We start from the raw sequence: 55,963 nt of genomic DNA on the forward strand, positions 1-55,963 counted from the left end.
TCCAAAGGATGGCCATCACTCACTCCAGCGGTGTGGAGGGCGTTGTAACGATCAGCTGTGGGGTGGCAACGTCTCAGAGGTCCGACATGCTACGGCCCGCAGAATTACCGGCACAACTAATTGGTCAGGCTGACGCCGCGCTCTATGCGGCTAAGGAAGCGGGCCGCAACACAGTACGCAGCTTCCCCGTAGAGTGATCCGCTATCCGACCCTCCCCTGGCTGTTATGCCAAGGGCTCATCAAAGAAAGCGCAGCAACGTGACTACTTGCACGCCCATGCTAAGTGGCTTGCAACTACGTCCAGTTGCAGAGCATAAATCCAAGCATTGAACTTGGGATGGCCCAGATGAACTTGAAATTGCTTGCGGCTTCTTTGTTTGCGATTTGCTGCGTTACTGCGCCCGCCGTTGCCCAAAAGAGCCCTTTGAAGAACGGGGATTATGTCTGCCGGAACAAGGGACAGATCACTGGCTCCTTTTCAGTGACCGGACCAACGACCTATGTCGACAGCGACGGACGGAAGCGCTCGCTTCAGTATGACAAGGGCCTGAACGTCCTGAATTTCGATGACGGCAAACAGTATTTCGTCGGCCGAGAGGACCTATTGGTCCTCGTTGTGAACGGGCAAATGAGCAAGCACGGATGCATTCGACAAAGCCGCTAGGAACGTTAGTGCACGCGCTTCCAGGACTCTACTTCTGGCTGTTATGCCAAGGACTGGGTGGTTAGGCGGCGCGGAGCCAGGGGTTGGGTGTGATCCCAATCGGCACAATCGCGAAACCTGACGGGGCCAAACCCGGCATTTCAGGGCGCACTTGCCCAATCACCAGGCGGTGAAATCTCCCCCGGAGTTACCGACTTCCCAAGCCAGGTCCCAGTTCAGCTCATCGGCGTTCTTTTTACCGCGATGAGGGTTTGTGTCTTTGTCCTTTTCGGTCGCCCCGGCGGTCCAACCGGCCAAGCGCACTTTTTCTTCCTGCAGGCGTTCGGCCGTCATTTTGGGCACCACGTCTCGTTCTCCATAGGCGTTTTCCATTGGGTCTGGGCTACAGCAGTATATGTGCGCTGAACAGCTCACTCGAATACCGCATTCGCGCCGCATGCAGATATCCATCCGGCCACGCGGATGACAGGCGGCTATAAGACCTCTTCTGTTCTCCGATGCTACCAGCCCTCCAAGCCGGAACATTACACCAATCATTACAATGGGATAGGGGCGCTTCGCAGATAAGCGCGACACGCTTTAGGCAAGGCGCATGGCGATCACGATTGGCAAAATTTGCAACTCAATCTGCAAAGCACGCGTTGGGCTGCGTCAAACAAACGCCCTTGTGGCTGCTAATTCTGTAAATGGAGAATTGCCATGATCTCTAAAGCAACATGGGCAACCGCCCTGCTGATCGCTTCGGTATCCGTTCCATCCTTTGCTCAGGACGCTGCGCCTGCGTTCGATCCCAAAGGCAGCTTCGTAGACTCGTACGGTACGTCTTTCGACTTCAAGTTGTGCGGCGATAGCGGCACCGACCTCTGTGGTGTGCTCACCACTCTGAAAGGCGAATCCGCCACCCCGGAAAACCTCGCCTTTGTCGGCAAGCAGGTCATGCAGGCTAAGCAGAGCGCGCCCAACCAGTGGAAGGGTGCACTGAGCGCTGGCGGCATCAGCGCGGACGCAACGGTGACCCAGGTTTCCCCAGACACTATTGAAATCCAGGGGTGCCGCGCCGTCGTGCTGTGCCAGACGCTGGCCTACAATCGCGGCTGATGCGCTGCACATAAGAAGCCCCGCGGCGCTTCACTTCTGATGGTATTGGACCAGCCGCGGCTTCATGTGCACGCTGACCGCGCTCGCCAGCGCGGTTGCCCACTGCCGCCGGATCGATAATAGTCCCCGCGAAGTGACCATAAAGGGGCGACGCGTGGGCTATAAGACGATCCTGGTGGCCAGTGACGGTTCAACACTGGCAAAGCGAGCGGTGGAGCACGCATCGGAGATAGCCAAGCTGACCGGCGGGCAGCTTTCGGTCGTGACCGTGTCAAATCCCCCACCAACCTTTTCCGCTGCCGAGATTGGCTGGAGCGTGCCCGGCAACGTTTATGAGCAGATTGCAGCCGCCGATAAGGCGACTGCCGAGCAGATCTTTGCTCAGGCCAAGTCTGCCTCAGCGGTAGCGCTGGCCTCGACGCTCCATATCCGCAACGATTCTCCTGCAGCGGGAATCATGGAGGCCGCCCAGACGCTTGGGGCGGACCTCATCGTCATGGGCTCCCATGGGCATAGCGGGCTCAATAAACTGCTGCTGGGCAGCCAAGCGACCAAAGTCCTCGCGCTGGCAACCTGCCCTGTTCTCATCGTCAAATAGTGCATAGCGTTGCACTTGTCCTGTTTTGGACACGCGATAGCGTGGTTTAGGCTTTGACGGGATGGCGGGCTTGCTTAGGTTGCCTTGGTAAAACGGGGGAATCGAAGTGACGCAGCAGGCAGCCAGCAGCATTTCCAGCGGACGTAGCGATTTTGTCCAACCCATCATGGCGGGCGCGCTCGCTGCGATTGTTGGCTATGCCAGCACCTTTACTCTGGTGCTCGCTGCCCTGACGGCTGCGGGAGCGTCTCCCCAGCAGGCCGGTTCAGGCCTGATGTCGATCTGCATCGCCATTGGCATTCTCAATATTGTGGTGAGCGCGCGGCTGAAAGTGCCGGTCAGCTTTGCCTGGTCGACCCCCGGTGTCGCTTTCCTTCTGACTGTCGGCGAACCGGTTGGTGGCTTTCCGGCGGTGGCAGGGGCATTTCTGGTCGCGGCGGCGCTGATCGTGCTGACCGGGCTGATCAAACCGCTGGCGCGGCTGATCGAGGCGATTCCTGCGCCGATCGCCAATGCCATGCTGGCGGGCATGTTGCTGACGCTCTGCTTTGCGCCGATCACGGCCGTGGGGCAGATGCCGATGCTGGCCCTGCCGATCCTATTATCCTGGGTGATCGGCATGCGGTTTGCGCGGCGCTATGCGGTGCCGATTGCGGTGGTGGTGACGGGAATCATTCTCGCGACAACAACGCATCTGCCGCCCGGCGCGCTCGATGGCAGCTGGCCGAGCTTCGTGCCGGTGATGCCCGAGTTCACGCTCGATGCGATCATCCGCATTGGCCTACCGCTCTATATTGTGACCATGGCGTCGCAGAACCTGCCGGGGCTGGCGGTGATGAAGGCCAATGGCTTTACTCTCAAAGCTTCGCCTCTATTTGTCCTCACCGGTGTCGCTAGCGGCCTGACGGCCTTTGTGGGGGGCCATACGAGCAATCTGGCGGCGATCACGGCAGCGATCTGCGCCGGACCCGAGGCACACCCGGACAAGACCAAGCGTTGGCCCGCGCCCATTTCGGCGGGCGTGGTCTATCTGGCGCTGGCCCCCGCCGCGAGCCTGGCGGCAGCATTCATCGCCGCCTCGCCTCCACTGCTGATTCAGGCTGTGGCCGGATTGGCGCTTATGTCGAGCCTCGCGTCTGCATTGACGGGCGCCCTCATCAATGAGGAGACGCGACTGCCCGCGATTCTGACCTTCGTCACCACAGCCTCCGGAATCACCATTATCGGTGTGGGTGCGCCGTTCTGGGGACTGGTGGCAGGAATCGGCATGTTGCTGCTGCTGCGCGCCGGCGTTGTGGCCATTCGTGAACCGAGCGGGAAATGAGCCTGCCCTGGGCCGTCATCATTGCGGGCGGCCAGGGACAGCGGCTGGGCGGCGTGCGCAAGGCCGATCTCAGAATCGGCGGCGTAGGGCTGCTGGATAGAGTCGTCACTTCTCTTGGCCCGGTGCAGCACCCGCTGCTGATTTCCACGGGTCCGGATGATCTCAAAGTGCGCCTGCCACCCGATAGTGTGGCCATTCCCGATCTTGATGCCACCTGCCCCGGCCCGTTGGCGGCTCTGGTGGCTGCGGTTGATGCCTTACAGAAGCGCGGCGTCAACAAAGGCACATTGATTTCGGTGGCGGTGGATACGCCGTTCCTGCCGCGCGACTTCGTTGCGCGGATGATTGCCGCGCTTGGCGATGCCCCTGCTGCCTTCGCAGCGTGGGGGAATGATTTTTATCCGCCGAATGCAGCGTGGAATCTGAGTGCGCTGACTGATTCGCGCGCGAATCTCGCGTCGAGAGATTCGCCCAACAGCCTCAAATCGCTCCAAATTGCGCTGAAGGCCCAACGTGTTGACTGGTTTGTGTCAGGAGGCAAGAATCCTTTTGCCAATCTCAATACCCTGTCAAACCTAGTGGAACTGGGCGTTCGCGCGGTTTCGGCCTGTGGAGAATGACAAGATATTCACAAGACCCGCAAATTAGGCTTGGCAAAGCAAATCAAGTTGGGTACATGGACCACGCACTCGAAAGAGAGCAACGAAGGTGTTCCGCGGTAGCTCAGTGGTAGAGCAATCGGCTGTTAACCGATTGGTCGTAGGTTCGAATCCTACCCGCGGAGCCAATCTTCAAAAAGCTCTAATTGAGCATCTCCCCTTACAAGCATGACTAGTGTTGCCAGCGCTCTTTGAGCGCGGTAGGGGTGCTTAATTCTTAAGCATTTGGACCTCCCTCCATGGTTGCCGTTTCCAGCAAGGCCGCTCCGGCCGTGCAACGTACATCGCTCGCCGTTCTGTTTGCGGTCAGCGCCTCGCACCTGCTCAACGATCTGATGCAGTTCCTGCTGCCGGCGCTCTATCCCCTACTGAAAGATGCCTATGGGCTCGACTATGTGCAGATCGGCCTGATCACGCTCGCCCAGCAGATGACCGCGTCGCTGCTGCAACCGCTGGTTGGCTACTACACCGACAAGAATCCAATGCCTTATGCGCTGGCCATTTCGATGGTGTTCGCACTGGTTGGCGTCATCCTCATCGCAACGGCCAACAATTTCGGCCTGCTGATTCTGGCGGCTATGGTCGGCGGCATCGGTTCGGCGATTTTCCACCCTGAGGCCTCGCGCGTGTCGCGACTGGCATCGGGCGGCAAGCTGGGCTTTGCACAATCATTGTTCCAGGTTGGTGGCAACCTTGGCACCTCGATCGGGCCACTGGTCGCCGCCTATTTCCTTCTGCCACGCGGACAGACCAGCACGGCCTGGTTCGCTATTGTGGCGCTGGCCGCGCTCGTGCTGCTGACGGCGGTTGGCCGCTGGTACGCCGCCCATCAGCGCGCCAATATCGGCAGGCCCGTCGCCAAGGTCGCCAAGCAGGTATTGACGCAGAAGCGCCTCGTGATCTCGTTCCTGGTGATCGGCGCGCTGCTGCTCAGCAAGTACGTCTATATTTCCTCGATCACGAGCTATTACACGTTCTTCATGATCGAGAAGTTCAGCCTGTCGGCTGAAGATTCTCAGCTCTATCTATTCCTGTTCCTCGGCGCGATTGCGGCCGGCACGTTGATCGGCGGGCCTGTGGGCGACCGGTTCGGCCGCCTGACGGTGATCTGGTGCTCGATTGTAGGCGCCCTGCCCTTTACGCTGCTGCTGCCGCATCTTGATCTGTTCGGCACGGCCGTGGCCAGCGTCCTGGTCGGCCTGATCCTGTCATCGGCATTCTCGGCAATCGTGGTCTATGCGCAGGAGCTGATTCCCGGCAAAGTAGGCATGGTTGCGGGCTTCGTGTTCGGCTTTGCCTTTGGCATTGGCGCCATTGGCGCTGCTGTGCTGGGCGCGCTGGCCGATAGCATTGGAATCATTGCCGTATTCAACATTTGCGCATTCCTGCCGTTCCTGGGCTTTTTGACGATCTTCCTGCCCCGCGCGGCTGAACTGCATCCAACTCAAGGAGAGCCGGCGTGAGCAACGGCATGGATATCGACGGCGAAAGCCAGATCACACTGACCCGCACCATCGACGCGCATATCGACGACGTGTTCGCCGCCTGGACGGACCCAGCCCTGATCGAACAGTGGCAGGCCGACGAGGCCGAACTCGATCGCTTTGAAGGCGGCGAATACAAGTTCACCACCTTTGGCGATGATGAAGACCCCGAAGACCACACGGTCAGCGGCGAAATCCTCAAGTTCGTCGACAACGAAAAGCTCGTTATGTCCTGGGTCCACAAGGCCGATGAGGATGATGGCGACGATCTGATCTTCGTGCTTGAGATCGACTTCAAGGCGCTCAACGAAGACCAGACCAGCGTGACTGTGACCGAACGCGGCCTTGCCCACTCCGATCCAGAATCGCGCATCTTCTCGATTGAAGCCTGGAGCGCAGCTCTGGAAAATCTCGCAGAAGTTCTCGAATAGACTGAACCACGGGCCCGCTCGCACCGTATCAGCGAGCGGGAGGGCCGCATGAGCTCAACGAACTTGGTCTGGCTGCGCAACGATCTGCGCGTTTCGGACAATCCGGCCCTCAGCGCCGCAATCAAACATGGCGACAAGACCGTTGCACTCTACGTGCACGAGCGCACCGACGGCGTCAGGCCGCCGGGCGCCGCTGGGCGTTGGTGGCTCCATCAGAGCCTAGTTTCGCTGGGACGCGATCTGGCCGGAATCGGCATTGCGCTGATCGTGCGAAGCGGCGAGAGCCAGGCGGTCGTGCGCGACGCTGCGGCAGAGTTCGCGGTCGACTGCGTCTACTGGAACCGGCGCTATGCACCGGGCGAAGTCGCCGTCGATGCAGCAATCAAGGCAGCGCTTCGGGCGCAAGGCGTCACCGTCGCCTCCTTCGGCGCCAATGTGCTGATCGAGCCTTGGGACATCTCCACCGGACAGGGCCGCCCCTATTCTGTCTTCACCCCATTCTGGCGCAGCATCAAGGCGCGGGACATTGACCGCCCCCTGCCGCGCCCCCCCGCAGGTGAACCAATAGAATCCTCGGACTTAGACAGCGGCTATGTCGAACCTGAGTGGGCAGGCAAGCTGGCGCAGCATTGGCAGATTGGCGAAGCGGCAGCGCAGGCAAAGCTGGGCGATTTCCTTGATGAGCGGCTGGAGATTTATCCCGCAGGCCGCGACTTCCCGGCCAAGAGCGTGACCTCGATGCTGTCCCCGCATTTGCGCTTTGGCGAGATCAGTCCACGGCAAATCTGGCATTCTGCGCTGGCGGCATTGCATGCCGAACCCGAGCGACAGGCCGCCACTGACAAGTTCCTCTCGGAATTGGCGTGGCGTGACTTCAGCTATCACCAGCTGTTCCACCGCGCCGACATCGCCACCGAGCCGATGCAGCCCAAATATTCCCGCATGCATTGGCGGGAATCGCGCGCTGACCTTGTAGCGTGGCAGCGCGGGCAGACCGGATTGCCGATTATCGATGCGGGCATGCGGGAGCTTTGGGAAACCGGCTACATGCAGAACCGCGTGCGCATGCTGGTCGCTTCGGTGCTGGCCAAAAACATGCTGATCGATTGGCGCGAGGGCGAGCGCTGGTTTTGGGACTGCCTGGTGGATGGCGACGTGGCCAGCAATCCCGCGAGCTGGCAGTGGGTGGCCGGATCGGGGCTGGATGCGGCCCCCTATTTCCGTATTTTCAATCCGGTGACGCAGGGCGAGAAGTTCGACACCGAGGGCGACTATGTGCGCCGATGGGTGCCCGAGCTGGCCCGCCTGCCCGACAAATGGATCCATAGACCGGCGGAGGCGCCAGATGCGGTGCTGGAGGCGGCTAATGTGTCCATTGGCCGGAACTACCCGCGCCCTATCGTAGATCTGCAGTCCTCGCGCGTACGGGCGCTGGAGGCCTCGGCCGAACTCAAGGAGGAATGATTTTCTTCAGGTGACCGCAAAGCGCATTGCTGTTGCGCGATGTTGCGTTTGATTGGAACGCCCTGCCCGCCACCATCGTTGAGACTTGCGGGCGTGGAGGGGGACACCTACCATAAGCCCTTAACAGCACTTGCAGATTGATCCATGGCCAAGCACCAAGACCTCATCTCCGCTATCGGCAATACTCCGCTGATCCGTCTCAATCGCGTTTCCGAAATGACCGGCAGCGAAATCTGGGGCAAGGCAGAGTTTCTCAATCCGGGCCAGTCGGTGAAGGATCGAGCGGCGCTCTTTATCATCCACGATGCGGTGAAATCGGGCGCGCTGAAGCCCGGCGGCACGATTGTCGAGGGCACGGCGGGCAATACCGGCATCGGGCTGACGCTGGTGGCCAACTCGCTGGGCTTCAAGTCGGTGATCGTCATCCCCGACACGCAGAGTCAGGAAAAGAAGGACGCGCTGCGCCTCTATGGCGCCGAGGTCATCGAGGTCCCGGCAAAGCCGTACAAAGACCCCAACAACTACATCAAGATTTCTGGCCGCTTGGCCGAAAAGCTGAACCGCGAATTGCCGGGCGGCGCCATCTGGGCCAACCAGTTCGACAACGTCTCCAATCGGCGCGCGCATATTGAAACCACGGGTCCGGAAATCTGGCAGCAGACCGGGGGCCGCATTGACGGCTTTATCTGTTCGGTCGGCTCTGGCGGCACGCTGGCTGGCGTCGCGCAGGCTCTGAAGTCGCGCAACTCGGACGTCAAGATCGGCCTGGCAGATCCCGAAGGTGCGTCGCTCTATAGCTACTTCACGACGGGTGAGTTGAAATCGAGCGGCAATTCGATCACCGAGGGCATTGGTCAGGGCCGCATCACGGCGAACCTTGAAGGCCTCGCCGTCGACTACGCCTACCAGATCAGTGACACCGAGGCCTTGCCCTATGTGTTCGACCTGCTGGAAAATGAGGGCCTGTGCCTTGGTGGCTCGAGCGCCATCAATATCGCCGGCGCGGTGCGTATGGCGCAGGATCTCGGCCCGGGCAAAACCATCGTCACCATCCTTTGCGACTATGGCAATCGCTACCAGTCCAAGCTGTTCAACCCGGCCTTTCTGCACGACAAGGGCCTGCCGGTGCCGAAGTGGTTGGAAGGGCGCGTGCCGACCGACATTTCGAGCGTCATCGAGCCAAGCTAGGCCGAACGCAGCCGCATATTGTTCAATCGCCGCTGACTGATAGACTGCCCCGACACCATCGGGGCAGCTTCAGTGTTTGGTATCGACGATATTCTGCAAGCCCTGCTCTCCGAGCTCCACATCGTCGCCGCTGTTCTGGGCGCGATTTATCTGCTGGCGCTGGTCTGTGCCTTCCGCGAGATCATGAATTCGCGCACCTCGCAGGGCTCGATTGCGTGGCTGCTGTCCCTGGCGCTGCTGCCGTTCCCAACGGCGTTTCTCTATCTCATCTTCGGCTGGAAGGCGTTTGACGACTACGCCACGGACCGCATCCGCAATGGCCGCGCCGCGCGTCCACTGAGGGCCAAGGACCTTGCCCTCATCGACCGGGAAACCAGCCATCGCTGGCCGGTGCAGGTCAAAGTCTCGGAAATCCCCTTTCTCAATGGCAATGACGTCGAGGTGCTGGTGGACGGCAAGGCGACGTTCGACTCGATCTTTGAGGGCATCGCCAAGGCCAAGACCTATCTGCTGGTGCAGTTCTACATCGTGCGCGACGACGCGCTGGGGCAGGAACTGGCCGAGCGGCTGATCGAGCGCGCCCGGGCGGGCGTCAGCGTATTCCTGCTCTATGACGACATTGGCAGCACCGGCATGCCCAAGCGCTATCGCACGCAGCTGCGTGAGGCGGGCATCAAGGTTGCGGGCTTCAACCAGCGCCATAAGTTCCTGCGCTTTTACGGCCCCTCCCGCATCAACTACCGCAACCATCGCAAGATCGTGGTGGTGGACGGCGAGCACGCCTGGGTTGGCGGTCATAATGTGGGTGTCGAATATCTCGGCGAGAACCCGCAATTTGGCCGCTGGCGCGATACCCATGTGCGCGTGTCCGGCCCCGCGGCCTTGGGCTGCGCGCTGCTGTTCCGCGAAGACTGGGAATGGGCGACGGGCGAAACCTTACAGGACAGCCCGCCCGAAACGGTGGCGACGCCGGGCGATCAATCGGTTCTCGTCATGGGCAGCGGGCCCGCCGACAAGCTCGAAGAATGCGCGATTGCCTTTACCGACATCATCGGGCGGGCGCGGGAACGGGTGTGGATCGTCAGCCCCTACTTTGTCCCAGACACCGATATCCGCACCGCGCTGTTTGCCGCCAAGCTGCGTGGCGTCGACGTGCGGGTGATGCTGCCCAATGAGCCGGATCATAAACTGGTGTGGCTCGCCAGCATTGCCCATGCCGACGCCATGGTGGAGCACGGGGTGCCGATTTATCGCTATCAGGACGGCTTCCTGCACCAGAAGGTTGTGCTGATGGACGACCAGATCGCTTCGATCGGCAGCGTCAACTTCGACAACCGCTCCTTCGCGATCAATTTCGAGATCACCCTGTGGTTCGCCGATGCCAAGACCATCACCACGGTGGAAGACATGCTGACGCAAGACTTTGCCAAGTGCCGCGAGGTCAGCCTTGATGAGGTGAAGAATCGCAGCCTGCCGATGCGGTTTCTCACGCAGGCAGCAAAGCTGCTGTCGCCGCTGCTCTAGCGGACCGGTGGCGCGTACAGCAGGCCGCCATTGCTCCACAGCGCATTCTGGCCACGCAACAGCGCAGCGCCGGTTTGCGGGCCGAAGTGGCGATCATAGAGCTCAGCATAGTTGCCAATGGCGCGGATAACATCGGCCATGAAAGTCGGCCTAAGCCCAAGGGGCGCGCCGAAATCGCCTTCGACGCCAAGGATACGGCGAACGATCGGCGTGCGGGTGGCAGAGAGCGACTCTGTGTTGAGCGAGGTGATGCCGGTTTCTTCGGCGCTGATCACCGCGAATAGCGTCCAGCGTACGATATTGAACCACTGCTGATCGCCCTCGCGCACGACCGGACCAAGCAATTCCTTGGAGATACGCTCGGGCAGAATGCGGTGGGCAGCAGGCTCCGGCAAGGCGCGGCGGATACTCTGGAGCTGGCGCGCCGACGCAGAGACGGCCTGGCAGAGCCCCGCCTGATAGGCGAGCGCCAGATCGGCCACGTCTTCATAAGGCACTTCGGTATAGCTGGCCTGATTGGCGAAGAAGAATTCCTGCATGCGCGCAAGCTCTTCGCCGCCGTCGATCACGCAGACGCTGATATTGTCGAGCTCGAAGGCCGAGACGACGCCAAGCGATTGGGGCACCAGGAATGCCTGCCCGTCAAAGAAGGCAGTCGCCACGTAAGTGGCGCCATAAAGCGTATCGCGGCGCTCGGTCCACGGACCGCTGCGGGTGATAACGTCCACTGCCCCGGTCTGCAGCGGCGCGAAACGCGCCTGCCCGCGCAGGGAGCGGAACTCGATCTTGTCGGGATCCCCAAATACCGCAGCGGCAATGCCACGGCAGAGGTCGACGTCAAAGCCTGACCAGCGCCCATCGGCGTCCTGACGAGCAAAGCCAGGCAGCGCATCGGATGCGCCACAGATCAGAAATCCGCGGTCGCGGACGGTTTGAAGGGTTTGAGCCTGGGTGGGCAACACGGCGAGCACCAGCGCGCAGCTCAAACCGGCTGCGGCAATCAGCAATCGCTTCAACACATACAACACTCTGATCGGCTTCCTTGCCCTGCCGGACCATATTGGCGGGTGAGCCGTGGGCGTCAAGCCAATGCGCAGAGCGCATTGGCTTTATCGACAGAACAGGTCCGCAGTCGGTCTCAGTGAAGAATCTGGCTGAGGAAGAGCTTGGTGCGCTCGTGTTGCGGATTGGAGAAGAACGCCTCTGGCTCGTTCTGCTCGATAATCTGGCCCTGATCCATGAAGATCACCCGATTGGCCACCTGACGCGCGAAGCCCATTTCGTGGGTCACGCACAGCATGGTCATGCCTTCCTCAGCCAGGGAGATCATCACGTCGAGCACTTCCTTGACCATTTCGGGGTCGAGCGCCGATGTGGGCTCATCGAACAGCATGATCTTGGGCTGCATGCAGAGCGAGCGGGCAATTGCCACGCGCTGCTGCTGGCCGCCCGAGAGCTGGCCGGGGAACTTGTTGGCCTGCTCGGGGATCTTCACACGCTCGAGATAGTGCATAGCTGCAGCCTCGGCTTCCGCCTTGGGAATGCCGCGCACCCAGATGGGGGCGAGCGTCAGGTTCTGCAGAATAGTCAGGTGTGGGAACAGGTTGAAGTGCTGGAACACCATGCCCACTTCGCGGCGTACTTCGTCGATGCGCTTGAGGTCGGCAGTCAACTCCGTGCCATTGACGAAGATGTGGCCTTCCTGATGCTCCTCAAGTCGGTTGATGCAGCGGATCAGGGTTGATTTGCCAGACCCCGAGGGCCCCGCGATGACGATGCGTTCGCCGCGCATCACCTTGAGGTTGATGTCGCGCAGCACGTGGAAGTCGCCATACCATTTGTGCATGTCGATGACATCAACGGCAACGTCGGTCTGGGAAATCTGCATCGCTGCGCCTTCAGGGGCGGTGACGGATAGATTTGTCATAACTTACCTCTTGTGCCCGGTATCCAGCCGCCGCTCCATCCAGAGCGAGTAGCGAGACATGGCGAAACAGAAAATCCAGAACATGAACGCGGCGAATACGTAACCCGTTACAGCCTGTGTTGGCGATGCCCAATTGATGTCCGAGCTCGCGGCCTGGACGGTATTGAGCAGATCGAAAATGCCCACGATGGAGACCAGCGAGGTGTCCTTGAAGAGGGCGATGAAGGTGTTGACGATGCCGGGGATGACGTTCTTAAGCGCCTGCGGCAGGACGATGAGAAGCGTCCGCTTCCAATAGCCAAGGCCCAACGCCGCGCCCGCCTCATATTGCCCACGGGGCAGAGCCTGAAGCCCGCCGCGCACCACTTCGGCCAGATAGGCCGAGGAGAACAACGTTACGCCCACGAGCGCCCGCAGGAGCTTATCGACCGTCATGCCCTGCGGCATGAACAGCGGCAGCATGATCGAGGCCATGAACAGCACAGTGATCAGCGGCACAGCGCGCCATAGTTCGATGAACATGACGCAGAGCGTCTTGATGATCGGCAGTTTGGACTGACGCCCGAGGGCAAGCAGAATGCCGAGCGGGATCGAGCCGATAATGCCCACCAGCGAGATGATGAGCGTGACCATGAGGCCGCCCCACTGTTCTGTGGGCACATGGCGTAGGCCGAACACATCGCCCGCCAGCAGATAATAGCTGACCACCGGGAAGACGACGAAGAACAGCAAGGCATTGGTGCGCTTGAATGGCGCAGACGGGATCAGCAGCGGGATGATGAGCAGAGCCAGCATCGCGAATACGATGTTCGGGCGCCAGTATTCCGTCATCGGATAAAAGCCGTAGATGAAGAAGTTGAAGCGCGCAGCGATATAGGCCCAGCATGCCCCTGCCCCTTCGGCACGGCATTGTTCCACCGTGCCACCCGGCATGACCGCATGGCCGAACAGGAAGTTGTAGATCGGTGGAATGATCCACATCAGCAGCAGCGCACCCAATACGGTGAGCAGACTGTTGGAGGGCGTCGAGAACAGGTTGTGGCGCGCCCAGTCTATCGGGCCGCCGGTGCGGCCGGGAGCAGGACGGGCGTCAACCAGGTCCTGGCGGATGTAAACATTGTCCATGGCCATTCTCCTAGCGCTCCACCAATGCGACGCGGGAATTGTACCAATTCATGAACGCCGAGGTCAGCAGCGAGAACGTCAGGTAAACCGCCATGGTCATGGCAATCACTTCGATGGCCTTGCCGGTTTGGTTGAGGGTCGTTCCGGTGAAGACGTTGACCAGCTCGGGATAACCGATGGCGGCACCGAGCGATGAGTTCTTGGTCAGGTTCAGATATTGGCTGGTCAGCGGCGGCACGATGACCCGCATGGCCTGCGGGACGATCACAAGACGCAGCCGGTCGCCTTCCTTCAGACCCAGCGATTGGGCCGCTTCCGTCTGCCCCTTGCTGACCGCGCGAATGCCGCCACGGACGTTCTCCGCAATGAAGGCCGCCGTGTAGATCGAGAGGCCGAACACCAGCGCGACGAATTCAGGCGGCAGCTGGAAGCCACCTTTGAAGTTGAAACGCTCTAACACCGGGACCTCGAACGCCAGTTCGGCGCCGGTGGACCAGTAGATAAAGGCCGGTATACCGATGACGATCAGGATCAGCAGCGCGGTTGGAAAACGGGCTTCGCTGGGTGGGCGATCCGCCGCGCGTTCCTGCACGATCCAGGCGACGACGGCTCCGGCGATGACACTGCCAATCCCGATGGCCAGCGTCGACCACGTCGAAAACATCGCCGAGAGCAGCGTCGACAGGATCACCCAAGTGAAGACAAAGCCCAGAATAGCGCGACCTATCGGGGCAAATCGCGTAAGCGACAGCGCCGCAACGACCACGGCGCCGATCCAGACGAGCGCCGGATTGGCTCCAATCGCGGTGACGATGTGGCCCAGCAGCGTAAAGGCTAGAAGTCCGATCAGCAGCGAGACGGCGGCGTCGGCCACCTTGCTGGCATTGATGACATAGCGTGGATAGCGACCGGTCGCTGTGCGCTCCCTTGTGGCCCAGATGCCGATGCCAATTGCCAAGATTATGCTGACCACGATGGCGACAACCACCCAGATAAACTCATGGTCGGGCATGGGGCGCGGCACCATGAGCCCGCGCTGGTTGATGAAAATGTCGAGCGGCAACTCGAACGACTGCCGCACGGCCGGCATCGCCTTGAGCACGGCGAAGTACCAGAAGAACAATTGCAGCAGCAGCGGGATGTTGCGGATGGTCTCGATATAGACCGTGGCGACCCGAGCGATCAGCCAATTGGACGACAGGCGCGCAATACCAAGGGTGAAGCCCAAAATCGTCGCGAAGAAAATACCGATAACCGCGACCAGCAGCGTATTGAGCAACCCGGCGAGGAAGGCCTGCCAGTAGAACGAGCTTCTGCTCCAGGGGAACAGCGTGAAACTGATATCGAAACCAGCGGTGCGGAACAGGAAGTCGAAGCCAGTGGTTTTGTTCTGCGCGGCGAGGTTCTGCGCGGTGTTGAGAATGATCCAGCCGAAAAAGGCGATGACGGCGGCGGCGACGAGTACCTGGTAGAGAATGCCGCGGAAGACCGGGTCATTCAGAAGAGAGGGGCGCGGGGCGCTCCCCGTTGTGTGGTCGAGCACGGCCATGGGGCATGCAATCCTTTGCTGCTAACCGAAACGCCTGTTGCATCAAATGACAAAGCTTCGCCGTCGCGGCTTCCGCCACGCGCAAATCACCAGCCCGGCCGGTGTTGTCTCTTGGTCAAAGTCGTCCGTTCAAACCAAAACCGGCGCTCCTTGTGGGGAGCGCCGGGCTTGTGATCGCGATTAGCGGATCGGCGGAGCGTATTGCAGACCACCGTTGGTCCACAGCGCGTTCAGGCCGCGTTCGAGGCCAATGTCAGTGGATGGCCCCACATTGCGTTCAAAGGCTTCGCCGTAATTACCGACGAGCTTGACGATCTGGTATGCCCAATCCTTGTTGAGGCCAATCGGGGTACCGAAGTCACCCTCGACGCCCAGCAGGCGCTTGATGGCTGGATTATCCGAGCCGAGCATTTCGTCGACATTGGCCGAGGTTACGCCCAGCTCTTCAGCTTCGAGCAGCGCGTAATAAGACCAGCGGTTGATCTTGAACCACAGATCGTCCCCCTGACGCACCACGGGGCCGAGTGGCTCCTTGGAAATGATTTCGGGCAGGATGATGTGGTCATCTGGAACGGCGAACTTGGAGCGCTCAGCGGCCAGCGCGGACGCGTCGGTGGTGTAGACGTCGCAGCGGCCATCTTCATAAGCCTTCACCACTTCGTCCTGATCGACGAACACGACGGTGTTGAACTCGAGATTATTGGCGGCAAAATAGTCGGCGGCGTTCAGTTCGGTCGTTGTGCCGGATTCGATGCAGATAGCGGCGCCGCTCAATTCGAGCGCACCGTTGATGCCATCGGCCTTGCGGACCATGAAGCCCTGGCCGTCATAGTACATGGTGCCGATGAAGCTGATACCGAGGTCGGTATCGCGGCTCATGGTCCAGGTCGTGGTGCGGGAAAGAATGTCGATTTCGCCTGCCGAGAGAGCAGCAAAGCGCTCTTGCGAGGTCAGTGGCGTGAAGCGAACGGCGTCGGCATTGTTAAACACGGCGGCTGCTACCGCGCGACAGAAGTCGACTTCCAGGCCAGTCCAGACGTTATTGGCGTCGGGCGCGGAGAACCCGGCCACCCCGCCTGTCACGCCACATTGAATGTAGCCTTTGGCTTTTACGTCACTGAGAATATCGGCGTGGGCTGCGGTTGCACCAAGGCTGACTGAGGCCGCAAGAACGAACGTCACGAGCGTCTTTTTCATTGTGTTGCCTTTTGTTTCCTGACCTGATCCGGGAGCAAAAGCCTTGTGCCATCGTCCCCGGTGGCACCTCCACCTTTTATTGGTGGTTATGATGCTGGTAAGCATGCAAGCGTCTATTGACTGATGCGTCAAGGGCAGAAGGCGTGTTGAGACAGCATAGCTGTCACTTTAATAGCCAAGACGCAGCACATGATCGAAATATGAGCACAGAGCCTACTATGAATGAGCACAATAACGGCAAAGTCGGCGAGCAGAGTATAGAAACGCTGCTTACCCATTTGGGCCGTCAACCCGACGACCACTTCGGCTTCGTCAATACGCCGGTCTATCGCGGCTCCACAGTGCTGTTCAAAACGCTGGATGATCTGGACGCGCAAAGTCAGCGCTACCTTTATGGCCGCGCTGGCAACCCAACTACCGATGGCGTCGAAGAAATCGTCAACGCTCTGGAAGGCGGCTATCGCACACGGCTGCTGCCGTCGGGCGTTGCAGCCATCACCGTTGCGATCCTCAGCTGCGTCAAAGCGGGCGATGAAGTGCTCATCTGCGACAATGCCTATGAGCCAGGCCGGCAGTTCGCCGATGACTTCCTGGAGCGATTCGGCGTCAACATCCGGTATTATGACCCGGGCATTGGCGCGGGCTTGCGCGATTTCATGTCGCCGCGCACCAAGGCGATTCTCGCCGAAAGCCCCGGCTCGCTGACATTCGAGCTGCAGGACATTCGCGCCTTCGCTGAGGCCGCCCACGCAGGCGGCGCCAAGCTGATTGTCGACAACAGCTGGGCATCCCCTTTGTATTTCAAGCCCTTGGAGCTTGGCGCTGACATTGTGATTCACGCCGGCACCAAGATGTTCGTGGGCCATTCGGACGCCTTTGCGGGGACTGTGACGGCCACTGAGGCCTGCTGGCCCGAGGTTGAGCTCATCCGCCGTCGCCTCGGCTTCTTCACCTCGGGCGATGATGCATACTTGGTGGCGCGCGGTTTGCGCACGCTCTCGATTCGCATGGCCGAACATGAGCGCCGCGCGCTGGAGATTGCGACGTGGCTTGAATCGCAGCCCGAAGTTGCCTCAGTGCTGCACCCTGCACTGCCCAGCCACCCCGATCACACGCTGTTCAAACGCGACTTCAAGGGATCGGGCAGCCTGTTCGGGGTGATTCTCGCGCCAGCACCGCGCGCGTCAGTGGCGGCTTTTGTCGATCAGCTTGAGCTTTTCACCATGGGCTATTCATGGGGCGGCTACGAAAGCCTCTGCCTGCCTGTGGTCCTGGGCGACAATCGCACCGCAAAGCCATGGACGCATGAGGGTAATCTGTTCCGTCTGCATATTGGCTTTGAGGGCGTTGAAGACCTAAAAGCCGATTTGAGTGCAGCTATCGAGCGTTACACACGCGCGCGCTGAAAGGCGCGTTTGATGGCCGGAAAACCGCGGCGGATGATTCGTCCGTCGCGTTTTTCAAACAGCCAGCCACGGCTCGCGAACAAATAGCGCACCAGATAAGCGCCCACCATGCCGACGAAAAAGCCGCCAAACACGTCCGTGGGGTAATGCATCCCCACGGGAACGCGGGAAATTCCCACCACAACGCCGATCAGCAAAAACAATCCGAACAGGCGCGGCCAGAGGAAGCCGATGACGAATGCGAGCGCAATCGCGGTCGTCGTGTGGCCTGACGGAAAGCTCTGATAGGTCCAGTCATTCAAAACGCTGTGGAAAGAAAATGCGCCGTTGGTGTCAAATTCCACAGGCCGCCCCCGTCCAATCAGCCTCTTGAGCAGGTTGGACAGTAGCCCGGGCGCACCGACACCGAGGAAGAAGAAGGCTGACAACAGTGCTGCCTCCAAAGTCGCCTCATAGGCTACCAGCTTGCCCCTGCCCCGCAGCGCTAACAATGCCACCAGAAAGGCAATGGTCAGCACCAGTGACGGGATCAAAACCCAGTCAGACAGGCCGTAATCGGTAATCCAGAAAAACGGCGCCCGCCACGCCTCGGGCCAGCCGATGGCCCCGCGCGACGCCCAAACGTCAATCTGTGAAAGGGCCAGAAGGCCGATCAAAACGCCCACACAAAAGAGTGGCCAGCGTCGTGTACCCAGGCCCAGCGGCCAGATTTTGCTCAAATCAATCATGCATTTGTTCTCCGGCTGTGGAGAGTTTGCGTCAAGTGCACGATCTTGCAAACAAGCGCTTGCAAGTTCGAAACGAACACGCTAGTTCAGCCGTCGTGAAGTCGGAGTGTAGCTCAGCCTGGTAGAGCACCGGTTTTGGGAACCGGGGGTCCAAAGTTCGAATCTTTGTACTCCGACCACACAACTGCCTTTAAGGCGACCGCATTGTGTTGAGGACTTTGCATGACCGCCCTTATCTACCGCCCGGCCCGCAATGCCATGCAGTCGGGTAAAGGCAAGTCAAAGCAATGGCTTCTGGTGCATGAGCAGGCAACTGCGCGCACCATCGATCCGCTGATGGGCTATACGAGCTCTACCGACACCCGTCAGCAGGTTAAACTCTCCTTCGATACTCTCGAACTTGCCGAAGCTTACGCGCAGAAGAATGGCATCGCCTATTCTGTGCAGCCGGCACATGAAGCCACGCCAAAGCGCGTCAGCTATCCAGACAATTTCAGATCCGACCGCAAGACGCCCTGGACGCATTAGTCGTCACAATGTCACGCAAAGTTCGTAATGCGCCGCAAGTGATTGTGGCGCATTTGTTTTTGGGGGACGTGCGTGGATAGCACCCTGCTCATCGTTCTGTTCGGGGCAGCCGTTGCTGGCTTTGCCCAAGGCGTATCGGGCTTTGCGTTCGCGCTAGTCGCCCTATCGGTTTGGGCCTGGGCCGTTGAACCGCAAATGGCCGCGCAAATGTCTGTCTTCGGCGCGCTGGTTGGACAAATCGTGGCCCTGCCCTGGGTATGGCGCGGATTCGACTTCAAGCGCCTCTTGCCCCTGGTCGTCGGCGGCTTGATCGGCGTGCCACTGGGCGTGTTCCTGCTGGGTTGGGTCGATCCCGAGATCTTCAAGCTGGCACTGGGCCTGTTCCTGCTCGTCTATTGCCCGATCATGCTGCTGCTGCCCCATGACTACAAATGGGCGCATGGCGGCAGGGCTGCGGACGGCGCGGCGGGATTCGTGGGCGGGGTGCTTGGCGGGCTGGCGGGTGTTTCCGGGCCTGTGCCGACGCTGTGGACTACTTTGCGCGGCTGGGACAAGGACGTGCAGCGCGGCGTGCTGCAGGCATTCAACATTGCCATGCATACTGCGACGCTGACGGCCTATGGTGTGTCCGGCGCAATCACCGGCGAAACGCTGGTGATGTTCGCGTGGATTACCCCGGCACTATCGATACCCGCGATTCTCGGTGTGCTGCTGTTTCGGCGGATGAATGCGCAGGCATTTCGCCGAATGATTCTGATTCTGCTGCTGATATCGGGCGTGACGCTGGTATGGGGCGCCACGCGCCTGTGGTTCTAGTTTTCGCGTTTTGGGAACCTTGAAGACCGTTCGCGGTTTGCCTCGACAGGCATCAGTGGCATTCTGAGGCCGATTGGAGAACCGTATGACCAAACTTGCCCGCTTGTCCGCGCCGCTTTTGGCTCTGATGTCCTTTGCCGCGCCTGCGCTTGCCGCACCGGCCATGTGGGAGGTCAGCGACGGGGACAGCAAGATCTGGCTGTTTGGCTCGGTCCACGTGCTGCCCGATGGCTTTGAATGGCGCACGCCGCTGTTCGATGCGACTTTGGCCAAGGCGGATAAGGTGGTATTCGAGGCCGATGTGAGCCCCGCCGCGCAGGCGGAAATCGGCGCCAAGGCTTTCGCCACCGGCATTTACACCGACGGCACTCTGCTCACCGACCTGTTGAGCGATGCGCAGGAGCAGCGTGTCCGCGCGTTCATGGCGTCCACCGGAATCCCCATGGGCAGTATCCTGGCGATGAAGCCATGGCTGGCGGTCAACACCATCTCGGTGGCAGCGATGACCGAACTGGGCATGAGCGCACAGGGCGTCGAGTTTGTCGTGCAGCCCGAGCTGCCGCCAGAACGCGTTGGATATCTCGAAACGGGTGATGAGCAACTTGCAGTGCTGTCGACCGGCAGTGACGCGGAACAGCTCGCAATGCTTGACGTGACGCTGGAGCAGGTCGACCTGCTGCCCAAGATGCTCCAGAAGATGCTGCGCGGCTGGTCAACCGGCTCGCCGGAACGGCTCGTCAAACTGTTCGAAGTGGAAATGGGGGGCCATGAGGAGGCCTATTTCGACCGCCTGCTCTACGCACGCAACCGCAACTGGATCGCCCCGCTAGAGGCCATGCTGGCCGACAACGAACAGGCGCTGGTGATTGTCGGGGCTGCCCACCTGGTGGGCCCACACAACGTGCTGGGGCTGCTTGAAGAGCAAGGCTACACGGTTACCCGCGTGCAATAAAAAGGCGCCGCTGAGCGGCGCCTTCAAAAGCAGGCAGTGAGGGATCAGACCTCGCTGAGCTTGGTCCATTTGCCGTCGTTCTGGCTCGACTGCACTGAAGCGACGATGAACTGCATACCCTCGACGCCATCTTCGAGCGTTGGCAGCAGGCCTTCATAGGCTGCCCCATTGCCACGAATGACTTCGGCGAACTGGCTGTAAAGCGTTGCGAACGCTTCCAGATACCCCTCGGGGTGGCCCGAAGGAATACGCACATTCATGGTCGACGCAGCATTGCCAGAGATGGCGCCGCCGCGGGTCAGCAACTGCTTTGGCTTACCGAACTCGGTGAACCACATGTAGTTCGGGTTGTCCTGGCGCCATTCAATGCCGCCCTTCTCACCATAGACGCGCAGCTGCAGGCCATTCTCGCAGCCGACTGCTACCTGGCTGGCCCAGAGCATGCCCTTGGCACCACCCTCGAAGCGCAGCAGGATATTGACGTTATCGTCGAGCTGACGACCCGGCACGAAGCTGGTCAGATCAGCCGAGACGGAATCGGTCTTGAGGCCGGTGACGAAACGAGCAAGGTTGTAGGCGTGGGTGCCGATATCGCCGATGGCACCGCCTGCGCCCGAGCGCGCCGGGTCGGTGCGCCAGGAGGCTTGCTTGTTGTCGGCATCAGCCTCAACAGCCAGCCAATCCTGCGGATATTCGACCTGAACAACGCGGATTTTGCCGAGCGCGCCCGACTCGACCAGTTCCTTGGCCTGACGGATCAGTGGGAAGCCGGTGTAGTTGTGCGTCAGCAGGAATTTGGCGCCGTTCTTTGGCTTGATCGCCGCCAGCTTACGCGCATCTTCGATGGTCGAGGTGATCGGCTTGTCGCAGATGACGTTGATGCCAGCCTCAAGGAAGGCTTTGGCCGGGCCATAGTGCATATGGTTTGGCGTAACGATCGAGACGGCCTGAATGCCATCAGGACGCGCCGCTTCCGCGCGGGCCATTTCCTCGTAGGAGGTATAGATGCGGTCTTCGGCGAGGCCGAGATTGCGGCCCGATTCCAGAGCCACGTCGGGACGCGACGACAGGGCGCCGGCCACCAGATCATAGTCACCGTCAATGCGGGCCGCGACGCGGTGCACATAGCCGATAAAGGCTCCGGTGCCGCCGCCGACCATACCCAGACGAATGCGCTTTGCGCCGTTTTCAGCCATATTCTGTCTCCCTGCTCCCATAGGTGGCGCCGTTATGCCACGACCTCGTGGTTCGACAAGCTCACCATGAGGTCTACTGAATTTTCAAAGTGCCCTCATCCTGAGCTTGTCGAAGGACGAGGGCGCGGCTGAGTGCTAGCTCAGGCCCAGGATCTTGCGGTTGGCAGCAAGATCCGTGCCGGCCGACGCAAAGTCGTCGAAGGCGTGCTCGGTGACGTGGATGATGTGGTTCCTAATGAACTCGGCACCTTCGCGCGCACCATCTTCGGGATGCTTGATCGCGCATTCCCATTCGAGAACCGCCCAGCCGGCGAAGTCATACTGCGCCATCTTGGAGAAGATCGACGCGAAATCGACCTGACCGTCGCCGAGCGAACGGAAGCGCCCTGCCCGGTTAATCCAGCTCTGGTAGCCCGAGTAAACGCCCTGGCGACCAGTTGGGTTGAACTCGGCGTCCTTGACGTGGAACAGCTTGATGCGCTCGTGATAGATGTCGATGAAATCGAGATAATCGAGCTGCTGCAGCACCATGTGGCTTGGATCGTAGAGAATGTTGGCGCGCGGATGGTTCTTCACGCGGTCAAGGAACATCTCGAAGGTCACGCCATCGAACAGGTCTTCGCCGGGGTGCAGTTCGTAGCCGACATCGACGCCGTTTTCGTCAAACGCGTTGAGGATCGGGGTCCAGCGACGGGCGAGTTCATCGAAGGCCTCTTCAACAAGACCAGCTGGACGCTGTGGGAATGGATAAAGGAATGGCCAAGCCAGCGCGCCCGAGAAGGTGGCGTGTTCGGTGAGGCCGAGGTTTTTGGATGCCTTGGCGGCCCAATGCAGCTGCTGAACAGCCCATTCCTGACGCGCCTTGGGGTTGTTGTGCACGGCTGGCGGCGCGAAGCCGTCGAGCATGGTGTCATAGACAGGATGCGCTGCAACCAGCTGGCCCTGCAGGTGGGTCGACAGCTCGGTGATCTCAAGGCCGTGCTTGGCGGCGGTGCCGGTCAACTCATCAGCATAAGTCTTTGATGTTGCTGCCTTTTCCAAGTCGATCAGGCTGGTCACCCAAGTTGGGATCTGCACGCCCTTGTAGCCATAATTGGCGGCCCAGCCGCAAATGGCGTCAAAGGAATTGAACGGTGCCTTGTCGCCGGCAAACTGCGCCAGAAAAATCGCTGGCCCCTTGATGGTGCGCATATCTATCTCCTCTGCTGAGCGCGTTGCGCTCCAATAGTTGTCGCCACTGGCCTTGAACGGTCCGGGAAAAAGCAGGCGGCGGGGTGACCGCCGCCTGCCTGGCAACCTTGGTTACAATCTTGACCGACGGCAACCGCCTGTCAATGAGGTACGCCCCTCATTACTTCAGCAATGCCTGTGCCTCTGCCGGGCTCAGAGCCAGCGGACGCTCGCAGGTGGTCGACAGCGTGATCACTTCGCCGGTTTCGCCCGCCTTGAGCAGGCTAGTCATGACGTCGACCGCATGCAGAGCGACGTCGAGTCCGCAGCGTGCGTTGTAGCCGCCGTCGATCGAAGCGATCATGTCGGCGAGGCCCGCCGTGCGGTAGTTGGCGCGTGGATTGGCCGAGTCCAGATCCTGGTTGGCCTTGCCGAATGGGTGTGCCCATGGCGTGACCGTCTCGCGTTCGCCAGCGACATTGGCCGTAACCAGTTCGCCGCCAAAGAAGTTTGGATCTGGAACGAAGATCGAGCCATCGGTGCCGTAGAGCTCGATGTTGTGGTGGTTATGTGCCGCCACGTCCCAGCTTGCGCCCATGGTGATGATTGCACCAGAGTGGAACTCGAGAACACCGTGAATGGTGGTTGGGGTGCCAACCTTGACGAAAGTGCCCTTGAACGGACCTTCCGCGGTCACTTCGCGCTCGGTACGCGCCATGTTGGTGAACGCGGACAAACGCTTGACCGGGCCCAGCAGGTGGATCAGGTCGGTGACATAGTATGGGCCAAGATCGAGGATCGGGCCGGCGCCGGGCTGGAAGAAGAAGTCCGGATTTGGATGCCAATGCTCCATGCCACGGCTCATGACGTGAGTGGTGCCGCTCATGATCTTGCCGATCTGGCCGCTATCGATGATCTGACGGGCCTGCTGATGCGCACCGCCCAGGAAGGTGTCCGGAGCCGAACCGACCTTCAGATTGCGCTCGTCAGCGGCCTTTTTGAGCGACTTGCCCTCTTCCAGCGACAGCACGAATGGCTTTTCGGAATAGGCATGCTTGCCGGCCGAGACGATATCCATCGACACCGAGTAGTGGGTCGATGGGATCGTCAGGTTCACGATGATGTCGATTTCGCTGTTCTTGAGCAGCTCATCGGGCGTCTGCGCCTTCACATTGAACTCGTCGGCGCGCTTCTGCGCGGCGGCGGGAACGATGTCGGCAACAGCGCGCACTTCAAGGCCCTTGAAGAGCGGCGCGAGCTTGAGATAGGCGGCAGAGATATTGCCGGCACCCATGATGCCGACGCCAAAGGTCTTGGCCATTTAGATTACTTCCACTTCTTGGCGGTAGCGATCGAGCGCGTCGCGAAACGCACTTCGTCGGATGGCTTGTCGTGCTCGGCAACGAAGTACTGAGCCTTGGTCTTGGCCTGCACCTTCGTGATCAGGTCATCCCAGTTCAACACGCCATGGCCAACGTCTGCCCAGCCATCTTCGTCCTGCGCTTCGCCAGCTGGCGCGATGTCCTTGACGTGAACGGCGGTGATGCGGTCGCCATATTTGTCGAACCAGGCGATCGGGTCGGCCTTGCCGCGTACGATCCACGCAACGTCAGCTTCCCATTCGATCTTGGGAGCGGTTTCGAGGATGATTTCCATCGGGGTACGGCCAGAGGTGGTGGGCACAAATTCGAAATCGTGGTTGTGCCAGCCGAAGCCATAGCCTTCCTTGGAATAGGCTTCGCCGGCCGTTGCCAGCATTTCGGCCAGTTCAAGCCACTTGGACTCGTCTTCGCTGCGGCCCTCTGCGCCGATATGCGGGCAATAGATGCGCTTGATGCCGAGGGTTTCTGCGGTCTTCAGCGTGGTCGACACGTCCTTGACCTGATCCGGGCTGAAATGGCCCGTTGGCATGGTGAGGCCATTCTTCTTGAGGCTCGCTGCCAGACCTGCGGCATCGGCATAGAGACCGCCATAACCTTCGACCTGCTTGTAACCAAGGCCCCCAAGAGTGGTCAGGAAATCTTCAAGCGACGGGACGTTCCGCGCGCTGTACAGCTGAAAAGACAATTCGGTCATTGTGGCCTCTCTTATATCGTTTGAATTGCGCTCCCCGCGCAATCTGGGCGGGGAAAGATGTAGCGGTGATTGGGGGAGGAGTCGCTCCGCTGGGACATACTGACTACCGCAAAAGTAATATCGGCATGGGTTTAGGAGCGATGTGGGGCGCCAGAAGGCGCCACCACTCAGGCGATACGATCAGAGACGGTTGGTCGTCTCCGAATTGAAGATGGAGCCACGGGCCGGATCGAAACCAACGAGCAGTTTCTGCCCCACCTCGAGGTGGACATCGCTGTCCGCGCGGAACGTAACCTGGTGGCCGGCAATCTTCGTCCATGCGAGCGTATCGGAGCCCATGGGCTCGACAATCTCGATTTCCACTTCAGCCGAGAACGGCATGCTGCGCGCCGCTTCGCCGATGACGATGTGCTCGGGACGAACGCCCAGGACAGCCTTGGTGACCCCGGCAGGTGCGACGGCGAAGTCATACTTGCCCGTGGTGATGGAGGTGCCATCGTCGGCCACAAAGGTCGGCTGCGCGCCACCATGGAGCTGGCCCTGCAGGAAGTTCATCGACGGAGAGCCGATGAAGCCAGCCACATAGAGGTTCACGGGCTTATTGTAGATCGTGTGCGGATCGCTCAGCTGCTGGATCACGCCGTTCTTCATGATGGCGATACGATCAGCCAGCGTCAGAGCCTCGATCTGATCGTGGGTCACGTAGATCATCGTGTTCTTGAGGCGCTGATGCAGCCGCTTGATCTCGACGCGCAGGTCCGAACGGAGCTTGGCATCGAGGTTGGACAGCGGCTCGTCGAACAGGAACACGTCCACGTCACGCACCAGAGCGCGGCCGATGGCGACGCGCTGGCGCTGACCGCCCGAAAGCTCGACCGGCTTGCGCTGCAGCAGCGGGCCGATCTGAAGGATTTCAGAGGCGCGCTGAACGCGCTTGTCGATCTCGTCCTTCTTCATGCCTGCGACGCGCAGGCCAAAGGAGAGGTTCCGCTCCACGGTCATCTGCGGATAGAGCGCATAAGACTGGAACACCATTCCGATGCCACGGTCCTTGGGCTCTTCCCAGGTGACGTTCTTGCCGCCGATGAAGATCTGCCCTTCGGACACATCCAGCAGGCCGGCGATGCAGTTGAGCAGGGTAGACTTGCCGCACCCGGATGGCCCGAGCAGAACGATGAACTCACCCTGCGCGATATCCAGGTCGAGATGCTGGAGGACCTTCACATTGCCGAAGTTGAGCGACAGATCCCGGATGGAAACACTGTGTTGCATCTGTTTAACCCTTCACCGCACCGGCGGCGATGCCGCGGACGAACCATTTACCCGAGATGAAATAGACAGCCAGCGGCACGGCAGCAGTCAGAATGGTGGCTGCCATGTGCACGTTGTATTCGCGCACGCCGGTTGTCGTCTGAACGATGTTGTTGAGCTGAACCGTCATCGGCATGTTCTCGCGACCGGCGAAAACCGTGCCGAACAGGAAGTCGTTCCAGATACCCGTCACCTGCAGAATGACCGCAACAATGGCGATTGGCACCGACATCGGCAGCATGATCTGGAAGAAGATCTGCCAGAACCCTGCCCCGTCCACGCGCGCTGCCTTGAACAGTTCAGGCGGTAGACTGACGAAGAAGTTGCGGAACAGCAGCGTCAGGATCGGCATACCGAAGATGGTGTGCACGATGATGATGGCGGGGAACGTCCCGAACAGGCCCACCTGACGGAAAGCCAGGATGAGTGGATAGATCACCACCTGGTAGGGCACGAACGCACCGAACAGCAGCAGGCCGAACAGGATGTTGGCACCCTTGTAACGCCAGAACGACAGCGCATAGCCATTCATCGCGGCGATTACGATCGAGAAGACCGTGCCGACAGCGGTGATTTTGACCGAGTTCCAGAACCCGGGCTTGAGGCCATTACAGTCGCGGCCGGTACAGGCCGTGTCCCAGGCCTTGATCCAGGGCTCAAAGGTGAGCTCGGATGGCCAGGCGAACAGGTTACGCATCTGGATTTCGGGCATGCCCTTGAGCGAGGTCACGACCATCACCCAAAGCGGCATCAGGAAAAACAGGGCGGCAAGCACGAGGAAGGCATAGACGCCAATGCGGCTGATGGTCAGCTTTTTCGGCTTGGCGCCGTGTGGTCCCTCGAGCAGGCGAGAGGACGAGGCGGAGAGAGCTTCGGTTGTCATAGCGCGTTCATCCGCTTCTTGTTCGCACGCCACTGGATGAACTGCTGCAAGCTGAGCAGAACGACCACGGGGAGCAGCATCATGGTTGCCGCAGCCATGCCGAGACCCACATTGGCGCGATCGGTGATGTGCTGGATGACGAAGATTGCTGGCATCTGCGTTGCAATGCCGGGGCCGCCCTGGGTCATTGCGACCACAAGATCGAACACGCGCACAACGCCAACGCATTGCAGGATGAAGGCCGTAAGAATTGCGCCACGCATCATCGGCAGCACGATCTGGAGATAGGTCTTCCAGGTCGGAATGCCGTCGATCTTGGCAGCTTTCCAGATTTCGCCGTCAACGCCGCGCAGACCTGCGAGCATGATGGCCATGGTCACGCCAACGCCATTCCAGATACCGGCAACGACGAGGCCGTAAATGGCAGTGTTGGAATCGACCAGCGGGGCGAACTGGAAATCAGTGAAGCCCCAGCCCTGCACGGTTGCCTGCAGGCCGTAGTTTGGATCGAGAATCCAGCGCCAGACGAGGCCGGTGATGACCAGCGACATGGCGAATGGATAAAGGAAAATCGAGCGGAACAGGTCTTCCTGCCGGATGCGCTGATCCATGAATACGGCCAGCAGATAGCCGACCACCATGTTCGCGCCGATCGAGAGCAGACCGAAAATCCAGAGATTGTTCGCCGAAACCAGCCAGCGTGGTGTGGCCCAGAGCCGCGCATACTGGTCGGTGCCGATGAAATCGAAAGCTGGAAACAGCTTGGAGTTGGTGAATGAAAGCAGAAACGAATAGATGATGCAGATCACGAAAACGCCGATGGCTGTCACGATCATCGGGGTCGTACCGACCACCGACATTACCGTAGACAAGCGCAAGCGCCCTCGCTTCGCACGGCCGTCGGCCTGAATACTGGCCGTTGGATTTGCTGAAGCAACTTCAGTCATGACGATTTCCTTGTCTTTGGCTGCCAGACCACAGGCGCTGCCCGCCTCGGCATCAATGGCAGAAGAGATCGGGCGGCGCGCTGGGCGCCCCGCCCGATCCGTCACGTCCTTAGTCGGCCGTGGCCAGGATTTCGGCATAACGCTTCTGAGCGTCTGCGATTGGCATGTCGTCATTGGCCCAGAATTCTGCGATCAGATCCTGCAGCTGGCCATTGGTGTCGTTCGAGATCCAGTTGTTGGCGCTGGTCACGACGTTTGCGGGGTCCTTGAGGATTTCAAGGCCGAGCTTCATGCACTCGTCAGCGAGGGACATATCAACGTCGTCACGGACGGGCATGGAGCCCTTGGCGATGTTGAACAGAGCCTGCACGCGTGGGCTGATCATCATCGAAGCGAGCTTGAGCTGCGCTGCTTCAACTTCTGGGTCGGCCTGCTTGAAGAACACGAAGATATCGCCACCGGTGGTCACGAAAGGCTTCTTGCTGTCGAGCGGAAGGCAAGCATAGTCCACGCCTGGCTTTTTGCCAGCAACGCCGAATTCACCGCGAGCCCAGTCACCCATGATCTGCACGCCGGCCTGGTCAGTCAGCACGAGATTGGTGGTGTCGTTCCAGTTACGGCCAGGCGAGCCTGGATCGCTGAAGCTCTTGAGATCACGGAAAGTCTGGAAGACCTGGGTGAATTCAGGAGAGTTAGCAACTTCCTGGTTGTGGTCGCGCAGCAGTTCGTCGCGCTTTTCAATGCCGAGACCGGCAATGGTGATGCCGCCGAAAGCAGCGTTCAGCTGCCAGCTTTCGCCACCCTGTGCGTAAGGGATCAAGCCAGCTTCCTTAAGCTTTGGAGCCTTGGCCACAAAGTCATTGACGCTGGTTGGCAGATCGACGCCGGCCTTCTTGAAGGCTGGAACCGATGCCCACATCCAGGCTTCGGAGTGGATATTGACGGGCACGCACCACCACTTGCCATCGATATGGCAAGGCGCAGCGATAACGTCTGGACGGACGATCTTGTCCCAACCTTCGGCTTCAGCCAGCGGGGTCAGGTCAAGCAGCAGGCCAGCAGCGATCAGTTCTTCATACTGACGGCCTGGGTTGAACTGTGCGGCACCTGGTGGGTTGCCACCCAGCACGCGCTGCATGGTGGCAGCACGGGCGTTTTCACCAAGCGCGATAGCGGTATCAACCCACTTGTCAGCGCCGAGCTTGTCGAACTCATCGGCGAAAACCGACACGGCAGCCTGTTCGCCGCCAGAGGTCCACCAGTGGATAACTTCGACATCCGCAGCATGTACAGCCGTGGTGCCGAGGAAAGCGGTTGCCATAGCGGCGACCACTGCAAACTTCTTCATAGATTGTCCTCCCAACGATCACTTGGAGCGATGCGCCCCGAAGCCGCCAGCCGCAGGTTGTCTTCTTGTGAGACATCCCTGGCCGGCCGCATGCAATCGATTACATTGCTCCCTCCGGAAACCTCTGCAATCGATTGCATTACTTTCATACACGTCTTGCGCACCTGTCAAGATCGATTTAGACCGGGGTTAGTGCGGCTGCGGATGGAGGGGCTGCGCATATGGATCAGCGCCGAAAACCACCGACAATTCAAGACGTTGCGCGATTTGCTCGGGTATCCACAGCCACTGTCAGCAGAGCATTGTCGCGTCCGGAGCGCGTCAGCGAAGAGACACGCGCAAGAATTTCGGAGGCTGTTCAGCTCACGGGCTACACGCTGAACCAAACTGCGCGCTCCCTGCGGCAGCGGACATCCAACACGATCCTCGTCGCCATCCCCGATATCCGCAATTCGTTCTTCTCCGAAATCCTCGACGCAATCGAAAGAGAAGCCGCCATAAGAGGTTATGGCGTGTTGATCGCGAACCTTCTGATTGGCGAGGAGCCGGTCAAACGGCTGCAGCAATACTTTCTGTCCCACCGCGCTGATGGCCTGGTGCTGCTGGATGGCACGATCGACATCAAGCAGTTGCGGGAGATCACCGCCGCCAATGTGCCAGTCCCGCTGGTGATCGCCTGCGAGGCGATTCCGAACTCTGAATTTCACACCGTTGTGACCGACAACGAGACGGCATCGGAACGCGCCACGCGCCACCTGATCGAATTGGGGCACACCAGGATTGGGCACCTCAAGGGTCCAAAAAACAACATCATCGCCGACCATCGGCTGAGCGGCTTCACCGCCGCGATCAAGTCCGCAGATCTCGAATTTCACCCGGAATGGCTGTTCGACGGCGGCTTCCGCATGGATGAAGGCGTTGGCGCAGCGGAGCAGTTTCTGCGCCTTGAGGACCGTCCCACCGCCATTTTTGCCATCAACGACGAATCCGCCATCGGCTTTGTTTCAAGGCTTCGGGCGGCAGGAATCGAATGCCCGCGCGATATCTCGGTAATCGGGTTTGACGACCTCGAAATAGCGTCCCATTTCGCCCCTCCCCTCAGCACCATGCGCCAGCCGCGCGAGGAGCTTGGCCATATGGCTGCGGCGGCATTGATTGATTATCTCGAGGGCGACCGGGACGATAGCAAGGCCAAGACAATCGCCCTGCGCTCCGAACTAATCGAACGCGCCAGCACGCTCAGAGTTCAGTAAGCCACAGCCTGACACCAAGAATGGCGTTCCATTTTTGCCAAAATGGGTTAAACGGAACCGCTTGGTTGGGTCCCGTAGCTCAGCTGGATAGAGCAGCAGCCTTCTAAGCTGTTGGTCGCAGGTTCGAGTCCTGCCGGGATCGCCATTTAACTATCTGTTTTTATTGTATTTTTCTGCCCCCACACGCCGCCGCATTGCGGCGAGGTGCGCCCAATTTCACTTGGGCTCGGCTTTCGCTGCGCTCGGGAATCGGCGCGAGTGAACCTTTTGCGGGTGCTGCACGTATCTTGAAGGTCAGCACCAACGCGAAAGCCCGCCATGACCGATCAATCCACTCGCTCACCCGGCATCGCCTGGATCACCGGCGCCGGAACAGGCATTGGCCGCGCCCTCGCCCACCGCATGGCAAAGGAAGGCTGGACCATCGCCATCAGCGCCCGCACGCGCAGCGATCTTGATGGGCTGGCCGCCGAGGTGCCCGGCAAGGTCCACCCCTACCCGCTTGATGTCACTGACGCAGACGCCGTGAACCAAACGGCGAACATTATCGCCGCAGAGCTGGGCACGATCGATCTGGCGATCTTCAATGCGGGCACCTACCACCGCACTTCAGCCACCAATTTCGATGTCAGCAAATTCGCCAGCATGGTCGAGCTCAACATCATGGGCACGCTACATTGCCTATCCTCGGTCATCCCCACCATGATTGCGCGACGTGGCGGCCACATTGCCGTGGTCGCCTCCGTGTCGGGTTATGTCGGCTTGCCCGGGGCCTCAGGCTATGGCGCAACCAAGGCGGCGCTGATCAATCTGTGCGAGTCGCTGAAGCCCGAGCTCGAGGCGGAGGGCGTGCAGCTGCAGTTGATCAATCCCGGCTTTGTCAAAACGCCCCTGACCGACAAGAATGACTTCCCGATGCCGTTCCTGATCGAAGTGGACGATGCGATCGAACACATCGTCACCGGGCTCCAATCCACGCGCTTTGAAATTGCCTTTCCATGGCAGATGACACTGGCGATCAAATCGCTGCGCAATGTGCCCCACTGGCTCAAATTTGCGGTGACGCGCCGGATGGTCCGGCGCTGATCACTCGGCAGGCTGCTTGGGTTTGACGATCGAGCTCGAAATCCGGGCCTTTGCAGCGTGGTGCCGGATTGGCGGCACGCCCTTGAGCCAAAGCTTGAGCGCTTCCCAATGGATGGCTCCGGTAACCTTGAGTGTCATCAAAGGATAGCGCAGCAAGGCGCGCAGCAAGGTTGCGTCAGTCAGGGGCTGATGCTTGCCGGTAAACACTGCCCGCAGCAGCGGACCATCGCCATCCGCCTCATCAATGCGGACAGCAACGGTGTCACCCGGCGGATCAATACTGAAATCGTAGGTGCAATCCATCGGCACGAAGGGGGAGACGTAAAGCTCCTTCGCACAGGTCTGGCGCACGGGCACAATGCCAGCCACGGCGGGGATCACATAGGTTCGCCGCTCACCAAAAGTGTTGCAGACCTCATAGAGTATGGCCACCAACGCATCGTCGCGCCCATAGCAGAAGTAGACGGTTAGCGGATTGAACACATAGCCAAAGATGCGCGGATAGCAGAGCACCGCAATGCGCGGCCGCTCCATCGCCAAACCGGCTTCAGCCAGTTGATCTTCGATCCAGATGCGAAGTGCGCCGGGCTGACTGTCGCCGTGGTCCTTCTCCCAAAAGCTGAACACCGCACCGCGATTGAAACCGAAGAGTTTGCTCGATGCGCTGATCTCGGGCAGTTCATCGAGATCGAGCAGTAGCGAGAACACACGATAATGCAGCTTATGCTTGCGCGGGCGCTTGCGCACATGCACCACGTCGCCAGCATAAAGCGCGGAGGCCCGTGTCATTCTGCGGCTTCCAGAACTGGCGCCAGCGCGATGCGGGCAGACTCGTTGTCCACCTGCCAGGGCCGGCGCACACCGCCAATGGCTTCTGCCGCCGCGAGTCCAGACTGCAGCGCATCTTCGTGGAAGCCGTGGCCAAAGTAGCTACCGCAGAACCAGGTATTCCGCCGCCCCTGCAATCGCCATAGCTGCTGCTGCGCATCGAGCGCTTGCTGGTTGAACAGGGGGTGGGCGTAGTTGAATTGCTGCATCACCTTGTCGGCCGCCACCTCACGCGTTGGATTGAGCGTGAGGAACAGATTGGCGCGCCGATCGAGCGCCTGAAGGCGGTTCATCCAGTAGGTAACGCAGAGCTGGGTGTTCTCCCCCTCGAGGCTGTCACCAATATAGTTCCAGCTCGACCACACGCGCTTGCGCTGGGGCATCAGCCGCGTGTCGCTGTGCAGCACCGCCAGATTGTCGGTGTAGGAGAACGCACCGAGCAAAGCCTGCTCGTCCGCGTCGGCATCGCCCAACATAGCCAATGCCTGATCGGCGTGGGAGGCGATCACCACATCGGAAAAAATGCCCTGCTGCCCGTTCGCGTCCGTCACCTCGACCTTTCCGTCGAAACGGCGGACGCGCATAATCTTCGCACCCAGCCGGATATCTGGGCCTATTTCGGTAAGCATCTTGTTGACGTATTGGCGGCTTCCTCCGCTCACAGTGCGCCATTTCGGCCGGCCAACAAGCGAGAAGAGACCGTGGCTGGTGAAAAACCGCACAAAGGCCAGCAAAGGATAATCCCGCATTTCGCGTGCTGTCGTCGACCAGATCGCTGCCCCCATGGGCAACAGATGATCCTCAATGAACGAGGCGGCATAGCCTTCCCGGTCGAGGTACTCACCCAACGTAATCGTTCCAAGGTCTGTGCGCCCCAAAAGGGTTGGTGCGGAGCGGTAAAACCGGATCAGATCGCCCAGCATGGCCCAGAAGCGTGGACGCACCACATTGCCGCGCTGGCCCAAAAGGCCATTGATACCCGTCCCGCAATATTCGAACTGCCCATCATCCAGCGAGGCCGCAAAGGTCATCACCGATGCCTGCGTCTTGACCCCCAGATGGTCAAAGAGCGCAACGAGATTGGGATAGTTCCGCTCATTGTAGACGATGAACCCGGTATCGACCGGTGTCGGCCCGAACGGCGTTTCCGCGATCACAGTGTTGGAGTGCCCACCCGCGGTGTCACCTGCTTCAAAAAGCGTGACGTGGTGGCGCTTTGCCAGCAGCCATGCAGCCGAAAGCCCGGCAATGCCGGACCCGATCACTGCAATGCGCCGGGGTTGTTCACTGTGTTTCAGGGGGAATTCGACCAGCACCAGGCATTCCTTTTTACGCGTATCTCACCCTAGTTACGCAAGGCGTGGCCAATTGGTTTGGTGAATTGCGAAAAAAATGCGGGATCATGCAGTGATCCACCTGTCATGCCATTGCGTAACCCTGCCATGACACTGACAATAGATCATTCCCTGTTGCCGCGATCACGCCCCTTTGCTGGAGGTTGGCGACAGCGCTTGTCTCGGATCAATCAATTGGAGCCTGGAAACCAGCCAATGGTGCCGCCCGACGATATGGACGCGACGGACCCCTTGTCGGATCTGCTGGTTGCCGTTGGCACCACGCGGGACATGGAGGCGTTTCAAACGCTGTTTCGCCACTTTGCCCCCCGCATCAAATCCTACATGGCGCGCGGCGCAACCTCGGCGTTGCAGCCAGATGAGATCATGCAGGAAACCATGGTGGCGGTCTGGAACAAGGCGGCGTTGTATGATCCCACCAAGGGCTCGGCTTCGACCTGGATCTTCACCATCGCGCGCAATCAGCGCATCGATGCCTATCGCCGCGCCACCCGGCCCGAGTTTGATCCGAATGACCCGGCCTTTGTGCCGTCCAGCGAGCCCGCCGCTGACGACAGGATGCAAACCCAACAGACTTCGAAAAGCCTGCGCCGCGCTATCGAAACACTGTCTACCGAGCAGTCCGAAGTGCTCCGCCTCTGCTATTTCGAGGACAATTCCCAATCGACCATCGCTGAACGGCTCAACATACCGCTCGGCACGGTCAAATCGCGCCTGCGGCTGGCCTTTGCCAAGCTCCGACTGGCCCTAGAGGCAAGTGGAGACGCCCCATGACCATCCGCCACCACATCGAGGATGATCTGCTGGTTAGCTATGCCTCGGGCGCGCTGAGCGAAGGCTGGAGCATTGCCGTTGCAACCCATCTGGCCCTTTGTCCGCATTGCCGAGCCCGACTCGAAACGGCTGAGGCAGTGGGTGGACAATTGCTCGATGCCATAACCCCGGAGCAGGTTGATGCCTTGGCCTGGGACCAGCTGCGCACAAGGATTGCCAGCGGCGCCACGGCACCTGAAGTTGCGCCGCGCCCTGCTGCAATCGCCTCTGATATTCCCCGCCCCCTCCGCGACTATATCGGCGGCGGCATCGACGCCATCAAATGGCGCAACCTCGGCAAGGGCGCGTCACAGATGCGCCTGCGAACCGGCGATCCCACAACGCAGGTCCGTCTGCTACGCATTCCTGCCGGCAAGCCAGTACCCGAGCACACCCATCGTGGACGGGAGCTGACGCTCGTGTTGTCCGGCAGCTTTCATGACGAGGAAGGCAGCTTCGGCCCCGGAGATATCGAAGACGCCGACGGCAGTGTGCTGCACCAGCCCATTGCCTCGCCGGAAGCCGATTGCATCTGCCTTGCCGTCACCGACGCGCCGCTGAAGTTCAGCAGCTGGATCGTCCGCGCCCTTCAGCCTGTCCTCGGCATTTAAGCCAAAAGGAAACGCCATGCTGCCCTACATCACAGCCTACGGCTTCACCGCGATTGTCTTTTTCGGCCTCGACTTCATCTGGCTGAGCACGATGGGCAGCACTTTCTACAAGGATCGTCTGGGCGATCTGATGCTGGCACAACCCAACCTGCCCGTCGCCGGGGTTTTCTATCTGGTCTATGTCGGCGGCGTCGTCTTCCTCGCCATCACCCCTGCCCTTGCCCAGAATAACTGGACCTACGCCCTGATCGCGGGCGCGGTGCTCGGGCTTGTGGCCTATGGCACCTACGACTTCACCAATCTGGCGACACTGAAGAACTGGTCCGTCAGCATGAGTCTCGTCGATCTTGCCTGGGGTACGGGCCTCACGGCTCTCTCCGCGACAGCTGGATATTTCGGCACCAAGTGGCTGTTTCCATAAGGAGCCGTATCAAGGCTTTACCGAAAAGGTTGCGCCCGATGGCCGAAATTTGAACTGGAACGGATCGATCTCCCGAGGGTTAGACCTCTACAACCAAGAGGAGATTGATCATGGATCATACCGCACACATTCGCCTCACCCAGGCAGAACTCACCCCGGCCATTCTTGAGGGCGCGACCATTTATGGCGCTGACGACCACAAGGTTGGCAAAGTGGATCATGTGCACGGCACCAGTTCCGTCGTTATCGACGTTGGTGGTTTTCTAGGGATTGGCGCCAAGCCAGTTTCGGTGCCACTGGGCGACCTTTCCTTCATGCGGGATGAGCATGGCGACGTTCACGCCGTAACGAGCTGGACGAAAGATCAGCTCAAGGCCATGCCTGAGCATCGCGACTAAATCTGAAGCCCGGCCAAGCGCCGGGCTTTTTCATTGTGAGGAACGCGCCATGACAAAAGATGTACCCAAGCCTGCCCCGCTGGAGACAGAGCCCGGCAAGCAACTAGACGACAACATCGACGACCTCGGGCGAAAGCAGGACGGCTCCAAGCAGGAGCAACCCGGCCGCACAAAGCCTTCCAAGCCCTAGGCCAACCTTTCGGTCTGTGGGACACAAACTTGCGGATTCCTTGCCGTGGCCTCTGACAAGGCCGGTTTCCGTTGAGTACTCGCTCCGATGCCGCGTGACTTGATCTAGGACAATGACGCCACAACCGGACTTACCCATGGGAGAGCAACCGGTTTTTTGTTCTGCGTGTCGGCTGAGTTTCTCCAAAATATGCTTCATCGATTGTTTATGCGAATACGACTAGGATCAGGCAACAAGGCCGAGATTCTGGAAAACTTCCCGATGAACCGTGAGCAAGCCGCCCTCGCCGACCAAATTCGCGGCAGCCAGATCCATGCTATGGAAGCAAATGTCTGGAAATCGCTTGTCGGTTATCTTGTTGCAGCATCGCTGGGTATGGCGGTTGCCTATCAGGACTGGTCTGGTCTGCTTAATGTCTGGGGTCCGGCGGTTTTTCTCGCCTGCATCGCCCGAATTCTTCTTGCCCTGCACACCGCAATGCGCCCCGTCCGGCCACGTAGCGAGCGGTCAGAGCAATATCTGATGGTGGCAACCACTGGCCTGTCCATCGTCATGGCAGTCGGACCTGCATGGATTGCCCTGCGCAGCGACGGTCTTGTCAGCGCGACAATGATCACGCTCATCGTCAGCTCCATGTGGGGCGGCGCGATTGTACAAGCACCGCTGTTCTCCGCATCGGCATCCTATACCGGGGTCAATATCCCGGTGTGGCTGCTGTCGCTGAGCATGACCACCATCACTTGGGATCGCGTGTTTCTGTCGCTCCTGTTCGTCGCCACCGTGGTGGTCGCCCTCGACAACATCTATCGCTACGCCAAGAACTTTGAGCGCGGCCAGCGCCAGCAGATCGATCTGGTTGCTCAAAGTGCTCGCCTGGAACAGCAGACGGAAGTTATCGGGCTACTGCTCAAGGACCATGAAGACCAGTCCAGTGACTGGCTCTGGCAAGTCGACGCCAATGGCCTGATCCGCAACCCGTCATCCCGCTTCGCGGAAGCCCTCTCGGCTAACCAAGGCGCCCTCAACGGCCAAGCCCTGGCCGCCCTGCTTTCCGAGCCGGATATCGCTGGCAATACGCAGGCGCTCGCCGTTCTCACCGACCATATTGCGACTTCTCGATCGTTCCGGGACCTCATCATTCCCGGCAGCAATGGCGACACGCACCGCTGGTGGTCGATTTCAGGTCGGCCGACTTTGAACGAGAATGGTCTGGTAGTGGGCTATCGTGGCGTGATGGCAGACGTGACTGCAGCCAAGCAGGCGCAGGCTCAGGTGATCCATCTTGCCCATCATGACGCACTCACTGGCCTTGCCAACCGCGCCTATTTCCACGAACGCACCAATGCGCTGCTGAAGTCCGCCGACAGCTGCAGTTTTGGCCTGATCAGCATCGACCTCGACGGGTTTAAGCCGGTCAATGACCGCTACGGCCATCCGGTTGGTGACGAACTGCTGATCGCTGCGAGCCGGCGGCTGTCCGACGTGGTCGGCGGCAGGGGACTTGTTGGGCGCCTTGGCGGAGACGAATTCGCCGTCGTCATCAACATCAGCCAGCCCGGTGAAATGGACGCGTTTTGCGCCCGATTGGTCAAAGCGCTGGCCCAACCGTTCGAGATCACGGATCACGGCATCACCATCGGTGCCAGCATCGGCGTTGCCTTCGCCCCCGCTGATGGCCGCACCACCGAAATGCTGTTCAAAAACGCCGACGCAGCGCTGTATCGCGCCAAGCGGGACGGGCGCGGCACATATCGATTTTTTGCCCCAGAGATGGACCACCACCTGCAAGAGCGTATGGTATTGCTGCAGGACTTGCGCGATGCCCTGCCCCGCAAGGAATTCGAGTTGCACTATCAACCGTTTGTCGACGCCAATACCGGCGACGTAACCGGTTGCGAGGCGCTGATCCGCTGGAACCACCCGCTACGCGGCCAGATCTCGCCAGCCGACTTCATTCCGCTCGCGGAAGAAAGCGGAATGATCGTTCAGATTGGCGCCTGGGTGATGGCAACCGCCTGCGCCGAGGCGGCCACCTGGCCCGGCGACAGACGGGTATCGGTCAACATTTCCCCCGCCCAGTTCGCCGACCGCGAGCTTCCTGCGCATATTCTGGAGGCGCTCGTCGCCGCCGGTCTCTCCCCGCACCGGCTTGAGGTGGAAGTGACCGAAGCCGTGCTCATCGAGGATGCAGAGCTGGCGCTCGACATCCTGCGGCGCATCAATGCCCTTGGCGTGAAGATCGCTCTCGATGACTTCGGAACCGGCTATTCCTCGCTGAGCTACCTGCGCAATTTCCCGTTCGACAAGGTCAAGATCGACCGCTCGTTTGTGACGGAAATCGAAAGCCGTCGCGATAGTCAGGTGATCATTCAGGGCATCCACGACATCGCCTTGGGTCTCGGCATGACGGTGACGGCGGAGGGCGTGGAAACGCTTGGTCAGGTCGCCGAATTGAGAAAATCCGGCTGCCATGAGCTGCAAGGTTTCCTGTTCAGCAAGCCGCAGCGGGCGTCCGAAGTTCCCGATCTTTTCACGCTTGGCAGATGGTCCGAGACCTCGCTGCAAAGCGCTGTTGGGTAACTCCAGCAACCTCGCGCAGGGCCGAAATCTAAAATTTTATCTATTCATGATATATAGATAGAGCGTTTGTGCCCCGCGCACTGCAACAGTAGCAATGACAGCACCGCTTATTTGAGTGCTGATCATGGCCGTAGTAACACTTTCTGCCGCCGAGCTGACGAGACCCGACATTGCAGTGCCGCTGGTACTCGATGTCGATGACACGCTGATCCGCACCGATCTGCTGCATGAAACTGCCGTCGCCTATTTTCGGGCCAATCCGCTTCGCGTTTTCAACCTCGTGCTCTGGACACTGCAGGGCAAAGCGACGCTGAAGCGTCAGCTGAGCCAGCAGGTCCCGCTCAATGTCGATAGCCTGCCGGTCAACGAAGAGCTGGTTGCGTTCGCGCGCGCTGAGCACGACAAGGGCCGCATGGTCGGCCTGGCCACCGCCGCCGACGAACTGCTGGCGCAGCGCCTGGCGCGTCGGTTTGATTTCATCGACTTCACCATCGGCAGCAATGGCACGCACAACCTGAAGGGCGCCAACAAAGCCGCCGCATTGGTCGAACGGTTTCCGGATGGCTTTGCCTATGCCGGTGATGGCCGCGCCGATCTCGAGGTTTGGGACAAGGCACAATCCATCATTCTGGCAGGCGCGTCTGCGGACACCACCAGCAAGGCTCGCGCGCTCGGAAAGCCTGTCGAAGCAGAATTCGTCCGCCCCAGCCTCGGCTTGCGCGGCTGGCTCAAGGCGCTGCGCGTCCACCAATGGGCCAAAAACGCACTGGTCTTCGTGCCGCTGATCCTGTCGGGCATGGCGAGCGATCCGGTTGCAGTGGCAGCAGCCTTCACCGCATTTGTCGCCATTTCGCTAATGGCGTCAGGGACTTATCTGCTGAACGACTTGTTTGATCTGACGGATGACCGCCTGCATTGGACTAAGCGTAATCGCCCCCTGGCTTCCGGCACCCTCCGCATCAAACACGGCGTTCCCGCATCCATCGGCTTGATCACCGCAGGGCTCGCGCTTTCCGCGCTGGTCGGCCCGGCCACCTTTGGGCTGCTGGTTGCCTATATGGCGACGACCCTGCTCTATTCGTTCTACATCAAGCGCCAGCCTGTCGTGGACGCTTTCACCCTGGCCGCGCTGTTTACGATGCGCCTGGGCATCGGCATCGCTGCCGTGGGCGCCGAGCCGTCGCCTTGGCTGCTGGTGTTCTCCATGTTCCTCTTTACCTCGCTGTCTTTCGCTAAGCGGCAGACAGAGATACAAAAGAGCGTCGCGAAGGGGCGCCTATCGGTCAACGGCCGCGGCTATCTCGGCTCCGATGCCGGCATGGTGGTTGCAATGGGCGTTGCCACGGCCATGGCGGCGATCACCATCATGGTTCTGTACATCATGAATGACGTCTACAGCGCTGATTTCTACCGCCACCCCGTGTTCCTCTGGGTCTTCCCGGCAGCTTTGTTCATGTGGGTTTCGCGGATCTGGCTGCTCTGCCATCGCGAGGAGCTCAACGACGATCCTGTGGCCTTCGCCATTCGCGACAAGATCAGCATCGGATTGGGTGGACTTATGGCTGCGGCGTTCCTGGCCGGGTGGTTGCTCTAGTGGTTCAAGCGCTGCATCGTCTGTTGAACAACCAGATCGTCCGCTTCCTGCTGCTGGGCGGCACGGCGGCGGCGATCAACTGGATCGTCCGCTTCCCGCTATCGGCCATCATGCCCATGCCCGCCGCTGTCATCGTGGCCTACATGATCGGCATGTGCGCTGGCTTCACGCTCTATCGCAAATATGTCTTCCCTGGCTCCAATCGCCCCTTGATGGAGCAGACCCTGACCTTCATCGGCGTCAATCTCGTCGGCGCCGTGATCGTCCTTGGGCTGACAACGCTCTTCCTGGGGCTGCTGGCCCAAGTGGCCTGGCCCGATATCGTCCGCGAGGGGCTGGCCCATGGTGTGGCCATCGGCCTTGGCTCGGTCGTCAACTTCATCGGTCACAAACAGCTTACCTTTCGCCTCTCAGGTCATCCCGCCGCCTGAGAATTTCAGCCTGTCTCTCTGCCACCCTCTGCTCGTCCGTTCGCAGGAAGTTTCGTCGTGACCGCAAAGCGCATTGTTCTATCGACTGTTCTCGGCGGCCTGGTGCTGGCCTTTCTGGCGGTCCTCGCATTGGCAATCCTGCGCGAGGCGCCCGGCACCAATTCCTATGCGCTGCTGGCCGAAGGCTGGCTGAATGGGCGGTTTGATACCGACAGCTGCTTTGATGGCGATTGCGCGCTCTACAAAGGGCAGACCTACATCATCTTCCCGCCCATGCCTGGCCTTATTGCCCTGCCCTTCGTGGCAATTTTTGGCAGCGACTTCCGTTTCTTCATGGTGCTGAGCACACTGGCCTTCGCGGGGACCGGCTGGCTGTGGTGGCAGATTTTCCGCCGCGAAACCGCGACCCGTGATCAGGCAATCCTACTGGTTCTGCTGGCCTTGTTCGCAACCCCGCTAGCCTTTGTTGTGCTGCGCGGGGATGCGGTGTGGTTCTTTGCCCAAAGCTGGGGCTTTCTGTTCTCCACGGCCGCTCTCTATTGCGCCTTGATCCGCCGCAACGCTCTGCTCGCGGGCCTGTTCATCGGCATGGCGTTTCTGTCCCGGCAGATGACCATTCTCTATCTGCCGCTGCTCTACGTCTTGCTGCTCGATGCCAATACCGCTTGGTATCGCATTGATATGGCTGCGGTTCGGAGGGCGCTCACGCTGGCCGCCTTCCCCGTTCTCGCCATCCTCATCTACTTTGCCTACAACTACGCGCGCTTCGGCTCGCCTTTAGAAACTGGCTATTCCTATATTTTCCCAATTGAATGGGACACGGTCGAAAGCGGCGGCTTCTTCCTCCGTCTGCGCGTGCGCGAACTTGGCATTTTCTCGACAGACTACTTCCTGTTCAACGCCATCTACATGTTCATCGCCGGCCCACATGTGGACTTCGCTGGGCGCTACCTGACCGAAATGGCGGGTTTTGATATCAACGGTGCGTCGCTTTTCCTGGTCACGCCTCTGCTGCTGTTGGCGTTCCTCGGAAAGTGGGATCGGGCGTTCTGGTTTGGCGTGATCACTTGCGGCGTCGTCATGGGACTGACCCTGCTCTACCACTCCAACGGGTTCTCGCAGTACAGCGCGCAGCGCTATGCGCTCGACTGGCTGCCCATCCTGCTGATCTTCCTTGGCCGCGCGCTCAAGCCAGAATGGACGTCACCCTTTGCGGTGCTCCTGACCTATTCCATGGGCGTCACGCTCTCGATGATTGCCATCGGCGGAATTCTCGCCGGGTAGTTTTGGACGCCAAAAACAAGTCAATGTCAGAGGTTTGCATGATTATTTGTCGTGCAAACGCCTTTGCGCCAATCGTTCATTGACTCGGTGACCTAATCCAGTCTGATACCTCCCATATCGGGAGGACATATTGCTCAAAGTCATTTCAACCGTCGCATTGTTATCTTTGGCGTCGGTCGCGGCGCCCTACGCGCAAGACACAACGATCGCCCAATCCAGCGTGGACTGGACCGGCTTTTATGCTGGCGCCCATGCCGGCTATGGCTGGGGCACTGTGACGGTAGAAATCTTGCCCGAAAGCGGCGACCTTCTAGGCGCCCTCGGTGGCTTTCAGGCTGGCTACAATTACGACCTTGGCACCTTCGTCCTTGGCGCAGAAGCAGATGTGAGCTTCAGCGGCCTTCTAAATGAAAAAGTCGATGGCGGCCTCACAGCGGTAACCAAGGTGGAGAACGTCGCCACCTTTCGGGCGCGCGTCGGCGTAAAGGCGGATCGCTTCCTGCCCTACCTCACCGCGGGTCTCGCTGTTGGCAATGCCAGCCTGGGAATTCGCGGGCTGGGACCGGACTATGAAGCATCCCAAACCCATCTGGGTTGGGTCGCCGGTGCCGGCGTCGAATACGCAGTCAGCGATACCGTCAGCGTACGGGGCGAATATCTTCATACGAACCTAGCCACGGCGACCTACGGCGCGCCTGCGCTGGCTAGCTTCGAGGCCAACCACAACTTTGGCGCTCTCCGCGTCGGCATCAGCTTCAGGTTCTGATCCCTCCGGGATCACCCAAAATGCCAAAAGGGAGCGTCCAGTGGACGCTCCCTTTTTCGTGTCGAAACACGCATATCCGGCAATGCCAGCCTCGCTCAAATCGGCCTCGAATCAGCAGCCCTCCTCGGCAGCGACTCGATTTGGCTCCTTGAAGAGCCCAGAAAGTGTGTTGGGGCGAGCGTGTGGGGGGCACGACGCTCAGCCCCTAGTCTGCTCGCGTAGCGAACAGCCCAAGCCACTATAAGCACTGGCAACAAATTGTTTCAAGTAAAGAGAAAGGAAGTTGGGGCGAGCGCCAGGGAGGAGGCGCGCTCAAACCCCGTCAGTGTGAATTGCCCCCCAAAGAAAACTCACACCCGCAACCTGGATTAGCCCCCCGTTCCCAGCGTTGCGGCAGTATCATGCTACCAACAAAGAAAAAAAACCAGCCCCTATAGGAAAAAAAGCTCTGAACAATTGCTGTGGATTGTCGAGACACTGTCTACGCCAGATTTGTCCTGCTCGCTGCTGTGAGCACGCCAACGCACCTGGCTCCGCGCAAGCTTGACTCCCATTGAGGCCTATTGTCTCACTTCAGTGCGCTAGGGCCGCCGTCGGCACGATCAGGAAATTCGCTCGAGAATAACCGCATCGCGGCGTTCCTAAATGTGTCGTCAAAAGGCCTGCGCCCTTCCCCTCTGAGTTCCCCCCATGACTTTGGCCGAACATTCAACTGCCGCGCAAGAGGCGACCGCGCCTGCGCTGGACGTCGCGACCCAACACCATCTTGATGATTTGGCCTGGCAAAGGGCCATGATGGCAAGCGTACCAAAATTCGCGATTGAGGCCATCCGCGCCATCGTGTTGACGTCGGGTGGATTTGCTCTGATCGGACTGGCCTTTGTGGGCAGCATTTATGGCTCAGACCCTTGGCAGGCCCGCGCCCTTGTCACGCCGATTTTCCTGCTCGCGGCAGGCGCCTTTTCCGGGGTGCTCTGCGCAGCGTTGTCCTACATCGCGCAATGGAGCTTTGCCCGCGCGAGCGTGGCCCGCCACCACGGCTGGGAGCCGCCATATGTAACGACAACCCCGGCTGCCACGCCCTACCGGCGCATCGGCAAGACTTTCCAGATCGCAGCAGTCATCGCTGCGGTTGGAGCATTTGGCTTCATGATCGCCGGTGGGTTGGACGCCTGGACTGTGCTGCTCGAATAGCTAGCGCACCCAAGTGGGCGCGCTTTCATATGGTTGGGGCAGCTGAAAGTCAGGAACACTGTTCAGGCGCTGCTGCAATTGCAGGCTCTGGATCGACCGCTCCAACGTGCTGAGATCCATCTCAAACTTCCGCTGCGTCGTGGCGGCAGCGGCTTCCTGCTGCAGGCAAATGACGCGCAACTCATTGGCCTTGATGGCGTCGGCGCTGGAGCTGGGTGCGTAGGACGGGCAAGCCGCGCTCGCCGATATAGTGCCCAATGCCAAAATCAGCGCGGTAGCAATCGTGCGACGCATCGGGACCTCTCTTTCCGTGTCCCCAATATAGGTATTCTGCTCAAAAGTTTAACCGTCCCTGTGATCACACTTTACTGGCGAGCGACATACCCCGCCGTTCACCATTGTACGACTTAAGTCGCAATCCTACTTTCATATCAAACCGGAGAGTGACACAGTAATCGTACAAAGCTGGGGGGCTGTAAGTGGCGAAATTGGTGCATATCATTCGCGCGGGGAAGTGCATCGCCGAGTTCACGATCAATCTGAACGACGATAGCGAAGATGAAGACTATATAGTCGCGGCGCGAGAGCGAGCTCGCACTGAATTGAGGCTCGGGCAGGATGATTTTGCCCAACTCCTGTTCGATGTTGTTCCGCAGGCTGCTCCGGCAAAAATCCGAATGCCTTTCAAATAGCCGTCTAGCGCACCGACTGTGAACTTGCGCGCTCATGTGTCGGCGCTGCGTCGGAACGGCCCCGCAACACCAATTGGCGCTTGAGAACGCTAACACCGCGGCCTGGCTGGCGGACGATGATGATCCTGGTGTGTGTGGTGTCCGCAGTTCGCCGATTTGCCGCATCGCCGCCTGCCATGCGGCGACGATCCGGGCCCAGATATCCCTCCGCCTCGATGAACAACTTCTCCTGCCCAAGCTGGTTGTTGAACCGCGCAGTGAGAATGGGCGCCTTTTCGGGCAGGCAGATCACATCATCAAAGCCCATCTCAATGTAGTGGACCAAATCCAGGGGGCCATCCGGCATGATCAGGATGATGGGGGCGAAACGGACATTGAACTGCGGGGAGCGACGCAGGGCGTGCAGCAATTGCGCCTTGGCTGGATCGCTGATGGCGTAGTGCATCAGGAAAAACGGCAGCTGAAGTGGCTCTATCTGGCTATAGTCAGAGTGATCAACCACGGTACCAAAGCCGATCCGTTGCCCCAGAGACAAAAGCGACCGACTGCCGCGTTGATCATGCGCAATAGCGACGGCAATACAGGAGGACAAACCCGTACCTGTCGCTTCTGCCGTCACGATATGTCTCCACGTTCTCTCGCGCGTTGAGAAATATCATGTAAGTACTAATCTGAATATTGTCGCTTCTGTAAAATTTGAAGCATCGCCAATTTTGCACTGAAGCGCCGGTATATATACCGTGTCATTTTCAATTTGCGTCGAAAGCAATAAACAATAACGACCGTGAATTCGAAGTTGATTCCGCCTAACTACTCCAGACACTTGAGACGTTTGCGTTAAAAATCGAAGCCCATCTGGGAGGCCGGCGCCTCTTCAACCTGCTTGGCAGGTTTTGCTGGTTTTACTGCTTTGGGGGCAGCAGGTGCTGCGACCTGAACCTGCTCCACGGCCTTAGGCGCAGCCACCGGCTTCTTCGTCCGCACCTTCACCGCGACCTGAGGCTGAGGCTGAGGCTGAGGCTGAGGCTGAGCGGATGGCTGAGCGGATGGCTTGGCGTTGAACTGGGTCAACCACTTTTCGGCCGGTGCCAGTTTCTTCGCATGGAGCACATAGAGGTTTTCGCGGCCCGTCTTTTTCTCGGACACCAGCCCTGCCTCGCGCAGTACGCGCAGGTGGCGAGAGATCGCGGGGCGGCTGATATCGAAGCCCGCGGCCAGGACGTGAACCGGCTTGGCGCCGCCGTGCAGGATCTCGACAATCCGGCATCGCGTGGGATCGGCAAGAGCGCTGAGGATGGACACTGGCGGCATGATAATCCCTTGGGTTCACCCTCCCTTAGGTAACTTCAACGTTACAGGTCAAGCGCAAGTGCCTGTAGAAGCTGGTTATTCACCGCAACCGTTCGGTGACCGAGTATCACGGCATAATACCGCCATATGACGGCAATAGTCTGGTCACTTCCTTGCAGCACAGTTCAAGGCAAGGAGAGCAGATGCAGTCCAAGCGGTCCCTGGCGAAATACTCTTGGTGGAGTCGCGAGCAGCGGCCCTTTACGGTGGCCGAGCTCATCGTTGATGGCGCGGTGCATGTGCTTGGCCTGATCGTGGCCATTGTTGCGGGATCGATCCTTCTGGCCTTCGCCATCGGCTATACAGCCCCTGAAGCCGTCCCTGCCCTCGTTGTCTATATCGGCTCGCTGATTGCCGTTCTGGGCGTTTCGCTGGCCTATAATCTGTGGCCTGTGTCGCCCATCAAAATGGTGCTGGCGCGGTTCGATCAGGCAGCGATCTTTCTGTTTATTGCGGGCACCTACACGCCATTTCTGGCCGTGCTGGGCGGCACGCTGACGGGCACGATCATGATGGCTTTTGTCTGGGGCGCCTCGCTGATCGGCGTCGCGCTCAAGCTCATCGTGCCGGAGCGCTTCGGCCGCCTGGCTATCCTGCTTTACCTGGCGATCGGTTGGAGCGGCATTCTGGTGTTTCAGTCGCTCGCCCAACAGTTACCCGTCAGCACGCTCTGGCTGCTCGTGGCGGGCGGGATTACCTACTCGCTCGGCATCATTTTCCATCTTTGGGAAAAGCTGAAGTTTCAGAACGCCTTATGGCACGTGTTTGTGGTGGCGGGCGCGAGCATCCACCTTTGGGCCGTCATCGATTTTATGGTGATACACCGGCTTTAGGCGTCAGTTCGCCCTGGCACCGATCCGGTCGTGATCCATCGTATCGCCAGCCTTGAGGCCGATCTCAACCGAACGACCACCCGGAATCTCCAGCACATATTGTACCGGTCCATCGGACGGGATCGAGGTCGGGTCATGCGGCCGCGCGTTGACGTGCACGTTCTTCACCACGCCCTTGGCATCCACAAAGATCATATCGAGCGGAATGAAAGTGTTGCGCATCCAGAACGCGACCTGGCGCTCTGCCTTGAAGTCAAACAGCATGCCGGCGTCTGGAGCCAGTTCCTGGCGGAACATCAGGCCCTGTGCGCGGGTCTCGTCGTTGTCGACCACTTCAACGTTGAACTTGTACTCACCGGTGGCGGTGTGCAGCGTCAGTTTGCCCTCATCGCTGCAGGCAGCAAGCGGCATGGCGATCGCCGCGACGACAGCAATGGTCGCAGCGTTTCGGGCCAGCTTGGGCAACGAAGCAAGGCCTTGGGCAAACATGTTCATGAAGTCGATCCTAGTGCGAAGACGGCGCGTCGCCCCAACCATCGGGCCGGATTTCGGCGACCATAAGGCCCTTGGGGCCATTGCCGTAGCGCACAAGCACAAATTGTCCGGGGCGCAGCTCGGTAATGCCGAAGCGGCGCAGGGTTTCCATATGCACGAAGATATCGGGCGCGCCTTCGCCTTCGGACAGAAACCCAAAGCCGCGAATGCGGTTAAACCACTTCACCTCGAGCCGAACCATGCCCGAGGTCGCTTCCACAACCACATGCGTACGCGGCGCAGGCATCTGGGCAGGGTGGCGGGCGGTGGATTCGTCCATGGAAACAATGCGGAAGGCCTGCAGGCCGCCAGGGCGGTTGAGCGCCTCGACAACGATGCGCGCGCCCTCATAGGCAGTCTGGTAGCCGTCACGGCGAAGGCAGGTTACGTGGAGCAGCACATCGGGCATGCCATTGTCGGGGACGATGAAGCCGAAGCCTTTGCCCGCGTCGAACCACTTGATCGCGCCAACGACTTCGATGGTGTCGAGCCCGTGGTCTGCACCCGATGAAGTTTCGGCATGGGTCACCGAGCCTGCCTCATTGGACAGGTTCGCTGGCTCCTCGCCGTTGCCATTCAATTTGGCCCCCATGCTCCCAACGCCCTTCGCACTCGCCCCGCAAATCACCGGGGTACTCTACAAGATCGTCATACTGTGGCCGATTCAGTGGCAAAAGTTAAGAAGATGTTGCGATTTTGTTTTTACCCCGCGCAACAGCCCGTTGCGGCTTCGGCAAGCAATTGCTAGGCCCAGCCAACCCCCGGCAGAAATGGAGAAAATAACGTGAAGTATCTGCACACCATGGTTCGCGTGACAGACGTGGATGCGAGTCTCAAATTCTACTGTGAGGGTCTTGGGCTTGAAGAAGTTCGCCGCAGCGAGAATGAAAAAGGCCGCTATACGCTGATCTTTCTGCGCGCTCCCGGTGATTCTGGCGGCGAAGTCGAGCTGACTTACAACTGGGATCCCGAGGAATATACCGGCGGCCGCAATTTCGGTCACCTGGCCTACCGCGTCGACGACATCTATGCCCTTTGCCAGCATCTGTCCGACCTCGGCATCACCATCAATCGCCCGCCGCGCGATGGCCGCATGGCCTTTGTGCGCTCGCCAGATGGTGTTTCGGTCGAACTGATTCAGGACGGCACCCTGCCCCCGGCAGAGCCTTGGTTGTCCATGCCAAACACCGGCAAGTGGTAACAGACTGATTCACCACCCCTCGGGTGCGTTAACACACTGCTAACCGTCGCGCTTAGCGCGCGGTTAGCGAAACCGATCGTATTTTAGCGACTTCACAGTACCGATCATTGCCTGTTGCAAGAATGCAACCGCAGGTCTGGGGAAGTTGCCATGAAGACCATCACCCGTTCCATTGCCACTGCGCTTGCCTGCGCCCTCACCCTGGGCGCCTGCATGCCCATGGCCATGTTCGCCAGCTCGAGCGGCGCCGGTTATGCCGGCAAGCGCAATGACTGGGGCACGATCGTCGCCAGCAATGATGTGAATGCGTTTTGCATCACCCCCAAACTGCGATTCCTGATCTGGGAATTCGAAGGTCAGTTCGGCAAGAAGGTCGTGATGCATTCCGGCTATCGCGATGAGCAGCACAACTCGGCTTCTGGCGGCGCAGACAACTCCTATCACAAGCGCTGCATGGCCGCGGACATCTACATTCCCGGGATCGACAAGCAGCAGCTGATCAATTTTGCCATGCGGAACAGCAGCGTAGGCGGATTGGGCTGTTATCCCGGCCGTCCCTTTATCCACGTGGACGTCCGAGACCGCCCAAAAGGCTACAATCGTCCGGTCACTTTCTCAGGCTGTTGAAAAAAGTCCTTTAGTTTCACACAAATGGGTTGCGCATCACGAAAGGCCCCCTTATACGACACCCAGCGCTTAGGCGCCCTTCGTCTATCGGTCAGGACGCCACCCTTTCACGGTGGAGAGAGGGGTTCGATTCCCCTAGGGCGTACCATTCCTTCTTCTTGGAATGGCACAAGGTAACCGCTACAAAGGCTCTCGGCGCATAGCGCCAATCGGCCTAAAGTAGCCCTACTTTGTAACGCCAATGAACTTGAGATGCGCCCATCGTCTATCGGTCAGGACGGCACCCTCTCACGGTGCAGAGCGGGGTTCGATTCCCCGTGGGCGTACCAAGTCCTCCCCCCTTCCCTAGTTTTACATTTTTCGTGCGACACCTTGGTGACCAGGTTTGGTTTCCAGATGGGTCGCAATGATTCGTTGGAATCAGCGATTCGATTCGCTGATTCGTCGCTGACGGAAAAATCTGCTGATTCGACGAATTATTTTTGGGTTCGGCGATGATTCTGAGTGCGCCTCGCGATTTATCGCGCGCCCCGGCATCCCCATTCCTCCCTCACCACCGCGCTGCCCTCTGACTTGATCCGAGGGCCACTTGCCGCTTGTGCCGTGCGGAGAGTGACCCTCGGATCAAGTCAGAGGGAAGCGACGCTGGGCGGGATAGGGAGGGGATGGGTGGCGGGGCCCGGAGACCTCATGGTGAGCTTGTCGAACCATGTGGGCGGGCTTGTAGATCGTGCCACGACCTCGTCCTTCGACGGGCTCAGGATGCGGTCTGTTGGGGGCGCGATACTCAATCGCCCCATTCCTCCCAGCACGGCTACTGTGCAACCGCCTCAGCGAACACATCACCACGCCTCCTCTTCCCCCAAATCCCTCCCCCCGCCACCGAGCTGCCCTCGGACTTGATCCGAGGGCCATTGCCCGCTTGTGCCGAATTGAGAGTGGCCCTCGGATCAAGTCCGAGGGCAGCGACGGTGGTTTAGGTAAATGGTGCAAAGGGGAACAAGGCTCAAAGACCTCATGGTGAGCCTGTCGAACCACGGAGTCGGGCGCGCAGCCAGTTCCACGACCTCGTCCTTCGAAGGGCTCAGGATGAGGTCTATGGGAATATGGCGCTTGTCGCCTCGCCACTCCCCCCCAAAAACAAAAAAAGCCCGAACCATGTTTGAGCTTTCATCGGGCAACAAAAAAGCCGCCGCGTTTTCAACGTCGCGGCAGCTTCTCTAGACCTGCTCCTGCTGTGGCAGAAGCATTATGCGCGTCTGCTAACTAGAGCAGAGTCAAATTCGTTGCCGATTCCTTGCCGTCACGGCCGGTCTCGAGCTCGTAGGTGACCTTGTCGCCTTCATACAGGCCCTGCAGGCCCGAACGCTGAACAGCGGAAATGTGGACGAATGCGTCCTTGCCGCCAGACTCAGGCGAAATAAAGCCAAAGCCCTTGGTGGTGTTGAAGAACTTAACGGTGCCAGTAGTGGCCATGTGTGTCGATCTGCCATTTAGAGCCCGACGACAATAGCGACCGGGCAGATTCTCCTTCGGCAACATACCGAAGGGGTGCGAGACATTGTCAAATTAAGAGACAAATGTCAAACGCGCCAATAGTCACTGCGATGTAGCGTGCGAAAATAACTTGCAGCTTGGCAATGAAACCGCTTCACAAGCGCAATCTCTACTAGCTGTGTCGAGCATTACGGCAGTCGCGGCAAGTGCATTTCGCCTCAGGCGAAGGCCCGAGCATGCACATGATGGCGGCCAATCGGGATGATCATCGGCGTGTCGGACACCGGATCGATCACGACTCGCGACGCCATGCCGAAGACATCGGCGACAACGGCCTCCGTCATCACCTCGGCAGGCCGCCCCTCCGCCACCAGTCGTCCAGCCTTCATGGCCACGATGTGGTCGGCGTAGCGGCAAGCCAGATTGAGATCATGCAGCACCACCGCGACGGTGCGGCCACTGTTCTTGACCAGATCGGTCAGCAGATCGAGCACCTCGACCTGGTGGTTGATGTCGAGAAAGGTGGTCGGCTCGTCGAGCAGCAGCAAGTCAGTCTGCTGCGCCAGGGCCATGGCGATCCATACGCGCTGGCGCTGACCGCCGGAAAGCTCGTCGACCGGACGGTCGGCCAGCTCCAGCGTGTCGGTGGCGCGCAGGGCCTCGGCAACCGCGGCGTCGTCTTCGGGCGTCCAGCGGCGGAACCATCCCTGATGGGGGTAACGCCCCCGCCCGACCAGATCGGCCACCACAATGGCGTCTGGGGCGATGGGAGACTGCGGCAGCACGCCGAGCACAGTCGCCACGTCTCGCGTCGACATGGTGTGGATGGGCTTGCCATCGAGATAAACTGCGCCCTTGGTCGGCGACAGAAGGCGCGCGAGGCCACGAAGCACGGTGGACTTACCGCAGGCATTGGCGCCAACGATGACGGTGAGCTTGCCGGGCGGGATGGTCAGGTTGAGATCACTGACGACCTTGCGGTCGCCATACCCAAGGTCCATGCCGGCGGCGAGTAGCTGATGGTCAACGCTCATGGAGCACTCCTAATTCACGCGCCCTGCCCGATTGGAGGCAATGAGCAACCACAGCAGGAACAGCGCGCCGAACACGCCGGTAACGACGCCGACGGGCAATTGAACGGACGGCAAGGCATGTTGGGCCACAAGGTCTGAGCCAAGCATGACCAACGCGCCAACCAGCCCCGCCTGCACAAAGCCCTTGCCGCTGCCCGCCAACAGGCTGCGCGCAATGGGACCGGCGACAAAGGCAACGAAGGTTACCGGGCCAACTGCAGCCGTGGCGAAGGCGGCATAGGCGACGCCCGCCACGATCAGGCCAAGACGGGTGAATTCCACGCGAGCACCGAGTGCTGTGGCCGTGTCGTCGCCCAATTGCAGCGCATCGAGGCCACGCACCAGCGCGACGGTGACTGGGACCAGTACAACCAGAGCAATAGCCAGCGGGGCGATGTCCGCAACGCGGGCAGCGTTCAGGCTGCCGACGAGCCAGGCCATGGCCTGCTGCACCTCAAACAGGCGCGCACGGGTAAACAGGAACGACATGATCGCCGCCATGATGGCGGACATGCCGATGCCGATCAGCACCACGCGATAGGGCGTCACGCCATCGCGCCAGGCCAGCGCATAGATCAGCACAGCCGTCAGGATGGCGCCCATGAATGCGCCGAACGACACGACGATGCCGGACATGCCCAGCACAATGATGCAGAACACCGCCGACGCGCTGGCTCCATGCGAAATTCCGATAATGTCGGGACTTGCCAATGGGTTACGCAGAAGCATTTGGAAAATGATTCCGGAGAGCCCAAAGGAGATTCCGGTGAGGACCGCCAGGGTTGCACGCGGCAGGCGCACGTTGAGAACGATGAAGTCCACGCCCTTGTTCACGTCTCCTGTGAACGGCGAGAGCAGCGAGCGCACCACGCCAGCGGGCTCGACGTGATAATCGCCCAGATACAGCGCCAGAGCGAAGGTGAGCACCAGCAGCGCCACCAGGCTGGCCGTGACCGTGTAGCGGCGGGACGCAAGGTTGCGGCGGATGGTCTGGACTTTGGTTGTTGCGTCGATGCTGGCCATCAGAGCGACGCCAGCTTGCGGCGGCGCACCAGCGCGATGAAGAACGGGGCGCCGACAAAGGCGGTGACAATGCCCACCTGCACTTCGCCCGGCGGCGAGATCACGCGGCCAATGACGTCTGCGCCGAGCAACAGAATGGGAGCCATCAGCATGGAATATGGCAGGATCCAGCGATAGTTCGGCCCGGTAATGGCGCGCGCCACATGCGGCACCGTAAGGCCGACAAAGGCGATGGGGCCAGCAGCGGCAGTAGATGCGCCAGCCAGAATGACGGCGGCCAGCCCGGCAATGGCCCGGGAACGGCCGACATTCTGGCCCAGCGAGCGCGCCACATCCTCGCCCATGGACAGACCATCGAGCATCCGGCCTGTGACCAGCGCCAGCACAATGCCGACGGCGAGGAACGGGGCGACCTGAATCACAATCTCCATGCCCCGACCTGCCAACGAGCCGACCTGCCAAAAGCGCACCTCATCAAGCGTGCGGGGGCTGGTGAGCAGAATGGCGCTGACCACAGATTGCAGCGCGGCAGTCATCGCTGCCCCCGCGAGCGCCAGCTTGATTGGCGTGGCGCCTTCGCGGCCGAGCGAAGCAATGGAGTAGACCACCAGCATGGCCACGGCAGCGCCGATAAAGGCCAGCCAAACGTACATGCTGAGCTGGGTGATGCCGAGCACGGCCACCCCCAGCACGATGAACAGCGCCGCTCCAGCGTGGATGCCGAGAATCGATGGATCGGCCAGCGGGTTGCGCGTCGCGCCCTGCAGCACTGCACCGGCAAGGCCCAGCGCGGCGCCGACCAACAGGCCGACAATGGTGCGTGGCAGGCGCAGATCCCAGATGATGCGGTGATCGGTGGATTGCGGATCGAAGGCGGTCAGCGCGGCCCACACGGTTTCCAGCGTAATGGGGCGCGCCCCTTGCGTGATCGAGAAGAACGCAATGGCGACCACCAGAACTGCAAGACCGAGGAGGCCGAGCGCGAGCGCGGCCTCCCGTTGTTTTCCCGAACGCGGCGCAGTCGTCGCCATCGCTATTCCGTCAGGTTCTCGTCGGCGGCGTTGATTGCCGTCGTCAGCTTTTCCAGCTCGGAGGCATAGGCGCCATAATTGCGCAGCCAATAGGCTGGCCAATCGGTGACGGCGCCAGCAGCCGCGGCCTTCAGTGTGGTCCAGGTCGGCTGCGCCAGGGCAGTCTTCATGGTGGCTTCAGCGCGGTTATCGACCAGGATCAGGTCGGTCTGGTACTTGTCGGCGTTTTCCCAGCTGAGATTTTCGAAATAGCCGTGCTCGTCCACATTGTCGGGGGTGATGACGTTGAGGCCCCAGGTCTTGAAATCGGTCAGCTCGGAGCTGCCGACGGGGGTCGCGACATAGAGGCCGTCATTGCCGGCCCATACGGCCAGTGCGGTGAGATTTGGCTTGGCCTTGTTGGCGGCGATGAAGCCGTCGCGGGCAGTTTCGAAGCGTGCCTTTTCGGCAGCAATGTTCGGCTCGCTCAGATCAGCACCAAGGCCAGCGGCCAGGCCTTCATAACCCTCGATGATTTCGATGATCGACTCGCCGACGGTAACGCCGGTGATGGGGGCAAGCGACCGCAGCGGGCTTTCGGCGCCTGTCAGGTCGTTGCCGCCGCTCCATTCCTTGGACACGGGCCAGTATTCGGCGATGATCACGTCAGGCTGCAGCGCTGCCGCCTTTTCGATGTCGACCTCGCCCCAGGCCTGCCCGATGATTTCGATGCCGGTGAGATCAAGCCCCTGCAATGCCTTGGCTTCCGAAACCGGGCTATCGGCATAGATGCCGACCGGGCGGATACCCAGCGGGATCAGGCCTGCCGCCGCGTCCTGGCTGGCGATGATGCGGCTGGGCACTTCGTCCAGCGTCACCGTCTGGCCGGTGCTATCGGTAAAGCTCCACTGCGCGGCAAAAGCCAGCGTGGGGGCGGCGACCATAAGGGTGGCAACGGAAAGCGGAAGGAGTGTCTTGAGGATCATCGTATCTCACCTGCGCGAAGTTTGCGGGTAAGTAACGATCGATAACATGACGGGTCAAGTCATGATATTCATTGTCGACGGAACAGATGTGGAGTGGAGCCTGTGCCCCACCCCAATTTCAGGCGATTAAGCAGGCTTGCGATACTGATAGATGCCCACGTCGATGGAACCTTCAGTGAACCCGGCCTCGCAATAGCTCAGGTAGTAGACCCACTTGCGCTTGAAGTACTCGTCGTAGCCGAGCGGCGCAATAACGGGCCAGCGTTCAAGGAAGCGGTCGCGCCAGAGCTTGAGGGTCTTGGCGTAAGACAGGCGGAACGTGTCGACGTTTTCCAGCACGAGGCCATATTTTTCGCCGAACTCGCGCATCACCGTCTTGGTGAGCAACATGCCGCCGGGGAAAATGTAGCGCTGGATGAAGTCCGGTCCGCTGCGATAGCCGTCAAAATCGGCCTCGTTGATGGTGATGGCCTGAATGGAGGCGGTGCCACCGGGCTTGAGGCGATCATGGATGGTCTGGAAATAGCTTGGCCAGTTATCCTCGCCCACGGCCTCGATCATCTCGATGGAGCCAATGTGGTCGAACTGGCCTTCGGTGTGGCGATAGTCTTCAAACACCAGCGTGGCGAGCTGATCCAGCCCCTGCCGCGCAAGGCGCTCCTGGCCAAACTTGAGCTGTTCGGCCGACAGGGTAATGCCGCGCAAACTGGCCTTGTAATCGCGGGCGATGGTTTCGGCGA

General features: G+C 59.9%; 60 protein-coding genes and 5 tRNA genes (2 of these 65 running past the window's edge). 37 read left to right on the forward strand and 28 right to left on the reverse strand.

The features are described from left to right. Both WH87_RS05070 and WH87_RS05075 read left to right on the forward strand, forming a co-directional pair. Positions 1-197, forward strand: partial view of a GGDEF domain-containing protein gene (locus WH87_RS05070; protein ID WP_052726297.1) — the end only. The gene continues 727 nt to the left of window position 1, outside the view; 197 of the gene's 924 nt are visible here — the last part of the coding sequence; its start codon lies beyond the left edge, outside the window; the stop codon is at positions 195-197. 149 nt (positions 198-346) lie between these two features. Next, complete coding sequence (locus tag WH87_RS05075; RefSeq protein ID WP_156458102.1) at positions 347-664, forward strand: hypothetical protein; 318 nt, start codon at positions 347-349, stop codon at positions 662-664. Positions 665-823: 159 nt separating this feature from the next. Here the strand turns inward: WH87_RS05075 and WH87_RS05080 are convergent, their stop codons facing one another. Next, positions 824-997 (reverse strand): hypothetical protein, encoded by a 174-nt coding sequence (locus WH87_RS05080; protein WP_156458104.1) that lies wholly within the window; start codon positions 995-997, stop codon positions 824-826. A 366-nt stretch (positions 998-1,363) separates the two neighbouring features. Here WH87_RS05080 and WH87_RS05085 point away from each other — a divergent pair, with 366 nt between their 5' ends. The 10 genes from WH87_RS05085 (at position 1,364) to cls (ending at position 10,434) form a co-directional block, all read left to right on the forward strand. Then, positions 1,364-1,762 (forward strand): hypothetical protein, encoded by a 399-nt coding sequence (locus tag WH87_RS05085; protein ID WP_046138214.1) that lies wholly within the window; start codon positions 1,364-1,366, stop codon positions 1,760-1,762. A gap of 154 nt (positions 1,763-1,916) precedes the next feature. Beyond that, the gene (locus WH87_RS05090; RefSeq protein ID WP_046138622.1) at positions 1,917-2,360 is read left to right on the forward strand and encodes a universal stress protein; all 444 of its coding nucleotides are present in this window, start codon (positions 1,917-1,919) and stop codon (positions 2,358-2,360) included. Between the two features lie 106 nt (positions 2,361-2,466). Continuing rightward, a complete protein-coding gene (locus WH87_RS05095) occupies positions 2,467-3,684 on the forward strand; it encodes a benzoate/H(+) symporter BenE family transporter (protein WP_245622304.1) in 1,218 nt (405 codons plus the stop codon). Continuing rightward, the gene (gene mobA / locus WH87_RS18855; protein ID WP_052726295.1) at positions 3,681-4,304 is read left to right on the forward strand and encodes a molybdenum cofactor guanylyltransferase; all 624 of its coding nucleotides are present in this window, start codon (positions 3,681-3,683) and stop codon (positions 4,302-4,304) included. The genes WH87_RS05095 and mobA overlap by 4 nt, the downstream gene beginning before the upstream one ends. Positions 4,305-4,396: 92 nt before the next feature. Next, positions 4,397-4,471, forward strand: a tRNA-Asn gene (locus tag WH87_RS05105). A gap of 111 nt (positions 4,472-4,582) precedes the next feature. Then, positions 4,583-5,806 (forward strand): MFS transporter, encoded by a 1,224-nt coding sequence (locus WH87_RS05110; protein WP_046138212.1) that lies wholly within the window; start codon positions 4,583-4,585, stop codon positions 5,804-5,806. Next, on the forward strand, positions 5,803-6,258 hold the full coding sequence (locus WH87_RS05115) for an SRPBCC family protein (RefSeq protein ID WP_046173226.1): 456 nt from the start codon (positions 5,803-5,805) through the stop codon (positions 6,256-6,258). Before WH87_RS05110 ends, WH87_RS05115 begins: the two co-directional genes overlap by 4 nt. A gap of 48 nt (positions 6,259-6,306) precedes the next feature. Next, on the forward strand, positions 6,307-7,722 hold the full coding sequence (locus WH87_RS05120) for a cryptochrome/photolyase family protein (RefSeq protein ID WP_046138210.1): 1,416 nt from the start codon (positions 6,307-6,309) through the stop codon (positions 7,720-7,722). Positions 7,723-7,866: 144 nt separating this feature from the next. Continuing rightward, positions 7,867-8,910, forward strand: coding sequence for a cysteine synthase A (locus tag WH87_RS05125; protein ID WP_046138209.1), 1,044 nt, complete (start codon positions 7,867-7,869; stop codon positions 8,908-8,910). 72 nt (positions 8,911-8,982) lie between these two features. Next, complete coding sequence (cls, locus tag WH87_RS05130; protein WP_046138208.1) at positions 8,983-10,434, forward strand: cardiolipin synthase; 1,452 nt, start codon at positions 8,983-8,985, stop codon at positions 10,432-10,434. Here cls and WH87_RS05135 read toward each other — a convergent pair. The 5 genes from WH87_RS05135 to WH87_RS05160 form a co-directional block, all read right to left on the reverse strand. Further along, entirely contained in the window at positions 10,431-11,453 is a 1,023-nt protein-coding gene (locus WH87_RS05135; protein WP_197410725.1) for an amino acid ABC transporter substrate-binding protein, read from the reverse strand. The two genes, cls and WH87_RS05135, sit on opposite strands and share 4 nt — an antisense overlap. 119 nt (positions 11,454-11,572) lie before the next feature. Next, positions 11,573-12,322 (reverse strand): amino acid ABC transporter ATP-binding protein, encoded by a 750-nt coding sequence (locus tag WH87_RS05140; RefSeq protein ID WP_156458140.1) that lies wholly within the window; start codon positions 12,320-12,322, stop codon positions 11,573-11,575. Positions 12,323-12,364: 42 nt separating this feature from the next. Then, positions 12,365-13,492 (reverse strand): amino acid ABC transporter permease, encoded by a 1,128-nt coding sequence (locus WH87_RS05145; protein WP_046138206.1) that lies wholly within the window; start codon positions 13,490-13,492, stop codon positions 12,365-12,367. 4 nt (positions 13,493-13,496) lie between these two features. After that, the gene (locus tag WH87_RS18860) at positions 13,497-15,035 is read right to left on the reverse strand and encodes an amino acid ABC transporter permease (protein ID WP_052726293.1); all 1,539 of its coding nucleotides are present in this window, start codon (positions 15,033-15,035) and stop codon (positions 13,497-13,499) included. A gap of 180 nt (positions 15,036-15,215) precedes the next feature. Continuing rightward, entirely contained in the window at positions 15,216-16,232 is a 1,017-nt protein-coding gene (locus WH87_RS05160) for an amino acid ABC transporter substrate-binding protein (protein WP_046138205.1), read from the reverse strand. A 218-nt stretch (positions 16,233-16,450) separates the two neighbouring features. On the opposite strand from WH87_RS05160, the gene metC reads away from it, so the two are divergent. Then, complete coding sequence (gene metC / locus WH87_RS05165) at positions 16,451-17,638, forward strand: cystathionine beta-lyase (protein ID WP_046138204.1); 1,188 nt, start codon at positions 16,451-16,453, stop codon at positions 17,636-17,638. On the opposite strand, the gene WH87_RS18865 is transcribed toward metC, so the two are convergent. Next, positions 17,620-18,366 carry a phosphatase PAP2 family protein gene (locus WH87_RS18865; RefSeq protein ID WP_052726292.1) on the reverse strand — a complete coding sequence of 249 codons (747 nt, stop codon included), beginning with the start codon at positions 18,364-18,366 and terminating at the stop codon, positions 17,620-17,622. The genes metC and WH87_RS18865 overlap by 19 nt on opposite strands. A 102-nt stretch (positions 18,367-18,468) precedes the next feature. Here WH87_RS18865 and WH87_RS05175 point away from each other — a divergent pair. From WH87_RS05175 to WH87_RS05190, 4 genes are all read left to right on the forward strand, one after another. Then, positions 18,469-18,545: transfer RNA gene (locus WH87_RS05175), tRNA-Pro, on the forward strand. Positions 18,546-18,588: 43 nt separating this feature from the next. Continuing rightward, positions 18,589-18,894, forward strand: coding sequence for an ETC complex I subunit (locus WH87_RS05180; RefSeq protein ID WP_046138203.1), 306 nt, complete (start codon positions 18,589-18,591; stop codon positions 18,892-18,894). A 72-nt stretch (positions 18,895-18,966) separates the two neighbouring features. Continuing rightward, positions 18,967-19,710: a sulfite exporter TauE/SafE family protein gene (locus WH87_RS05185; protein WP_046138202.1), complete on the forward strand. Its 744-nt coding sequence runs from the start codon at positions 18,967-18,969 to the stop codon at positions 19,708-19,710. Positions 19,711-19,795: 85 nt separating this feature from the next. Then, the gene (locus WH87_RS05190; protein ID WP_046138201.1) at positions 19,796-20,662 is read left to right on the forward strand and encodes a TraB/GumN family protein; all 867 of its coding nucleotides are present in this window, start codon (positions 19,796-19,798) and stop codon (positions 20,660-20,662) included. 44 nt (positions 20,663-20,706) lie between these two features. On the opposite strand, the gene WH87_RS05195 is transcribed toward WH87_RS05190, so the two are convergent. The 8 genes from WH87_RS05195 to WH87_RS05230 all read right to left on the reverse strand — a co-directional run bounded on the left by WH87_RS05195 (position 20,707) and on the right by WH87_RS05230 (position 29,593). Then, positions 20,707-21,858, reverse strand: coding sequence for a Gfo/Idh/MocA family protein (locus tag WH87_RS05195; protein ID WP_082092503.1), 1,152 nt, complete (start codon positions 21,856-21,858; stop codon positions 20,707-20,709). A gap of 135 nt (positions 21,859-21,993) precedes the next feature. Continuing rightward, complete coding sequence (locus WH87_RS05200; RefSeq protein ID WP_046138199.1) at positions 21,994-23,049, reverse strand: sugar phosphate isomerase/epimerase family protein; 1,056 nt, start codon at positions 23,047-23,049, stop codon at positions 21,994-21,996. A gap of 160 nt (positions 23,050-23,209) precedes the next feature. Continuing rightward, complete coding sequence (locus WH87_RS05205; RefSeq protein ID WP_046138198.1) at positions 23,210-24,349, reverse strand: Gfo/Idh/MocA family protein; 1,140 nt, start codon at positions 24,347-24,349, stop codon at positions 23,210-23,212. A gap of 5 nt (positions 24,350-24,354) precedes the next feature. Beyond that, the gene (locus tag WH87_RS05210; protein WP_046138197.1) at positions 24,355-25,104 is read right to left on the reverse strand and encodes a sugar phosphate isomerase/epimerase family protein; all 750 of its coding nucleotides are present in this window, start codon (positions 25,102-25,104) and stop codon (positions 24,355-24,357) included. Positions 25,105-25,284: 180 nt separating this feature from the next. Next, on the reverse strand, positions 25,285-26,376 hold the full coding sequence (locus WH87_RS05215) for an ABC transporter ATP-binding protein (protein WP_046138196.1): 1,092 nt from the start codon (positions 26,374-26,376) through the stop codon (positions 25,285-25,287). A gap of 4 nt (positions 26,377-26,380) precedes the next feature. Continuing rightward, positions 26,381-27,298: a carbohydrate ABC transporter permease gene (locus WH87_RS05220; RefSeq protein WP_046138195.1), complete on the reverse strand. Its 918-nt coding sequence runs from the start codon at positions 27,296-27,298 to the stop codon at positions 26,381-26,383. After that, entirely contained in the window at positions 27,295-28,245 is a 951-nt protein-coding gene (locus WH87_RS05225; protein WP_082092536.1) for a carbohydrate ABC transporter permease, read from the reverse strand. Before WH87_RS05225 ends, WH87_RS05220 begins: the two co-directional genes overlap by 4 nt. A gap of 109 nt (positions 28,246-28,354) precedes the next feature. Continuing rightward, positions 28,355-29,593 (reverse strand): ABC transporter substrate-binding protein, encoded by a 1,239-nt coding sequence (locus WH87_RS05230; protein ID WP_082092504.1) that lies wholly within the window; start codon positions 29,591-29,593, stop codon positions 28,355-28,357. A 221-nt stretch (positions 29,594-29,814) separates the two neighbouring features. Here WH87_RS05230 and WH87_RS05235 point away from each other — a divergent pair, with 221 nt between their 5' ends. The 3 genes from WH87_RS05235 (at position 29,815) to WH87_RS05245 (ending at position 31,932) form a co-directional block, all read left to right on the forward strand. After that, positions 29,815-30,846, forward strand: coding sequence for a LacI family DNA-binding transcriptional regulator (locus tag WH87_RS05235; protein WP_046138194.1), 1,032 nt, complete (start codon positions 29,815-29,817; stop codon positions 30,844-30,846). A gap of 68 nt (positions 30,847-30,914) precedes the next feature. Next, positions 30,915-30,991 (forward strand) — tRNA-Arg (locus WH87_RS05240). Between the two features lie 173 nt (positions 30,992-31,164). Continuing rightward, positions 31,165-31,932 (forward strand): SDR family NAD(P)-dependent oxidoreductase, encoded by a 768-nt coding sequence (locus WH87_RS05245; RefSeq protein WP_046138193.1) that lies wholly within the window; start codon positions 31,165-31,167, stop codon positions 31,930-31,932. Here WH87_RS05245 and WH87_RS05250 read toward each other — a convergent pair whose 3' ends face one another. Together WH87_RS05250 and WH87_RS05255 are read right to left on the reverse strand one after the other, a co-directional pair. Beyond that, positions 31,933-32,721, reverse strand: coding sequence for a DUF1365 domain-containing protein (locus tag WH87_RS05250; RefSeq protein WP_046138192.1), 789 nt, complete (start codon positions 32,719-32,721; stop codon positions 31,933-31,935). After that, positions 32,718-34,076 carry an NAD(P)/FAD-dependent oxidoreductase gene (locus WH87_RS05255; RefSeq protein WP_245622305.1) on the reverse strand — a complete coding sequence of 453 codons (1,359 nt, stop codon included), beginning with the start codon at positions 34,074-34,076 and terminating at the stop codon, positions 32,718-32,720. Before WH87_RS05255 ends, WH87_RS05250 begins: the two co-directional genes overlap by 4 nt. 234 nt (positions 34,077-34,310) lie before the next feature. Here WH87_RS05255 and WH87_RS05260 point away from each other — a divergent pair, with 234 nt between their 5' ends. From WH87_RS05260 to WH87_RS05305, 11 genes are all read left to right on the forward strand, one after another. Next, on the forward strand, positions 34,311-34,889 hold the full coding sequence (locus WH87_RS05260) for a sigma-70 family RNA polymerase sigma factor (RefSeq protein ID WP_197410726.1): 579 nt from the start codon (positions 34,311-34,313) through the stop codon (positions 34,887-34,889). Next, positions 34,886-35,539 carry a ChrR family anti-sigma-E factor gene (locus WH87_RS05265; RefSeq protein ID WP_046138191.1) on the forward strand — a complete coding sequence of 218 codons (654 nt, stop codon included), beginning with the start codon at positions 34,886-34,888 and terminating at the stop codon, positions 35,537-35,539. Before WH87_RS05260 ends, WH87_RS05265 begins: the two co-directional genes overlap by 4 nt. A 16-nt stretch (positions 35,540-35,555) precedes the next feature. Further along, entirely contained in the window at positions 35,556-35,960 is a 405-nt protein-coding gene (locus WH87_RS05270; protein WP_342667169.1) for a DUF2177 family protein, read from the forward strand. Positions 35,961-36,070: 110 nt separating this feature from the next. Continuing rightward, positions 36,071-36,358, forward strand: coding sequence for a PRC-barrel domain-containing protein (locus tag WH87_RS05275; protein ID WP_046138190.1), 288 nt, complete (start codon positions 36,071-36,073; stop codon positions 36,356-36,358). A 49-nt stretch (positions 36,359-36,407) separates the two neighbouring features. Next, positions 36,408-36,548: a hypothetical protein gene (locus WH87_RS19555; protein ID WP_156458106.1), complete on the forward strand. Its 141-nt coding sequence runs from the start codon at positions 36,408-36,410 to the stop codon at positions 36,546-36,548. 261 nt (positions 36,549-36,809) lie between these two features. After that, the gene (locus tag WH87_RS05280; RefSeq protein WP_046138189.1) at positions 36,810-39,128 is read left to right on the forward strand and encodes a putative bifunctional diguanylate cyclase/phosphodiesterase; all 2,319 of its coding nucleotides are present in this window, start codon (positions 36,810-36,812) and stop codon (positions 39,126-39,128) included. Positions 39,129-39,252: 124 nt separating this feature from the next. Next, a complete protein-coding gene (locus WH87_RS05285) occupies positions 39,253-40,722 on the forward strand; it encodes a UbiA family prenyltransferase (RefSeq protein WP_046138611.1) in 1,470 nt (489 codons plus the stop codon). A gap of 23 nt (positions 40,723-40,745) precedes the next feature. Then, positions 40,746-41,153 (forward strand): GtrA family protein, encoded by a 408-nt coding sequence (locus tag WH87_RS05290; protein WP_046138610.1) that lies wholly within the window; start codon positions 40,746-40,748, stop codon positions 41,151-41,153. Positions 41,154-41,210: 57 nt separating this feature from the next. Then, positions 41,211-42,437, forward strand: coding sequence for a hypothetical protein (locus tag WH87_RS05295; protein WP_052726288.1), 1,227 nt, complete (start codon positions 41,211-41,213; stop codon positions 42,435-42,437). A 130-nt stretch (positions 42,438-42,567) separates the two neighbouring features. Beyond that, positions 42,568-43,203 carry an outer membrane protein gene (locus WH87_RS05300; RefSeq protein ID WP_197410727.1) on the forward strand — a complete coding sequence of 212 codons (636 nt, stop codon included), beginning with the start codon at positions 42,568-42,570 and terminating at the stop codon, positions 43,201-43,203. Between the two features lie 690 nt (positions 43,204-43,893). Next, the gene (locus WH87_RS05305; RefSeq protein WP_046138188.1) at positions 43,894-44,397 is read left to right on the forward strand and encodes a hypothetical protein; all 504 of its coding nucleotides are present in this window, start codon (positions 43,894-43,896) and stop codon (positions 44,395-44,397) included. Here WH87_RS05305 and WH87_RS05310 read toward each other — a convergent pair whose 3' ends face one another. Beyond that, on the reverse strand, positions 44,398-44,691 hold the full coding sequence (locus tag WH87_RS05310; protein WP_046138187.1) for a hypothetical protein: 294 nt from the start codon (positions 44,689-44,691) through the stop codon (positions 44,398-44,400). It lies immediately after the preceding gene. Between the two features lie 185 nt (positions 44,692-44,876). Between WH87_RS05310 and WH87_RS05315 the strand changes: the two genes are divergently transcribed. Continuing rightward, the gene (locus WH87_RS05315) at positions 44,877-45,089 is read left to right on the forward strand and encodes a hypothetical protein (protein WP_046138186.1); all 213 of its coding nucleotides are present in this window, start codon (positions 44,877-44,879) and stop codon (positions 45,087-45,089) included. Between the two features lie 4 nt (positions 45,090-45,093). Here WH87_RS05315 and WH87_RS05320 read toward each other — a convergent pair whose 3' ends face one another. Both WH87_RS05320 and WH87_RS18870 read right to left on the reverse strand, forming a co-directional pair. Next, a complete protein-coding gene (locus WH87_RS05320) occupies positions 45,094-45,708 on the reverse strand; it encodes a hypothetical protein (RefSeq protein WP_156458110.1) in 615 nt (204 codons plus the stop codon). 218 nt (positions 45,709-45,926) lie between these two features. After that, the gene (locus tag WH87_RS18870; protein WP_052726286.1) at positions 45,927-46,400 is read right to left on the reverse strand and encodes an ArsR/SmtB family transcription factor; all 474 of its coding nucleotides are present in this window, start codon (positions 46,398-46,400) and stop codon (positions 45,927-45,929) included. Between the two features lie 182 nt (positions 46,401-46,582). On the opposite strand from WH87_RS18870, the gene trhA reads away from it, so the two are divergent. Then, positions 46,583-47,272, forward strand: coding sequence for a PAQR family membrane homeostasis protein TrhA (gene trhA / locus WH87_RS05330; protein WP_046138184.1), 690 nt, complete (start codon positions 46,583-46,585; stop codon positions 47,270-47,272). 3 nt (positions 47,273-47,275) lie between these two features. On the opposite strand, the gene WH87_RS05335 is transcribed toward trhA, so the two are convergent. Together WH87_RS05335 and WH87_RS05340 are read right to left on the reverse strand one after the other, a co-directional pair. Further along, positions 47,276-47,767 (reverse strand): DUF192 domain-containing protein, encoded by a 492-nt coding sequence (locus tag WH87_RS05335; protein WP_052726285.1) that lies wholly within the window; start codon positions 47,765-47,767, stop codon positions 47,276-47,278. A gap of 10 nt (positions 47,768-47,777) precedes the next feature. Further along, a complete protein-coding gene (locus tag WH87_RS05340) occupies positions 47,778-48,398 on the reverse strand; it encodes a cold-shock protein (protein WP_082092507.1) in 621 nt (206 codons plus the stop codon). A 192-nt stretch (positions 48,399-48,590) separates the two neighbouring features. Between WH87_RS05340 and WH87_RS05345 the strand changes: the two genes are divergently transcribed. From WH87_RS05345 to WH87_RS05360, 4 genes are all read left to right on the forward strand, one after another. After that, on the forward strand, positions 48,591-49,007 hold the full coding sequence (locus WH87_RS05345; protein ID WP_046138182.1) for a VOC family protein: 417 nt from the start codon (positions 48,591-48,593) through the stop codon (positions 49,005-49,007). A gap of 150 nt (positions 49,008-49,157) precedes the next feature. Beyond that, positions 49,158-49,634 carry a YcbK family protein gene (locus tag WH87_RS05350; protein WP_046138181.1) on the forward strand — a complete coding sequence of 159 codons (477 nt, stop codon included), beginning with the start codon at positions 49,158-49,160 and terminating at the stop codon, positions 49,632-49,634. A gap of 73 nt (positions 49,635-49,707) precedes the next feature. Next, a tRNA-Glu gene (locus WH87_RS05355) sits at positions 49,708-49,782 on the forward strand. Between the two features lie 106 nt (positions 49,783-49,888). After that, positions 49,889-49,963 (forward strand) — tRNA-Glu (locus WH87_RS05360). Between the two features lie 937 nt (positions 49,964-50,900). Here WH87_RS05360 and WH87_RS05370 read toward each other — a convergent pair. From WH87_RS05370 to WH87_RS05395, 6 genes are all read right to left on the reverse strand, one after another. Beyond that, positions 50,901-51,110, reverse strand: a complete 210-nt coding sequence (locus tag WH87_RS05370; RefSeq protein WP_046138180.1) for a cold-shock protein — start codon at positions 51,108-51,110, stop codon at positions 50,901-50,903. Between the two features lie 239 nt (positions 51,111-51,349). Further along, the gene (locus tag WH87_RS05375) at positions 51,350-52,165 is read right to left on the reverse strand and encodes an ABC transporter ATP-binding protein (protein ID WP_046138179.1); all 816 of its coding nucleotides are present in this window, start codon (positions 52,163-52,165) and stop codon (positions 51,350-51,352) included. A 9-nt stretch (positions 52,166-52,174) separates the two neighbouring features. Next, positions 52,175-53,227 (reverse strand): FecCD family ABC transporter permease, encoded by a 1,053-nt coding sequence (locus WH87_RS05380; RefSeq protein WP_046138178.1) that lies wholly within the window; start codon positions 53,225-53,227, stop codon positions 52,175-52,177. Continuing rightward, positions 53,227-54,258: a FecCD family ABC transporter permease gene (locus tag WH87_RS05385; RefSeq protein WP_046138177.1), complete on the reverse strand. Its 1,032-nt coding sequence runs from the start codon at positions 54,256-54,258 to the stop codon at positions 53,227-53,229. Before WH87_RS05385 ends, WH87_RS05380 begins: the two co-directional genes overlap by 1 nt. Positions 54,259-54,260: 2 nt before the next feature. After that, the gene (locus WH87_RS18875; protein WP_052726284.1) at positions 54,261-55,223 is read right to left on the reverse strand and encodes an ABC transporter substrate-binding protein; all 963 of its coding nucleotides are present in this window, start codon (positions 55,221-55,223) and stop codon (positions 54,261-54,263) included. A 126-nt stretch (positions 55,224-55,349) separates the two neighbouring features. After that, positions 55,350-55,963: the 3' end of an SAM-dependent methyltransferase gene (locus tag WH87_RS05395; RefSeq protein ID WP_082092508.1), read on the reverse strand. It continues 622 nt past the right edge of the window; 614 of the gene's 1,236 nt are visible here — the last part of the coding sequence; its start codon lies beyond the right edge, outside the window — the gene reads right to left on this strand; its stop codon occupies positions 55,350-55,352.

This window comes from Devosia epidermidihirudinis (assembly GCF_000971295.1).
In the GTDB taxonomy this organism is placed as follows: domain Bacteria; phylum Pseudomonadota; class Alphaproteobacteria; order Rhizobiales; family Devosiaceae; genus Devosia; species Devosia epidermidihirudinis.

Bases quoted from the DNA above. Each gene is read 5' to 3' on its own strand.
- WH87_RS05350 (WP_046138181.1), top strand. From the start codon at position 49,158: ATGAAGACCATCACCCGTTCCATTGCCACTGCGCTTGCCTGCGCCCTC.
- WH87_RS05225 (WP_082092536.1), bottom strand. From the start codon at position 28,245: ATGACTGAAGTTGCTTCAGCAAATCCAACGGCCAGTATTCAGGCCGAC.
- WH87_RS05335 (WP_052726285.1), bottom strand. From the start codon at position 47,767: ATGAACATGTTTGCCCAAGGCCTTGCTTCGTTGCCCAAGCTGGCCCGA.
- WH87_RS05210 (WP_046138197.1), bottom strand. From the start codon at position 25,104: ATGACCGAATTGTCTTTTCAGCTGTACAGCGCGCGGAACGTCCCGTCG.
- WH87_RS05125 (WP_046138209.1), top strand. From the start codon at position 7,867: ATGGCCAAGCACCAAGACCTCATCTCCGCTATCGGCAATACTCCGCTG.
- trhA (WP_046138184.1), top strand. From the start codon at position 46,583: ATGCAGTCCAAGCGGTCCCTGGCGAAATACTCTTGGTGGAGTCGCGAG.
- WH87_RS05180 (WP_046138203.1), top strand. From the start codon at position 18,589: ATGACCGCCCTTATCTACCGCCCGGCCCGCAATGCCATGCAGTCGGGT.
- WH87_RS05215 (WP_046138196.1), bottom strand. From the start codon at position 26,376: ATGCAACACAGTGTTTCCATCCGGGATCTGTCGCTCAACTTCGGCAAT.
- WH87_RS05370 (WP_046138180.1), bottom strand. From the start codon at position 51,110: ATGGCCACTACTGGCACCGTTAAGTTCTTCAACACCACCAAGGGCTTT.
- WH87_RS05245 (WP_046138193.1), top strand. From the start codon at position 31,165: ATGACCGATCAATCCACTCGCTCACCCGGCATCGCCTGGATCACCGGC.
- WH87_RS05280 (WP_046138189.1), top strand. From the start codon at position 36,810: ATGAACCGTGAGCAAGCCGCCCTCGCCGACCAAATTCGCGGCAGCCAG.
- mobA (WP_052726295.1), top strand. From the start codon at position 3,681: ATGAGCCTGCCCTGGGCCGTCATCATTGCGGGCGGCCAGGGACAGCGG.
- WH87_RS05195 (WP_082092503.1), bottom strand. From the start codon at position 21,858: ATGGCTGAAAACGGCGCAAAGCGCATTCGTCTGGGTATGGTCGGCGGC.
- WH87_RS05375 (WP_046138179.1), bottom strand. From the start codon at position 52,165: ATGAGCGTTGACCATCAGCTACTCGCCGCCGGCATGGACCTTGGGTAT.
- WH87_RS18860 (WP_052726293.1), bottom strand. From the start codon at position 15,035: ATGGCCGTGCTCGACCACACAACGGGGAGCGCCCCGCGCCCCTCTCTT.
- WH87_RS05380 (WP_046138178.1), bottom strand. From the start codon at position 53,227: ATGGCCAGCATCGACGCAACAACCAAAGTCCAGACCATCCGCCGCAAC.
- WH87_RS05250 (WP_046138192.1), bottom strand. From the start codon at position 32,721: ATGACACGGGCCTCCGCGCTTTATGCTGGCGACGTGGTGCATGTGCGC.
- WH87_RS05205 (WP_046138198.1), bottom strand. From the start codon at position 24,349: ATGGCCAAGACCTTTGGCGTCGGCATCATGGGTGCCGGCAATATCTCT.
- WH87_RS05235 (WP_046138194.1), top strand. From the start codon at position 29,815: ATGGATCAGCGCCGAAAACCACCGACAATTCAAGACGTTGCGCGATTT.
- metC (WP_046138204.1), top strand. From the start codon at position 16,451: ATGAATGAGCACAATAACGGCAAAGTCGGCGAGCAGAGTATAGAAACG.
- WH87_RS05200 (WP_046138199.1), bottom strand. From the start codon at position 23,049: ATGCGCACCATCAAGGGGCCAGCGATTTTTCTGGCGCAGTTTGCCGGC.
- WH87_RS05220 (WP_046138195.1), bottom strand. From the start codon at position 27,298: ATGACAACCGAAGCTCTCTCCGCCTCGTCCTCTCGCCTGCTCGAGGGA.
- WH87_RS05275 (WP_046138190.1), top strand. From the start codon at position 36,071: ATGGATCATACCGCACACATTCGCCTCACCCAGGCAGAACTCACCCCG.
- WH87_RS05145 (WP_046138206.1), bottom strand. From the start codon at position 13,492: ATGGCCATGGACAATGTTTACATCCGCCAGGACCTGGTTGACGCCCGT.
- WH87_RS18875 (WP_052726284.1), bottom strand. From the start codon at position 55,223: ATGATCCTCAAGACACTCCTTCCGCTTTCCGTTGCCACCCTTATGGTC.
- WH87_RS05080 (WP_156458104.1), bottom strand. From the start codon at position 997: ATGACGGCCGAACGCCTGCAGGAAGAAAAAGTGCGCTTGGCCGGTTGG.
- WH87_RS05230 (WP_082092504.1), bottom strand. From the start codon at position 29,593: ATGAAGAAGTTTGCAGTGGTCGCCGCTATGGCAACCGCTTTCCTCGGC.
- WH87_RS05305 (WP_046138188.1), top strand. From the start codon at position 43,894: ATGACTTTGGCCGAACATTCAACTGCCGCGCAAGAGGCGACCGCGCCT.
- WH87_RS05285 (WP_046138611.1), top strand. From the start codon at position 39,253: ATGGCCGTAGTAACACTTTCTGCCGCCGAGCTGACGAGACCCGACATT.
- WH87_RS05265 (WP_046138191.1), top strand. From the start codon at position 34,886: ATGACCATCCGCCACCACATCGAGGATGATCTGCTGGTTAGCTATGCC.
- WH87_RS05190 (WP_046138201.1), top strand. From the start codon at position 19,796: ATGACCAAACTTGCCCGCTTGTCCGCGCCGCTTTTGGCTCTGATGTCC.
- WH87_RS05110 (WP_046138212.1), top strand. From the start codon at position 4,583: ATGGTTGCCGTTTCCAGCAAGGCCGCTCCGGCCGTGCAACGTACATCG.
- WH87_RS05340 (WP_082092507.1), bottom strand. From the start codon at position 48,398: ATGGGGGCCAAATTGAATGGCAACGGCGAGGAGCCAGCGAACCTGTCC.
- WH87_RS05085 (WP_046138214.1), top strand. From the start codon at position 1,364: ATGATCTCTAAAGCAACATGGGCAACCGCCCTGCTGATCGCTTCGGTA.
- WH87_RS05310 (WP_046138187.1), bottom strand. From the start codon at position 44,691: ATGCGTCGCACGATTGCTACCGCGCTGATTTTGGCATTGGGCACTATA.
- WH87_RS05140 (WP_156458140.1), bottom strand. From the start codon at position 12,322: ATGCAGATTTCCCAGACCGACGTTGCCGTTGATGTCATCGACATGCAC.
- WH87_RS05260 (WP_197410726.1), top strand. From the start codon at position 34,311: ATGGTGCCGCCCGACGATATGGACGCGACGGACCCCTTGTCGGATCTG.
- WH87_RS05385 (WP_046138177.1), bottom strand. From the start codon at position 54,258: ATGGCGACGACTGCGCCGCGTTCGGGAAAACAACGGGAGGCCGCGCTC.
- WH87_RS05120 (WP_046138210.1), top strand. From the start codon at position 6,307: ATGAGCTCAACGAACTTGGTCTGGCTGCGCAACGATCTGCGCGTTTCG.
- WH87_RS18870 (WP_052726286.1), bottom strand. From the start codon at position 46,400: ATGCCGCCAGTGTCCATCCTCAGCGCTCTTGCCGATCCCACGCGATGC.
- WH87_RS05075 (WP_156458102.1), top strand. From the start codon at position 347: ATGAACTTGAAATTGCTTGCGGCTTCTTTGTTTGCGATTTGCTGCGTT.
- WH87_RS19555 (WP_156458106.1), top strand. From the start codon at position 36,408: ATGACAAAAGATGTACCCAAGCCTGCCCCGCTGGAGACAGAGCCCGGC.
- WH87_RS05160 (WP_046138205.1), bottom strand. From the start codon at position 16,232: ATGAAAAAGACGCTCGTGACGTTCGTTCTTGCGGCCTCAGTCAGCCTT.
- WH87_RS05270 (WP_342667169.1), top strand. From the start codon at position 35,556: ATGCTGCCCTACATCACAGCCTACGGCTTCACCGCGATTGTCTTTTTC.
- WH87_RS18865 (WP_052726292.1), bottom strand. From the start codon at position 18,366: ATGATTGATTTGAGCAAAATCTGGCCGCTGGGCCTGGGTACACGACGC.